The 57,671-nt window shown below is 59.6% G+C and carries 53 protein-coding genes (2 of these 53 running past the window's edge); 25 read left to right on the top strand and 28 right to left on the bottom strand.

All coding sequences use genetic code 11. From position 1 onward, the window contains the following. Positions 1–265 carry the start of a signal recognition particle protein gene (gene ffh / locus VY732_RS05190; protein ID WP_008081630.1) on the bottom strand. The gene continues 1,112 nt to the left of window position 1, outside the view, so only the first 265 of its 1,377 coding nucleotides appear in the window; it begins with the start codon at positions 263–265; the stop codon falls past the left edge of the window. A 210-nt stretch (positions 266–475) separates the two neighbouring features. Between ffh and VY732_RS05185 the strand changes: the two genes are divergently transcribed. The 3 genes from VY732_RS05185 to VY732_RS05175 all read left to right on the top strand — a co-directional run bounded on the left by VY732_RS05185 (position 476) and on the right by VY732_RS05175 (position 4,126). After that, a complete protein-coding gene (locus VY732_RS05185) occupies positions 476–1,288 on the top strand; it encodes a cytochrome C assembly family protein (RefSeq protein WP_077571258.1) in 813 nt (270 codons plus the stop codon). Between the two features lie 12 nt (positions 1,289–1,300). After that, positions 1,301–2,542 carry a transporter associated domain-containing protein gene (locus VY732_RS05180; protein WP_331694841.1) on the top strand — a complete coding sequence of 414 codons (1,242 nt, stop codon included), beginning with the start codon at positions 1,301–1,303 and terminating at the stop codon, positions 2,540–2,542. Positions 2,543–2,809: 267 nt separating this feature from the next. After that, entirely contained in the window at positions 2,810–4,126 is a 1,317-nt protein-coding gene (locus VY732_RS05175) for an MFS transporter (RefSeq protein WP_331694840.1), read from the top strand. A gap of 120 nt (positions 4,127–4,246) precedes the next feature. Here VY732_RS05175 and purT read toward each other — a convergent pair whose 3' ends face one another. From purT to VY732_RS05150, 5 genes are all read right to left on the bottom strand, one after another. Beyond that, positions 4,247–5,428, bottom strand: coding sequence for a formate-dependent phosphoribosylglycinamide formyltransferase (purT, locus tag VY732_RS05170; protein ID WP_016986367.1), 1,182 nt, complete (start codon positions 5,426–5,428; stop codon positions 4,247–4,249). Between the two features lie 100 nt (positions 5,429–5,528). Beyond that, entirely contained in the window at positions 5,529–5,996 is a 468-nt protein-coding gene (locus tag VY732_RS05165; protein ID WP_116028693.1) for a VUT family protein, read from the bottom strand. A 337-nt stretch (positions 5,997–6,333) separates the two neighbouring features. Continuing rightward, positions 6,334–6,546 carry a DUF1289 domain-containing protein gene (locus tag VY732_RS05160; protein WP_331694839.1) on the bottom strand — a complete coding sequence of 71 codons (213 nt, stop codon included), beginning with the start codon at positions 6,544–6,546 and terminating at the stop codon, positions 6,334–6,336. Beyond that, positions 6,543–7,067, bottom strand: coding sequence for a gamma carbonic anhydrase family protein (locus VY732_RS05155; protein WP_331694838.1), 525 nt, complete (start codon positions 7,065–7,067; stop codon positions 6,543–6,545). The genes VY732_RS05160 and VY732_RS05155 overlap by 4 nt, the downstream gene beginning before the upstream one ends. A 47-nt stretch (positions 7,068–7,114) precedes the next feature. Further along, entirely contained in the window at positions 7,115–7,714 is a 600-nt protein-coding gene (locus VY732_RS05150) for a CoA pyrophosphatase (RefSeq protein ID WP_077571253.1), read from the bottom strand. Between the two features lie 147 nt (positions 7,715–7,861). Here VY732_RS05150 and VY732_RS05145 point away from each other — a divergent pair, with 147 nt between their 5' ends. The 7 genes from VY732_RS05145 to nagE all read left to right on the top strand — a co-directional run bounded on the left by VY732_RS05145 (position 7,862) and on the right by nagE (position 16,615). Then, entirely contained in the window at positions 7,862–8,413 is a 552-nt protein-coding gene (locus VY732_RS05145; RefSeq protein ID WP_331694837.1) for an NUDIX hydrolase, read from the top strand. 87 nt (positions 8,414–8,500) lie between these two features. Next, positions 8,501–9,016, top strand: a complete 516-nt coding sequence (locus VY732_RS05140) for a L,D-transpeptidase family protein (protein WP_331694836.1) — start codon at positions 8,501–8,503, stop codon at positions 9,014–9,016. 283 nt (positions 9,017–9,299) lie between these two features. Next, entirely contained in the window at positions 9,300–10,031 is a 732-nt protein-coding gene (locus VY732_RS05135) for a GntR family transcriptional regulator (RefSeq protein ID WP_077571250.1), read from the top strand. Between the two features lie 56 nt (positions 10,032–10,087). Beyond that, positions 10,088–11,194, top strand: coding sequence for an N-acetylglucosamine-6-phosphate deacetylase (nagA, locus tag VY732_RS05130; RefSeq protein WP_123594928.1), 1,107 nt, complete (start codon positions 10,088–10,090; stop codon positions 11,192–11,194). Further along, complete coding sequence (locus tag VY732_RS05125; RefSeq protein ID WP_110721222.1) at positions 11,175–12,197, top strand: SIS domain-containing protein; 1,023 nt, start codon at positions 11,175–11,177, stop codon at positions 12,195–12,197. Before nagA ends, VY732_RS05125 begins: the two co-directional genes overlap by 20 nt. A 135-nt stretch (positions 12,198–12,332) precedes the next feature. Next, positions 12,333–14,846, top strand: a complete 2,514-nt coding sequence (gene ptsP, locus VY732_RS05120; RefSeq protein WP_331694835.1) for a phosphoenolpyruvate--protein phosphotransferase — start codon at positions 12,333–12,335, stop codon at positions 14,844–14,846. Positions 14,847–14,869: 23 nt separating this feature from the next. After that, on the top strand, positions 14,870–16,615 hold the full coding sequence (gene nagE, locus VY732_RS05115) for an N-acetylglucosamine-specific PTS transporter subunit IIBC (protein WP_331694834.1): 1,746 nt from the start codon (positions 14,870–14,872) through the stop codon (positions 16,613–16,615). 49 nt (positions 16,616–16,664) lie between these two features. On the opposite strand, the gene VY732_RS05110 is transcribed toward nagE, so the two are convergent. Together VY732_RS05110 and VY732_RS05105 are read right to left on the bottom strand one after the other, a co-directional pair. Continuing rightward, positions 16,665–16,964 carry a hypothetical protein gene (locus VY732_RS05110; protein WP_331694833.1) on the bottom strand — a complete coding sequence of 100 codons (300 nt, stop codon included), beginning with the start codon at positions 16,962–16,964 and terminating at the stop codon, positions 16,665–16,667. 226 nt (positions 16,965–17,190) lie between these two features. After that, positions 17,191–17,553 carry a DUF6124 family protein gene (locus tag VY732_RS05105; protein WP_331694832.1) on the bottom strand — a complete coding sequence of 121 codons (363 nt, stop codon included), beginning with the start codon at positions 17,551–17,553 and terminating at the stop codon, positions 17,191–17,193. Between the two features lie 491 nt (positions 17,554–18,044). Between VY732_RS05105 and VY732_RS05100 the strand changes: the two genes are divergently transcribed. Further along, a protein-coding gene (locus tag VY732_RS05100) for an IS3 family transposase (protein WP_331691757.1) occupies positions 18,045–19,228 on the top strand; the annotation gives its coding sequence in 2 pieces (ribosomal slippage) (positions 18,045–18,309 and positions 18,309–19,228; 1,185 coding nt in all). Between the two features lie 918 nt (positions 19,229–20,146). Here the strand turns inward: VY732_RS05100 and VY732_RS05095 are convergent. After that, positions 20,147–20,458, bottom strand: coding sequence for a Nif3-like dinuclear metal center hexameric protein (locus tag VY732_RS05095; protein WP_116028684.1), 312 nt, complete (start codon positions 20,456–20,458; stop codon positions 20,147–20,149). 5 nt (positions 20,459–20,463) lie between these two features. Continuing rightward, positions 20,464–24,360 (bottom strand): phosphoribosylformylglycinamidine synthase, encoded by a 3,897-nt coding sequence (purL, locus tag VY732_RS05090; RefSeq protein WP_331694831.1) that lies wholly within the window; start codon positions 24,358–24,360, stop codon positions 20,464–20,466. A gap of 285 nt (positions 24,361–24,645) precedes the next feature. On the opposite strand from purL, the gene mltF reads away from it, so the two are divergent. Continuing rightward, entirely contained in the window at positions 24,646–26,106 is a 1,461-nt protein-coding gene (mltF, locus tag VY732_RS05085; RefSeq protein ID WP_093436891.1) for a membrane-bound lytic murein transglycosylase MltF, read from the top strand. Positions 26,107–26,233: 127 nt separating this feature from the next. On the opposite strand, the gene pdxJ is transcribed toward mltF, so the two are convergent. The 8 genes from pdxJ to lptF all read right to left on the bottom strand — a co-directional run bounded on the left by pdxJ (position 26,234) and on the right by lptF (position 34,639). After that, positions 26,234–26,977, bottom strand: coding sequence for a pyridoxine 5'-phosphate synthase (gene pdxJ / locus VY732_RS05080; protein ID WP_038357694.1), 744 nt, complete (start codon positions 26,975–26,977; stop codon positions 26,234–26,236). Positions 26,978–27,024: 47 nt separating this feature from the next. Beyond that, a complete protein-coding gene (gene recO, locus VY732_RS05075; protein WP_116028683.1) occupies positions 27,025–27,714 on the bottom strand; it encodes a DNA repair protein RecO in 690 nt (229 codons plus the stop codon). A 165-nt stretch (positions 27,715–27,879) separates the two neighbouring features. Continuing rightward, positions 27,880–28,782, bottom strand: coding sequence for a GTPase Era (gene era, locus VY732_RS05070; protein ID WP_016771562.1), 903 nt, complete (start codon positions 28,780–28,782; stop codon positions 27,880–27,882). Beyond that, entirely contained in the window at positions 28,775–29,464 is a 690-nt protein-coding gene (rnc, locus tag VY732_RS05065) for a ribonuclease III (RefSeq protein WP_016986099.1), read from the bottom strand. The genes era and rnc overlap by 8 nt, the downstream gene beginning before the upstream one ends. A gap of 169 nt (positions 29,465–29,633) precedes the next feature. After that, positions 29,634–30,488 carry a signal peptidase I gene (lepB, locus tag VY732_RS05060; RefSeq protein ID WP_007909027.1) on the bottom strand — a complete coding sequence of 285 codons (855 nt, stop codon included), beginning with the start codon at positions 30,486–30,488 and terminating at the stop codon, positions 29,634–29,636. A 5-nt stretch (positions 30,489–30,493) separates the two neighbouring features. Then, a complete protein-coding gene (gene lepA, locus VY732_RS05055) occupies positions 30,494–32,293 on the bottom strand; it encodes a translation elongation factor 4 (RefSeq protein ID WP_034154800.1) in 1,800 nt (599 codons plus the stop codon). Positions 32,294–32,466: 173 nt separating this feature from the next. Continuing rightward, on the bottom strand, positions 32,467–33,528 hold the full coding sequence (gene lptG, locus VY732_RS05050; RefSeq protein ID WP_034154799.1) for an LPS export ABC transporter permease LptG: 1,062 nt from the start codon (positions 33,526–33,528) through the stop codon (positions 32,467–32,469). After that, a complete protein-coding gene (gene lptF / locus VY732_RS05045) occupies positions 33,521–34,639 on the bottom strand; it encodes an LPS export ABC transporter permease LptF (RefSeq protein WP_077571239.1) in 1,119 nt (372 codons plus the stop codon). Before lptF ends, lptG begins: the two co-directional genes overlap by 8 nt. 576 nt (positions 34,640–35,215) lie before the next feature. Here lptF and VY732_RS05040 point away from each other — a divergent pair. The 5 genes from VY732_RS05040 (at position 35,216) to rlmF (ending at position 41,892) form a co-directional block, all read left to right on the top strand. Beyond that, on the top strand, positions 35,216–36,706 hold the full coding sequence (locus tag VY732_RS05040) for a leucyl aminopeptidase (RefSeq protein ID WP_077571238.1): 1,491 nt from the start codon (positions 35,216–35,218) through the stop codon (positions 36,704–36,706). Positions 36,707–36,763: 57 nt separating this feature from the next. Continuing rightward, positions 36,764–37,192, top strand: coding sequence for a DNA polymerase III subunit chi (locus VY732_RS05035; RefSeq protein ID WP_034154796.1), 429 nt, complete (start codon positions 36,764–36,766; stop codon positions 37,190–37,192). Positions 37,193–37,200: 8 nt separating this feature from the next. Further along, entirely contained in the window at positions 37,201–37,596 is a 396-nt protein-coding gene (locus VY732_RS05030; protein WP_102900610.1) for a DNA polymerase III subunit chi, read from the top strand. Positions 37,597–37,794: 198 nt separating this feature from the next. Next, positions 37,795–40,641: a valine--tRNA ligase gene (locus VY732_RS05025; RefSeq protein ID WP_077571236.1), complete on the top strand. Its 2,847-nt coding sequence runs from the start codon at positions 37,795–37,797 to the stop codon at positions 40,639–40,641. A gap of 231 nt (positions 40,642–40,872) precedes the next feature. Then, positions 40,873–41,892: a 23S rRNA (adenine(1618)-N(6))-methyltransferase RlmF gene (gene rlmF / locus VY732_RS05020; RefSeq protein WP_077571235.1), complete on the top strand. Its 1,020-nt coding sequence runs from the start codon at positions 40,873–40,875 to the stop codon at positions 41,890–41,892. Positions 41,893–42,086: 194 nt separating this feature from the next. On the opposite strand, the gene VY732_RS05015 is transcribed toward rlmF, so the two are convergent. Further along, entirely contained in the window at positions 42,087–42,368 is a 282-nt protein-coding gene (locus VY732_RS05015) for an HU family DNA-binding protein (RefSeq protein ID WP_003221909.1), read from the bottom strand. 395 nt (positions 42,369–42,763) lie between these two features. Between VY732_RS05015 and yejK the strand changes: the two genes are divergently transcribed. Together yejK and VY732_RS05005 are read left to right on the top strand one after the other, a co-directional pair. Continuing rightward, complete coding sequence (gene yejK / locus VY732_RS05010; protein WP_007909053.1) at positions 42,764–43,768, top strand: nucleoid-associated protein YejK; 1,005 nt, start codon at positions 42,764–42,766, stop codon at positions 43,766–43,768. Beyond that, a complete protein-coding gene (locus VY732_RS05005) occupies positions 43,768–44,118 on the top strand; it encodes a glutaredoxin family protein (RefSeq protein ID WP_008083649.1) in 351 nt (116 codons plus the stop codon). Before yejK ends, VY732_RS05005 begins: the two co-directional genes overlap by 1 nt. 116 nt (positions 44,119–44,234) lie before the next feature. Here VY732_RS05005 and VY732_RS05000 read toward each other — a convergent pair whose 3' ends face one another. The 5 genes from VY732_RS05000 to VY732_RS04980 all read right to left on the bottom strand — a co-directional run bounded on the left by VY732_RS05000 (position 44,235) and on the right by VY732_RS04980 (position 48,225). Then, complete coding sequence (locus VY732_RS05000) at positions 44,235–45,170, bottom strand: glutathione S-transferase family protein (RefSeq protein ID WP_331694821.1); 936 nt, start codon at positions 45,168–45,170, stop codon at positions 44,235–44,237. Positions 45,171–45,254: 84 nt separating this feature from the next. Further along, the gene (locus tag VY732_RS04995; protein WP_331694819.1) at positions 45,255–45,557 is read right to left on the bottom strand and encodes a GIY-YIG nuclease family protein; all 303 of its coding nucleotides are present in this window, start codon (positions 45,555–45,557) and stop codon (positions 45,255–45,257) included. 39 nt (positions 45,558–45,596) lie between these two features. Further along, on the bottom strand, positions 45,597–46,067 hold the full coding sequence (locus VY732_RS04990; RefSeq protein ID WP_331694817.1) for a nuclear transport factor 2 family protein: 471 nt from the start codon (positions 46,065–46,067) through the stop codon (positions 45,597–45,599). A 204-nt stretch (positions 46,068–46,271) separates the two neighbouring features. Next, complete coding sequence (locus tag VY732_RS04985) at positions 46,272–47,576, bottom strand: CynX/NimT family MFS transporter (RefSeq protein ID WP_137219204.1); 1,305 nt, start codon at positions 47,574–47,576, stop codon at positions 46,272–46,274. After that, entirely contained in the window at positions 47,566–48,225 is a 660-nt protein-coding gene (locus VY732_RS04980; RefSeq protein ID WP_038357659.1) for a FadR/GntR family transcriptional regulator, read from the bottom strand. Before VY732_RS04980 ends, VY732_RS04985 begins: the two co-directional genes overlap by 11 nt. Before the next feature lie 166 nt (positions 48,226–48,391). Between VY732_RS04980 and VY732_RS04975 the strand changes: the two genes are divergently transcribed. Both VY732_RS04975 and VY732_RS04970 read left to right on the top strand, forming a co-directional pair. Beyond that, on the top strand, positions 48,392–48,703 hold the full coding sequence (locus VY732_RS04975) for a type II toxin-antitoxin system MqsR family toxin (protein ID WP_077571229.1): 312 nt from the start codon (positions 48,392–48,394) through the stop codon (positions 48,701–48,703). Beyond that, positions 48,700–49,188 (top strand): type II toxin-antitoxin system MqsA family antitoxin, encoded by a 489-nt coding sequence (locus tag VY732_RS04970; protein WP_034154577.1) that lies wholly within the window; start codon positions 48,700–48,702, stop codon positions 49,186–49,188. Before VY732_RS04975 ends, VY732_RS04970 begins: the two co-directional genes overlap by 4 nt. 53 nt (positions 49,189–49,241) lie before the next feature. Here the strand turns inward: VY732_RS04970 and VY732_RS04965 are convergent, their stop codons facing one another. The 4 genes from VY732_RS04965 to VY732_RS04950 all read right to left on the bottom strand — a co-directional run bounded on the left by VY732_RS04965 (position 49,242) and on the right by VY732_RS04950 (position 53,402). Beyond that, positions 49,242–50,006, bottom strand: a complete 765-nt coding sequence (locus tag VY732_RS04965) for an amino acid ABC transporter ATP-binding protein (protein WP_008080191.1) — start codon at positions 50,004–50,006, stop codon at positions 49,242–49,244. An 11-nt stretch (positions 50,007–50,017) separates the two neighbouring features. Further along, the gene (locus VY732_RS04960) at positions 50,018–51,112 is read right to left on the bottom strand and encodes an amino acid ABC transporter permease (protein ID WP_077571228.1); all 1,095 of its coding nucleotides are present in this window, start codon (positions 51,110–51,112) and stop codon (positions 50,018–50,020) included. Positions 51,113–51,122: 10 nt separating this feature from the next. Continuing rightward, positions 51,123–52,304, bottom strand: coding sequence for an amino acid ABC transporter permease (locus VY732_RS04955; RefSeq protein WP_116029548.1), 1,182 nt, complete (start codon positions 52,302–52,304; stop codon positions 51,123–51,125). 66 nt (positions 52,305–52,370) lie between these two features. After that, positions 52,371–53,402 (bottom strand): amino acid ABC transporter substrate-binding protein, encoded by a 1,032-nt coding sequence (locus tag VY732_RS04950; protein ID WP_077571226.1) that lies wholly within the window; start codon positions 53,400–53,402, stop codon positions 52,371–52,373. Between the two features lie 468 nt (positions 53,403–53,870). Between VY732_RS04950 and VY732_RS04945 the strand changes: the two genes are divergently transcribed. The 4 genes from VY732_RS04945 to VY732_RS04930 form a co-directional block, all read left to right on the top strand. Further along, complete coding sequence (locus tag VY732_RS04945; protein ID WP_137219201.1) at positions 53,871–54,527, top strand: alpha/beta hydrolase; 657 nt, start codon at positions 53,871–53,873, stop codon at positions 54,525–54,527. Between the two features lie 96 nt (positions 54,528–54,623). Continuing rightward, positions 54,624–56,102, top strand: coding sequence for an ATP-dependent RNA helicase RhlB (gene rhlB / locus VY732_RS04940; protein WP_077571224.1), 1,479 nt, complete (start codon positions 54,624–54,626; stop codon positions 56,100–56,102). A 136-nt stretch (positions 56,103–56,238) separates the two neighbouring features. Next, positions 56,239–57,183, top strand: coding sequence for an ornithine cyclodeaminase family protein (locus VY732_RS04935; protein ID WP_331694810.1), 945 nt, complete (start codon positions 56,239–56,241; stop codon positions 57,181–57,183). Between the two features lie 148 nt (positions 57,184–57,331). Then, a protein-coding gene (locus tag VY732_RS04930; RefSeq protein WP_331694809.1) for an NAD(P)/FAD-dependent oxidoreductase crosses the window boundary here: on the top strand, positions 57,332–57,671 show its 5' end (the start). 788 nt of this gene lie beyond the right edge of the window; only the first 340 of its 1,128 coding nucleotides appear in the window; it begins with the start codon at positions 57,332–57,334; the stop codon falls past the right edge of the window.

Here is a 57,671-nt window from a genome sequence, read left to right as displayed (position 1 = left end):
CCGCGCCCATCAGGCTTTCGAGCTCAGCCTGGACGATCTTCACGAATGCCTGGCCCGGCGTCAGGCTGCGCGACACCTCGGTGCCGACAGCGCGTTCCTTGACCGAATTGACGAAGTCCTTGACCACCGGCAGGGCGACGTCGGCTTCGAGCAACGCCATGCGCACTTCACGCAGGGTGTCTTTGATATTGTCCTCGGTCAGCTTCGCCTTGCCGGTGACATGGCGCAGCGTCTGCGAGAGACGGTCGGTTAAGTTTTCAAACATTGCGCGATCCTTTCAGGCCCTGTGTAGACCGGGATAATGGCGGCCCAGACCGGAATCAACATGTGCTCGGCGAGCCTGCGGCGTGGGCAGGTCGCGGATTATAGCGAAGACTGCGCCCGGCGGACACCTCGCTGTCAGCTTCCTGAGTCTTTCGTGCCATGGCGGTTCTATGCCAAACTCAGCCCCTTTCGGGCCTGCCTAACAGGATTTATGCTCCCCTTGTCACCCAGTTTATTGACCACCCTCGCCGCCGCCCTTCTGTATGCCGCTGCGACCCTTTATCAGAGCACTCGTCTGGCCACTGGCGCCAAGGCGAACAAACGCCTGCTGGTTAGCCTCGGCGCTCTCGCCGTGGCGGCCCACGCCGCGAGCCTGCTCACGCATTTGCTGACGCCAATCGGTCTGGGCCTGGACTTCTTCAGCGCCTCGAGCCTGATCGCGGCGGCGGTGATCGCCCTGACGTTGATCGCCTGCTCGCGGATCCCGGTGGAAAACCTGCTGGTGTTGCTGTTCCCGCTCGGCGCAATCACCGTGCTGCTGGCGCAGTTCGCGCCGACCGGCACGGTGCAGATCATCGATGAAGAGCCAGGCATCCTCGCGCACATCCTGTTGTCGATCCTCGCCTACGGCATGTTCACCATCGCGGTGTTCCAGGCCTTGTTGCTGCTGGTGCAAGACCACCAGCTCAAGCACAAGCACCCGTCCGGGCTGATCAAGAACTTCCCGCCGCTGCAAACCATGGAAAGCCTGCTGTTCGGCTTCCTCTGGGCCGGCTGGACGCTGCTGTCGCTGTCGCTGATCTCCGGCTGGCTGTTCGTCGAGAACCTGTTCGCCCAGCATCTGGTGCACAAGACCTTGCTGGCCTGTCTGGCCTGGATCGTCTTCAGCGTGCTGCTGTGGGGTCGTAATCGTCTCGGCTGGCGCGGTCACAAGGCGATTCGCTGGACCCTCGCCGGTTTCTGTTTGCTGATGTTGGCGTATTTCGGCAGCAAACTGGTTCGTGAATACATCCTGCACATCTGACGGGCGGCATAAATGGACGGTTTGCCCTTAGGGCCGATGCTCGCGGTATTTGTCCTGCTGATTTTGTGGTCAGGGCTGTTTACCGCCGTCGAAATCGCGCAACAGCACCTGCTCGCGCAGCGCACCGCCTCGCGCGCCAGCGACAAACCGCTGGCGAAGCTGAGCTTTCCGCTCGACAGCCTGATTCTCTGCAATACCTTGTGCCGTGCGCTCGCTGTGGTGATTGCGACGCTGCTGGCGATTTTTCTCTGCGAAGAAAACGGCCCGTGGGCGGCATGCCTCGGTGCGGGTGCGATCCTGCTGGTGTTTGCCGATTACTTCCCGCGCACCGTCGCCCAGCGTTATCCCGACGCAGTGCTGGCGTTCGGCAATACCTTGCTTGCCGTGCCGTTGAAGATTGTTTATCCGTTTGCCTGGCTGTTCAGCCGTATCAGCGGTTTGCTGATGAGCCCGTTTGCCCGCAAAGTTCAGGTCGTACAGCAAAGCGAAGATGACTCGCCCGCCGATCGCTACGACGATCCAGAGCATCCGGTTCGCGCGCACCCGGTTTCCGGCATTCATGCGCTGGACAACATCACGGTGAACGACATTCTGGTGCCGCGCAGTGACGTCGACGGCATCAACCTCGACGATTCGATCGAAGAGATCATCGAACAACTGCGGCATAACAAACGCACGCGCCTGCCGGTGTTCCATAGCGACATCAACCAGGTTGAAGCGGTGCTCAACACCTGGCAGATCCGCCACCTGCTGAACAACGGTGATCTGACCCGCGAAGCACTGCTGGCGGCCAGTTACGAACCGTATTTCGTGCCGGAAAGCACGCCGCTGCAACTGCAACTGCTGAACTTCCATAAACAGCAGCGGCGGCTCGGCATGGTGGTCGACGAGTACGGTGAAGTGCTCGGCATTGTCACGCTGGAAGATATTCTCGAAGAAATCGTTGGCGAATTCGAAAGCGAGCACAGCCTCGATAATCCGCACATTCATCCGCAGGGCGACGGGCGCATGGTGATTGATGGCACCGCGTCGATCCGCGAATTGAACAAATGCCTCGGCTGGCATTTGCCGAGCGATGGTCCGAAAACGCTGAATGGTCTGGTGACTGAGGCGTTGGAGACGATTCCGGAAAGTGCGGTTTGCTTGAAGATCGGGCGTTATCGGCTGGAGATTCTTGAAACTGAGGAGAACCGGGTGAGCAAGGTGTTGATCTGGCATACCTCTTCTGTTCCAGCCCTGGTGCCTGCCAGGTAAAAGATCAAAAGATCGCAGCCTTCGGCAGCTCCTACCCTGCGATCTTTGCTCTTGTTTGATTGTTAGCCCCCTTCCTATAATCGAATCAGCTTACCCAAGCCCCGCCGAACCTTGTGCTTACCCCGCACACAACAGGTTTCGGCTATTTCCGCTGTACTCCGGCGACTGTTCCTACCTGCAACAGCGACCGCGCCTCATCCCACATCCCTGGGTGTTCGACCATAATAATTCGCTCCCACGGAGCTCATGACTGTCAGGGATCACCGCATGACAACCAGTACCGCTATCAGCGACACCACCCCTGCCCAACCGACCAACTCCGCCACCCGCGTGGCGACGGCGAGTTTTATCGGCACCGCGATCGAGTTCTACGACTTCTATGTTTACGCCACCGCGGCTGCGCTGGTGATCGGGCCGGTGTTCTTCCCACAGACATCCGGCACCGCACAGATGCTTTCGGCGTTTCTGACCTTTGGCATTGCCTTCCTCGCCCGACCGCTGGGCTCGGCACTGTTCGGCCATTTCGGTGACCGCATCGGGCGCAAATCGACGCTGGTCGCTTCACTGCTATTGATGGGCGTGTGTACGACGCTGATTGGCGTGCTGCCGGGTTACGCCACCATCGGCGCCTGGGCACCGATTCTGTTATGTGTGCTGCGCTTCGGTCAGGGCTTGGGATTGGGTGGCGAATGGGGCGGTGCCGCCCTGCTCGCCACGGAAAACGCGCCGAAAGGCAAACGTGCCTGGTTCGGCATGTTCCCGCAGCTCGGCCCTTCGATTGGTTTTCTCGCCGCCAACGGTTTGTTCCTGACCCTGGCCATGACGCTCGATGACGAGCAATTCCGCAGTTGGGGCTGGCGTATTCCGTTTCTGCTCAGTGCGGCGCTGGTGATGGTCGGTCTGTACGTGCGATTGAAGCTGCACGAAACGCCGGTGTTCGCCAACGCCATCGCCCGTCAGGAGCGGGTAAAAATCCCCTTGGTCGAGCTGTTCAGCCAGTATTGGGCACCGACATTGCTGGGCGCGGCAGCGATGGTGGTGTGCTATGCGCTGTTCTATATCTCGACGGTGTTTTCCCTGAGCTACGGGGTTTCCACACTCGGCTATAGCCGTGAGACGTTCCTTGGGTTGCTGTGCTTCGCTGTGCTGTTCATGGCCGCCGCTACGCCATTGTCCGCGTGGGCCAGCGACCGTTACGGGCGCAAACCGGTGCTGATCATCGGCGGCGTGCTGGCGATTCTTTCCGGGTTTCTGATGGAACCGTTGCTGACTCAGGGCTCGACCTGGGGTGTGGCGCTGTTTCTGTGCATCGAGCTGTTCTTGATGGGCGTGACGTTTGCGCCGATGGGGGCACTGTTGCCTGAGTTGTTTCCGACCCACGTGCGTTACACCGGTGCTTCGGCGGCGTATAACCTGGGCGGCATTGTCGGGGCCTCGGCGGCGCCGTTCTTTGCGCAGAAACTGGTGGCGATGGGGGGGCTGAGTTATGTCGGCGGGTATGTGTCGGCGGCGGCGGTGCTGAGTCTGATTGCGGTGCTGTGCCTGAAGGAAACGAGGGATAACGATCTGAATCGGGTTGCCTGACAGAAGATCAAAAGCTTCGCGAGCAGGCTCGCTCCCACAAGGTTTTGGGGTTGGTCACAGATACTGTGTTCACCCAATCCCATGTGGGAGCGAGCCTGCTCGCGAATGCCGCGACTCGGTTTACAGCTCTACAACAACAGCCTGAGCAGCACGAGTCGCCTTGGCACGAGCAGCCTCGATCGACTCATCCCGCGCCAGCGCCACGCCCATGCGACGCTGACCATTCACTTCCGGCTTGCCAAACAGACGCAACGCCGTGTCCGGCTCGCTCAACGCAGCTCCCAGATTGGCGAACGCCGTCTGAGTCGACTGCCCTTCCACCAGAATCACCGCCGAAGCCGATGGTCCGAACTGACGAATCAGCGGCACCGGCAGGCCCAGAATTGCGCGAGCGTGCAGGGCGAACTGCGACAGATCCTGCGAAATCAGTGTGACCAGGCCGGTGTCATGCGGACGCGGCGAGACTTCGCTGAACCACACCTGATCACCCTTGATGAACAGCTCAACGCCGAACAGACCACGACCACCCAGCGCTTCAGTCACCGCTTTGGCAACACGCTCGGACTCAGCCAGGGCAATCGGGCTCATGGCTTGCGGCTGCCAGGATTCCTGATAGTCGCCCTTCTCCTGACGGTGACCGACCGGCGCGCAGAACGTGGTGCCGCCGATGTGGCGCACGGTCAGCAGGGTGATTTCGTAGTCGAAATCGATAAAGCCTTCGATGATCACCCGGCCTTTACCGGCGCGACCGCCCTCCTGTGCGTAATCCCAGGCTTTCTGCACGTCATCGACGCTGCGCAGCAGGCTCTGGCCTTTGCCCGACGAGCTCATTACCGGTTTGACGACGCAGGGGAAACCCAGGTCTTCAACGGCTTTGCTGTAATCCTCGAAGGTGTCGGCAAAGTGGTACGGCGAGGTCGGCAGGTCCAGCTCTTCGGCGGCCAGACGACGGATGCCTTCGCGGTTCATGGTCAATTGCGCAGCGCGCGCGGTCGGGATCACGGTGAAGCCTTCGGCTTCCAGTTCGACCAGGGTGGCGGTGGCGATGGCTTCGATTTCCGGCACGATGAAGTGCGGTTTCTCGGCTTCGATCACCGCGCGCAGAGCGGCGCCGTCGAGCATGTTGATCACGTGGCTGCGATGGGCGACTTGCATGGCCGGCGCGTTGGCGTAACGGTCAACGGCGATCACTTCAACGCCCAGGCGTTGCAGCTCGATCACCACTTCCTTGCCCAACTCACCACAGCCACACAGCAATACGCGGGTCGCGGTCGGCGACAATGGAGTTCCGATACGGGTCATCTCAGGTCCTCAAAGAAGCGGATCATCGAGGAAAGCAACGCCAGACGCGCTTTCCATGGGGAGAAAGCGCGGCATTTTACATGAACCTGAGGGTTTGGCTTCAGCCGGCGACGGCCTGTTTACGCTCACGCCAGGCCATGATCAGCCACACGGCGGTGACGCCGGCGAATTTCGACAGCAGAGCAGTAATGATCACCGGCGGCGTCAGCAGGTCGATCATGCCGAAGAAGATGAACGTATCGATGGGAATGCTCAGCGCCGAACTGATCCACAAGCGGTCGCGCAATGGGCGCTTGGTGATGCTGAATACCAGCCAGTCGATGATTTCCGACACCGCGAACGCCGTGGCGCTGGCCAAAGCGATGGAGGGATCGGAGGTTACGTAGGACAGCACCAACGCCGCCAGCATAGCCACCAGCGCACCGTGGCCGAAACGGGTTTGCACCATGTCGCGCAACACGAACACCAAGCCGCCCCAGGCCGACCAGATGATGTCCAGGTGCGGTGCGGTGGAAAAGGCGAAGTTGATCAGCACGACGCTGCTGATGTAGGCGATGAGGAAAATCATGGAGGCGACCTGGCAGATTGGCGCACAGATTACTGGACCCGCAGATCAAGAGCCACCCCTTCACCCCCGCCCTCTCCCCAAGGGGGCGAGGGGGAAAGGGAGCAGATCTTCGTTGAATCGAATCCCGAGTTCGACTGGAGAACGCAGGCCGGTACGGACCGAACAATCAACCCGGTCATTCCCTCCACCTTCAGACGAGGGGAAAGGGAGCCGATCGGGGGCTTTCCAAAACCTGAGTTCCACGCGGTATTTTCGGGTCGGCGTGACTCGTCCAAACAACCCGGTCAGTCCCCTCTCCCTCCGGGAGAGGGTTAGGGTGAGGGCCATCCCAAGCCGATCACGACTTCGACGACGGCATCATCCAAACCAACCCACTCGCCTTCGCCCGCTCATGACACAACCCCAACACCACCCGGCGCTCGTCGTTGGTCATGCGACCCCAGCGGGTGATTTCCTCGACCGTACGCTGGCAGCCAGTACAGATGTCAGCCTCATCCAGCGCACAAATATTCACGCACGGCGAGGCTACAGGTCTTTCTGGCGTGTTCATTGTTCCTGCTCAACCAGATCGCGCGCATAACGCTGCGAGTTATGCACATAGTGCGCGGCGCTGGCCTCAAGCATCTTTTTCTGCGGCTCGGTCAGCTCACGCACGACTTTGCCCGGCGAGCCCATCACCAGCGAACCATCGGGAATTTCCTTGCCCTCGCCGATCAGCGAGTTGGCGCCGATGATGCAGTTCCTGCCGATCTTCGCGCCGTTGAGAATCACCGCATTAATGCCGATCAGGCTGTAATCACCGACCGTGCAGCCATGCAGCATGGCGTTATGGCCGATGGTCACGCCGGTACCGATGGTCAGCGGAAAGCCCATATCGGTATGCATCACCGTGCCATCCTGCACATTGCTGTTCTTGCCGATCAGGATCAGTTCGTTATCGCCACGCAGTACGGCGTTGAACCAGACGTTAGCGCCCTCTTCCAGTTTGACCTTGCCCACCAGCACGGCATTGGGGGCGACCCAGCTCTGCGGGTGGGTCTCGACACGGGCGTCGCCCAGGCGGTATTTCATCTTGTTTTCCTCAGGGCTCACGGTGTGATGGCCATTCGAGCGATGGCTTAGGTGTCAATAAAGCTTTTCGGTGGTTGATGCAGACTGATCTTGGCGTCATAGAGCAGATTGATCAACTCGACGATCATGATCGCGGTCAGGCCCCAGATCTTGAAATCGCCGTAGCGATAGCTCGGCACATACCAACTGCGGCCCTGATAGTCGATGCGATGGGTATGCTCGCGAGGGTCTTTGCGGAAGAATTCCAGCGGCACGCTGAAGACCGCGGCAATCTCGGCATCGTTGGCGCGGTATTCGACAAAATCGGGAATAACGCCGACATAAGGCGTGACCTTGATGCCGTGCAGGGAGATCAGTGGGCTGAGCGGGCCGATGACTTCGACGAGTCCGGGCGGCAGGCCGATTTCTTCTTCAGCCTCACGCAGCGCGGTAAAGATCAAATCCGGGTCTTCCGGATCGCGGCGCCCACCGGGGAAGGCGACTTCGCCGCCATGGGTCGAGAGCCCGCTGGCACGCAAGGTCAGCACCAGTTCCGGTTGGTCACTGCGGGTGATCGGCACCAGAACGGCGGCCTCGGGGAAACGTGTGTCGGTCTCCAGCGTGCGCGGTGTGTGGTTGCTTACCCTATGCAGTAGCTCGTCCAGCATGAGTGTTCTCGATCAGTGCCTTACCCTGCATCATGCACCAATCATTGCGAGCGCCCAAGCCCCCGAAACCCGTCGTGTCGCGAAACGACAACTTGCCGACCGACACCGCTGCACGCCAAGATAGGCGCAGCATTCAGGAAGCCCAGCATGAAATTTTGCAGCCACTGCGGTAACCCGGTCACCCAGCGCATTCCCGAAGGCGATTCGCGGCTGCGATTTGTCTGTGACAGCTGTCAGACCATTCACTATCAGAACCCCAATATCGTCGCCGGCTGCGTGCCGACCTGGGGCACCAAAGTGTTGCTCTGCCGTCGCGCCATCGAGCCGCGTCTCGGTTACTGGACGTTGCCCGCCGGATTCATGGAGAACGGCGAGACCATCGAACAGGCCGCCGTGCGCGAAACCGCCGAAGAAGCCTGCGCCCGCGTGCGCAACCTGAGCATTTACACGCTGATCGATGTGCCGCACATCAGTCAGGTGCATGTGTTCTTCCGTGCCGAACTGGTCGATCTGGACTTTGCCGCCGGCCCCGAGAGCCTCGAAGTGCAACTATTCGACGAAGCCGACATTCCCTGGGATGAGCTGGCTTTCCGCACGGTGGGGCGTACCTTAGAATGCTTCTTCGCTGATCGGCGTGTTGAGCTGTATCCGGTTCGTTCGGAATCGATTCCGCCGCTCGCTCAGCCTGCCATTACTTGATTTCGTCGCCGGCCAGCCGATAACCCGAGCACGTCTGCACAACACCTATAAATCATGTATCTGCTTCATTCCTGGGGAATCGTTTCAATGCGCTGGTTGCTTGCCCTGTTCTGCCTGTCGTTCGTTACCGTCTCCCAAGCGTCATTCGTGACCACCGTGACGCCTGCGAATACCCCGCTCATCGAGAAAATCCTGGTACTCAAATCGGCGCATCAACTGCAACTGATCGCCGATGGCAAGCCACTGAAGACCTATCGCATTTCTCTGGGCAAAGGCGCGAAAAAAGGTCCGAAACTGATAGAAGGCGACAAACGCACGCCGGAAGGTTTCTATTGGATCGACTGGCGCAAGACCAGCGACAAATTCAATCTGTCGATGCACATCTCCTACCCGAACATCAGCGATTCGGCCCGCGCCCGACGTGAAGGCGTCGAGCCCGGCGGGATGATCATGATCCACGGCACGCCGGATTCGGAAGAAACCCCGGAAGACCTGTTCCACACCCTGGACTGGACGGACGGCTGCGTCGCCATGCGTAACGTCGACATGCGCGAAGTGTGGAATCTGGTGCCAGACGGCACGATGGTCGAAATCCGCCCTTAACCAGCGACCGCTGGTCACCCGCAAAAAAATAAATCAAAAGATCGCAGCCTGCGGCCGCTCCTACAGAGGTGATACCACTCTCAACTGTAGGCGCTGCCGCAGGCTGCGATCTTTTGTTTTTTACAGGCCACCACTAATACCACTTGAAACCATACCCCCTGAAACCCGCCATCCTACTGGGCCAAAGCCCATTTTCGCGCGTTGACATGGTATTCAAGTGGTATTAATTTCCGCCCCACAAGCGAGCCACAACAATCCTATACTCGCGACGGAAATGCCCTACATGAACGACCTCCATACCCTACGCCCGGACGACTCCCAGCCGACGCCGCTGTACCTGCAGCTGGCGCGCAATCTGGAAGCCGCGATTCATGCCGGGCAGTGGAAGTCCGAGCAGGCGATGCCCTCGGAACGCAACCTCAGCGAGCAACTGGGCATCTCCCGAGTGACTGCGCGCAAGGCGCTGGAAGTCCTCCTCGATCAAGGCTTGATCCGCCGCTTGCAAGGCTCCGGCACCTTCATTACCCCACGCCTCGAACAACCGCTGTCGCGCCTTTCGGGCTTCAGCGAAATGCTCCGCCTCAAGGGCTTCGTACCCAGCTCGCACTGGCTGGAACGTGAAATCACCCTGCCGACTCACGAAGAACTGATCCGCCTCAGCCTGTCGCCGAACGACAAGGTCGCGCGCATGAAGCGTCTGCGCAAAGCCGATGACACCGTTATGGCCATCGAGATGAGCACTCTGCCCGCCTCGATCATGCCCAAGCCGCAACGGGTCGGCGATTCGCTCTACGAATACCTCGACGGCATCGGCAAGCCGATCGTCCGCGCCCTGCAGCACATCCAGGCGATCAACGCCTCGGACGAGTTCGCCGCGCTGGTCGGCATCGCCCCCGGCACCGCGATGCTGCTGATGACCCGGGTCGGTTATCTGGAAGACAACACACCGATCGAAGTCACCGACACCTATTGCCGCAACGACTACTACGACTTTGTTGCAGAGCTTCGTAGATAAAGAGCTTCGTCGATAAAGAGCTGCGTCGATAAGCGCAGCCACAAGCGAGAACCAAAATGTCCGAAGACAACATCCTCACCGCCAGCGGCTGGATTCGCGGCCGGCTGATCCACGAACACGGCAAAGTCGTGTCGATCGAAGGCGTACCCTGCGATCCGGCAACTAATGATCTGCCGTATCTGCTGCCCGGTTTCATCGATCTGCACGTCCACGGCGGTGGTGGCAAAGACATCATGGAAGGCGCCAGCGCCTTCGAGACCATCACCAGAACCCACGTGCGCTTCGGCACCACTTCGCTGCTGGCCACCACCATGACCGCGCCGAGCGCCGAGATCTCCAGCGTGTTGAAGGAAGTCGGAGAGTTCTGCGAACAGCGTCCGAAAGGTGCCGCGCGGGTCCTCGGCGTCCACCTCGAAGGCCCATACATAAACCCCGGCAAACTCGGTGCGCAACCGAACTTCGCCCACACCGCATTGATGGCCGAAGTCGAAGAATATCTGGCACTGGCGCCGATCCGGGTGATCACCATCGCCCCGGAAATCGCCGGCCACGACGGTTTGATCCGTGAGCTGAGCAGCCGTGGCGTGCGCATGCAGATCGGCCACACCCTTGGCAGCTACGAGGAAGGCGTCGCTGCAATGGAGGCCGGCGCGACCAGTTTCACCCACCTCTACAACGCCATGAGCCCGCTGCATCACCGCGAACCGGGCATCGTCGGCGCTGCGCTGGCCCACGCCAAATTCGCCGAGCTGATTCCGGATTTGCTGCACGTGCACCCCGGCGCCATCCGCGTGGCCCTGCGCTCGATCCCGTGCCTGTATTGCGTGACCGATTCGACCGCTGCCGCCGGCATGCCCGACGGTGAATACAAGCTCGGCAGCCACACCGTGACCAAATGCCTGGGCGGCGTGCGCCTGCCCGACGGCACCTTGGCCGGCAGCACCCTGACCATGGATCAAGCCCTGCGCAACCTGGTGAAGATCGGTTTGCCGATCGCCGAAGCCTCGCAGCGCCTGTCGCAATTCCCCGCCGATTACCTCGGCATCACCGAACGCGGGCGCTTGCAACCGGGTGCCTGGGCCGACTGCGTGCGGCTGGATCGCTCACTCACACTGACCGCCGTCATGGTCGAAGGAGAAGACATTGACTTCAAAAATGCTTGAGGAGGCGCTGTCCTCGTTCGAGGCTGTGCAAGCCCAACTGCAACAGCTCGACCCGCAAATGATCGAGATCGCCGGGCGTCTGCGCCGTCAGCCACCGCAAGTGGCGATGACCGTTGCGCGCGGCAGCTCCGACCACGCGGCGAGCTACTTCGCCTACCTGACCATGCAGCAACTGGGCGTGCCGGTGGCGTCGTTGCCGATGTCGGTGGTGACCATGCAGCAGGCGCCATTGAAGGTCAGTGGTCAGGTCGCGTTCGCCTTTTCGCAATCGGGGCAGAGCCCGGATCTGGTCAACAGCCTGCGTCTGCTGCGCAAGCGTGGCGCGCTCAGTGTGTCGATGGTCAACGCCGCCGATTCGCCACTGGAAGCGGCGTGTGAATTCAGCGTGCCGCTGCTCGCCGGCACTGAAAGCAGCGTCGCCGCGACCAAGAGTTTTATCGCCACCCTCAGCGCCAGCGCTCGTTTGATCGCGCACTGGAAAGAGGACAGCGAATTGCTTGAGGCCGGTAACGCCCTGCCCGAAGGCCTGCGCGAAGCGGCGAAACAGGACTGGAGCGTGGCCATTGAAGCCCTGCGCGATTGCGAGCGCTTGATGGTCATTGGTCGTGGTGCCGGTTTCGCCATCGCTCAGGAAGCGGCGCTGAAATTCAAGGAAACCTCGGCGATTCAGGCCGAAGCGTTCAGCAGCGCCGAAGTCCGTCACGGCCCGATGGCGCTGATCGACGAACACTATCCGTTGCTGGTCTTCGCCCCACGCGGCGCCGAGCAGGCTGGTCTGTTGAGTCTGGCGGCAGAAATGCGTCAACGCGGCGCCCGCGTGTTGCTGGCCGCGCCGGACGACGTGAGCGAACGCGATCTGACCCTGACCCGCGCCGAGCACCCGGCCCTCGATCCGATTCTGGCGATCCAGAGTTTCTACGTGATGGCCGCCGGTTTGGCCGTGGCCCGTGGCATGGACCCGGATCAGCCGCGCCACCTGAGCAAAGTGACCCGCACGCACTAATTGAAGCAAGCCTGTAGGAGCTGCCGAAGGCTGCGATCTTTTGATTTTGATCCAAAAAAACAAGATCAAAAGATCGCAGCCTTCGGCAGCTCCTACAGGGACATCGAACCGAGATTTAACCGATGAGACCGAGCCATGCACAACAACAATAAAGAGCTGACCCTCAGCGCCCCGCTCAGCGGCCCGGTGCTCACGCTCGCCAAAGTCCCGGACGCGGTGTTCGCCAGCGGCGCGATGGGCGACGGCATTGCCATCGACCCGATCAACGACACCCTGTACTCGCCGTGCGCCGGAGTGATCATTCACGTCGCGCGCACCGGTCATGCGCTTACTGTACGTGCCGATAATGGTGCGGAGATTCTTCTGCATCTAGGCCTCGACACCGTTGAACTGAACGGCGAGGGTTTCTCGATGCTGGTCAAGGAAGGTGTTCGCGTAACCAAGGGTCAGCCGTTGTTGCGCTACGACCTCGACAAGGTCGGCCAGCAATGCAAAAGCCTCGTCAGCCTGTTGATCCTGACCAACAGTCAGGATTTCCAGGTACGCCCGATCACGCTCAAAGCGGTGAAGGTTGGCGAGCCGTTGCTGCACATTATGGCGCGCAACGGTTCGGCGGCGAGCGCTGAAGTCGTCGGCGGGCCGGAGGTTCATGGTCATGTGCTGGTGGCTCATCGCGGTGGTTTGCATGCACGCCCGGCCGCGTTGATTCGGCAGACTGCGCAAGGTTTCAAGAGCCAGTCTCAGCTGCACTTCGCCGGTAAATCGGCGCCGTGCAACAGCCTGATCGGCCTGATGGGCCTGGCGGTTGGCGAGCAGGATGAAGTGCAGGTCAGCTGTCAGGGGCCGGATGCCGAAGCGGCGTTGCAAGCATTGCTCACAGCATTGGCCACGGCGCTCCCGGATGATCATCACGCTGCGGCGCCGGTCAATGTTGCCGCTATTAAACGCCCGGCCGAAGCTGGCGTATTACACGGTGTCTGCGCTGCGCCAGGACTGGTCGGCGGGCCGCTGTTTCGTTTGAACGCGATCAGTTTGCCAACGGATGCGGGCAACCATGATCCGTTACAACAACTGCAGGCGCTCGACACTGCACTGAATCAGGTGCGCAGTGAAATCGACGGCACCCTCGCCCAAGCAAAAAAGCACAAGAATGCCGACGAAGAAGCAATCTTTGCCGCGCATCTGGCACTGCTCGAAGACCCGGCGCTGCTCGACGCTGCACAGCAATCCATCGAGCGAGGTTCTGCGGCGACTCACGCCTGGAGCCAGTCGATCGATGTGCAATGCGAAGTCTTGCAACACACCGGCAGCGCGCTGCTGGCCGAACGCGCCAACGATCTGCGCGACCTCAAACAACGCGTGCTACGTGCGTTGCTCGGTGAGGCGTGGAATTACGACGTGCCGGCCGGCGCCATCGTCGCGGCGCATGAGCTGACACCGTCGGATCTGCTGCAACTCAGCGCGCAGGGTGTCGCCGGGTTGTGCATGGCCGCGGGTGGCGCGACTTCGCATGTGGCGATTCTGGCGCGCGGCAAAGGGCTGCCGTGCATGGTGGCGCTGGGTTCGGCATTGCTTGATCAGCCGCAAGGTCATTCGGTGGTGCTCGATGCTGACGGTGGACGTCTCGAACTGACACCGAATGCCGATCGTCTGGCTGAAGTTCAACAGATGCAAATTGATCGCCAGCAACGTCGCGACGCGCAGCAGGCCAAAGCTCACCTGCCAGCCGAAACGCGAAATGGCGTGCACATCGAAGTCGTCGGCAATGTCGCTTCCAGCGGTGAAGCGGCAGATGCCTTTGCCAACGGTGCCGATGGTGTCGGCCTGCTGCGCACCGAGTTTTTATTCGTTGATCGTCAGACCGCTCCGGACGTCGAAGAGCAACGCAGCGCCTATCAAGCCGTGATCGATGCGATGGGCAACAAGTCAGTGATCATCCGCACCATCGACGTCGGCGGCGACAAACAACTCGACTACCTGCCGCTGCCGATCGAAGCCAACCCGGTACTCGGCCTGCGCGGCATTCGCCTGGCTCAGGCGCGTCCGGAAATCCTCGACCTGCAACTGCGCGCGCTGCTGCAAGTCAGCCCGCTGCGTCGCTGCCGAATCCTGTTGCCAATGGTTACCGAAGTCGATGAGCTGCTGCACATTCGTCAACGCGTCGATACCTTGTGCATCGAACTGGGCGTGAGCCAGCGCCCGGAAATCGGCGTGATGATCGAAGTCCCCGCCGCCGCGCTGCAGGCCGAACAACTCGCCGAACACGCTGACTTCCTCTCGATCGGCACCAACGATCTGTCGCAATACACCCTGGCCATGGACCGCGACCACGCAGGTCTGGCCGCCCGCGTCGACGCCCTGCACCCGGCGCTGCTGCGCCTGATCGCCATGACCTGCGAAGGCGCGGCAGTGCACAAGCGATGGGTTGGCGTGTGCGGCGCCCTCGCCTCTGATCCGCTGGCGACGCCAGTGTTGATCGGTCTGGGCGTTACCGAACTGTCGGTCAGCCCGGTGCAGATCGGCGAAATAAAGGATCGCGTGCGCCAGGTGCACGAGGCCGAGTGCCAGCGCCTCAGCCGCGACCTGCTCAAGTTGAGCAGCGCCGCCGCCGTGCGCCATGCCTGTCATCAACATTGGCCTCTGCGCTAACAAAAACAACAAGGACAAACGCCATGTACCAACTCTTCATTGAAGGCCTGCAACGCCTTGGCCGTGCGCTGATGCTGCCGATCGCAATCCTGCCGATTGCCGGCTTGCTCCTGCGCCTGGGTGACACCGACCTGCTGAACATCGCGATCATCCACGACGCCGGCCAAGTGATCTTCGCCAACCTGGCGATGATCTTCGCCATCGGCATCGCCGTCGGTTTCGCCAAGGACAACAACGGCACCGCCGGCCTCGCCGGGGTGATCGGTTATCTGGTGATGATCTCCACGCTGAAGGTGCTCGACGCGAGCATCAACATGGGCATGCTCGCCGGCATCGTCAGCGGCCTGATGGCCGGCGCGCTGTACAACCGCTTCAAGGACATCAAGCTGCCGGAGTATCTGGCGTTCTTCGGCGGACGACGCTTTGTGCCGATTGTCACCGGGTTTGCAGCGGTCGGCCTCGGTGTGGTGTTCGGCTATATCTGGCCGCCAATCCAGCATGGCATCAACAGCTTCGGCGCCTTGATGATGGAAAGCGGCAGCCTCGGCGCGTTCGTGTTTGGTGTGTTCAACCGCCTGTTGATCGTCACCGGCCTGCACCACATCCTCAACAACATGGCGTGGTTTGTGTTCGGCAACTTCACCGACCCAACCACCGGTGCGCTGGTAACCGGCGACCTGTCGCGCTACTTCGCCGGCGATCCGAAGGGCGGCCAGTTCATGACCGGCATGTTCCCGATGATGATCTTCGGTTTGCCGGCGGCGTGTCTGGCGATGTACCGCAATGCCCTACCGGAACGCCGCAAGGTGATGGGCGGGATTTTCCTGTCGATGGCATTGACGTCGTTTTTGACCGGGGTGACTGAGCCGATCGAATTCGCCTTCATGTTTCTGGCGCCGCTGTTGTATCTGCTGCATGCGCTGCTGACCGGGTTGTCGATGGCGATTACCAATGCGTTGAACATCCACCTCGGCTTCACCTTCTCCGGCGGTTTCATCGACATGGTGCTGGGTTGGGGGCGTTCCACCAATGGCTGGCTGGTGATTCCAGTCGGGCTGGCCTATGCCGTGGTGTATTACGCGGTGTTTGATTTCTGTATTCGTCGCTTCAATCTGAAGACGCCGGGGCGCGAGGATGTAGCGGTCAGTGAAAAAGCCGTACTGACTGAGAACGAACGCGCCGGTGCTTACATCAAGGCATTGGGTGGGGCGGAGAATTTGGTCACCGTTGGCGCCTGCACTACGCGGTTGCGACTGGAGATGGTCGATCGCAACAAGGCGTCGGATGCTGAGCTGAAAGCGCTGGGTGCGATGGCGGTTGTGCGTCCGGGCAAGGGTGGAAGTTTGCAGGTGGTTGTCGGGCCGATGGCGGACAGTATTGCCGATGAGATTCGCCTCGCCATGCCTTCACTGGGGCGTGCGGTTCTGGTTGAAACAGCTGGTGTTGCTGATGAGCCGAAAGCTTTTGTGGTCGCGAGTTCGGAAGCGCAGCAATGGCTGAATGCACTGGGTGGCGGCGACAACGTGCTGCAACTGGATTGCATTGCCATGAGCCGGATTCGCTTGTTGCTGGCAGATGGCAAGGCTCTGTCCGACGCGCAGTTGAAAGAGCTGGGTTGTCAGGGTGTCAGCCAGTTGGAGGGTGGGGTTTGGCACTTGTTAGTGGGTGACAAAGCTGCGAGTTTGAGTGGAGCACTTGAAGCTCTGCTCAATCGTAGTGAGCCAAGTGCGAAGGTTTTACCCGCAGTAAAAATCCAACAGTCTTACTGAGCCATGAAAAGCCGCCGGGCTATCAAGCCCGGCGGCTTTTTTTATCGTGTTACTTCGCTGCCGAAACGATAAAACTACGCACCGGTGAAGTACCAGCGCTTCCTTTGGCCGTAATCGAATGCATACCCTGCATCAGACCCGTCAGGAGCAAAGCCCAGTATCCTTCAACACTGGCGATTACTTGCCCCTTCAAAACAGCACCGTCTAAGATTTCAACTTTTTCTCCGGTAACTGCAAACCCGCTCAAGTGCACAGAAGTTGCCGAGGTGGCGCCACCGTTGGGAATCTCCAAGCCCTTATCGTCTTTCACAGAGGTGATTGTTGGCACACCATTTTTTTCAACAGACATAGCTAAGTTCCTTCTTACCAGCTTTGGATGGAAGGCTTATCTGACAGGAGTTGGAGGTATCGCGCCACTGTCAGAAATTACAGGTTAAGGAGTGTTTCCGATGAACGCTCAACGCCACATCTGCCACTGAGATTGGGCCACTAACGTCAATCTGCACAGTCATGCGCTTGAGCAGGCTCGCCCCTATCCAAATGGGGCGAGCCTGTTTGCGATGTCTCCGTATAGATCAGGTTTGCGGGTCTACCCGATCCAGAACGCGATTTACCGCCAGCTCGGCAAGCATGACGATTTGCTGGATGCCTAATACGGTGCTGCGCTGAGAACCGTTTAGCTCATTGGCGAAGTTGCCGGACGCGGTACTTGCCGAGGCTAATGACTCGCAAGCGTGGACGAGCAGGCTTTCGGTGTCGACCTCTGGGCAAACCATGAACATGGTGCTCGGTCGGCGAGGCTTTGCGGGTTCGGGGCACAGGTAGAAGTCGAGGGCGCGTTTGATGGCTTCGCGGTTTCGGGCCTGGTCTTCGGCGCGGAGGGCTTCTTCGAGTGGGGTTTTGGTTTCGTGGGGAGGGTCGGGGATCAGTTTGTCCAAAGTTCAACTCCTGCTACTGCAAGTGGTGATGCCATCGTTCGCCGGATCTCACGCGGCGAAGAGGTGGCAGCTATGTGCAGGGTGAGATCCACCGGAGCAGGCAACCGGCCAGACCGAAGTCTGCCCGCACACAGCCGCCATAAAACAGGCAGCAGATTGAGCTGGCGCCAATTATCGTGGTGTTGGCGCTAGTTGCAAGCATTCCGGGGATCTCACGCCCGGTCGCTGAATTGGCAGCGACAGGCAAAGACTAGAGAGCGGGCGTCCGACGGACAACCTGAAAACCTTGTGGGAAGGTTCTGGCTATTCGACACTTCATTAAACAGCCAAAAGCAAACCCTCACCCTAGCCCTCTCCCAGAGGGAGAGGGGACTGACCGGGGGGGTTGGTGGATGTTCGCCGACGTGAAATACCGAGTCGAATTCAGTGCAGTGGTCTAATTTCCCCGGACACCCCGATAGGTGGAAAATACATCTATCGAGGAGTTATTCATGACTAAAAAACGCAGGGCATTCGACGACAGCTTCAAGCTGCAAGTCGTGAAGATGATCAAGGATCAGGGACTGACCGTTGTGCAGGTTTGCCAAGATCTGAACATTGGTGAGACAGCCGTTCGACGCTGGGTGCAGCAATACGAGGCAGAGCAACTGGGGCAGGCCGGAATCGGCAAGCCATTGACGGCGGAACAGCAGCGCATCCGGCAATTGGAACAAGAAAATCGGCAGCTCAAGATGGATAACGACATCTTAAAAAAGGCTACCGCCTTCTTTGCCCGCGAGCTGAAGTAAGGTATCGACTGGTTCGGCAGCTGCAACAGAAGGCTTACTCAGTGGCACATGTCTGTCGGTTGCTGAGCATTAGTCGTTCAGGCTTCTATGAGTCTCAGAAGCGTGCCGATGCGCCTGTGCGGCAGAGTTGTCCTGTTCTTGTGCAACTCAAGGCGTCTTTCGCCGAGAGTGGAGGCTGCTACGGCAGCCGCCCTTTGCGCGACGCTTTGCGCGGTAAAGGCATGCTTGTCGGGCTGTATAAAATCCGTCGATTGATGCGGGCTAACGGACTGCGTTCAGCCTGGAAGCGCAAGTTTGTACACACAACCGATAGTAATCATGACCTGCCGATTGCAGAGAATGTACTGAACAGAAAATTTGATCCAGTAGCGCCAAACAAGGCCTGGGTAGCCGACATCACCTATATCCGCACCCGCAGTGGCTGGTTGTATCTGGCCGTAGTATTGGACTTGTTCTCGCGCAAGATAGTGGGCTGGTCGATGGCTCCGAACATGCCGGCAGAGCTGGTGTGCACCGCGATGCAACTGGCTATCGCGCAGCGTCAACCGCCACCAGGCTTGATTGCCCACTCAGATCGGGGCAGTCAATACGCAAGTGCAACTTACAGAGAGTTACTGGCAAGAAACGACATGCAGCAGAGCATGAGCCGTAAAGGTAATTGCTGGGACAATGCGGTGATGGAACGCTTCTTCCTGAGTTTGAAAATGGAGCGGGTATGGCGACGTGACTACGCCAACCATGCTGAAGCGATCCGCGACATCACCGAGTACATCGTTGGGTTTTATAACAACGAACGGCTGCACTCGAAACTGGGATATCTGCCACCGACCGTCTATGAGCGGGCGATGGCGTCAGAACCACCTATCGAGGTGTCCGGAATTAGTTGACCACTGCACAGATTCTGAAACAGATCAAAAGCCCCTCACCCTAGCCCTCTCCCAGAGGGAGAGGGGACTGACCGAGGGGTTTGGTGGATGTACGCCGACGTGAAATACCGAGTCGAATTCAGATTCTGAAACAGATCAAAAGCCCCTCACCCTAGCCCTCTCCCGAGGGAGAGGGACTGACCGAGGGGTTTGGTGGATGTACGCAGACGTGAAATACCGAGTCGAATTCAGATTCTGAAACAGATCAAAAGCCCCTCACCCTAGCCCTCTCCCGAGGGAGAGGGACTGACCGAGGTGTTTGGTGGATGTACGCCGACGTGAATACCGAGTCGAACTCATATCCTGAAAAGCCCAAAAATCGGCCCCCTCTCCCTCGGGAGAGGGCTGGGGTGAGGGGCAGCTCCAACACAAATCAAAAGCCGAACACCCCGTGCTCCTCACCACTCAACAGGATGAGCGTTAGCTCGGCTGCAGCTCTTGATCTTGATCCACCGGCCCCGTCGTCAGGCTGAGTGGAGGGATTTATCCGGGGGTGGGAGCGCAGCGACCGTTTGGCGCAGCCAAATGCATCGAGAGGAGGTGCAGCGAAGCAAACCGTAGGCGATGCGCCCGGATAGATCCCGGAGCGAAGGAACCCCGAGCTTTAGCGAGTGGGCCGAACGTTGGGGCAAGCCTTTTCGGTTACCTTTTCGGCGTTTGGAAAAGGTGACCCGCCGTAAGGGCGGAACCCTAAGAAGCCGTTACCGCAGCAATGGATATGTACTCGGTCAGTCAGAACATTATTGCCTGAGCCGGCGCCTTCGCGAGCAGGCTCGCTCCCACATTGGATTCCCATCGCCCGGAAAATCGGGGGGGGGCAACAAAAAACCCGCAGACAATCACTCATCTGCGGGTTTCCTGTTTCAGCAGCAAGAAAGATCAGAAATCTTCCAGCCGCCACACTTCATAAGCCGGTGTCTCGTACGGATGACTGAGCTTCAACGCCGCCACAACAGCAACGATCAACTCATCCGCCACCACAAGCTCAACCTTCCACTCCTCAACCCGCTCAACCTGCCCCGTCTCACCAATGAACGGCTGACTCCCGTCCAAAGGCCGAAACTGACCAGACCCAAGCACCTGCCAAGCACAGTGGTCATAGTCACCGATCCGCCCACCACCCGCAGCGAACACAGCCCCCTTGACCACCTCGACATGACTGTCAGGAACAAAAAAAGCGAGCTTGTACACAGGCCTTAGTTCACCCAGACGCGCGCATTACGGAACATACGCATCCAAGGTGCGTCCTCGTTCCAGTCTTCCGAACGCCACGAGTTCTGCACGGCACGGAACACACGCTCCGGGTGCGGCATCATGATCGTCACACGGCCATCACGGCTGGTGAGACCGGTAATCCCGCGCGGCGAACCGTTCGGGTTGGCCGGATAACGCTCGGTGACCTTGCCATGGTTGTCGACGAAACGCATCGCCACGCAACCGGACAGATCGGCTTCCAGCAGGGCTTCTTCGCTGGAGAACTCGGCGTGACCTTCACCGTGAGCGATGGCGATCGGCATACGCGAACCGGCCATGCCTTGCAGGAAGATCGAGTTCGATTCCTGGATCTGCACCATCGCCACGCGCGCTTCGAACTGCTCGGAGCGGTTGCGCACGAAGTGCGGCCAGAACTCGCTGCCCGGGATCAGTTCGTGCAGGTTGGACATCATCTGGCAACCGTTGCACACGCCGAGGGTGAAGCTGTCGTTACGCTCGAAGAAGCCCTGGAAGGCATCACGGGCGCGGCTGTTGAACAGCGCCGACTTGGCCCAGCCTTCACCGGCGCCGAGCACGTCGCCATAGGAGAAACCACCGCAGGCCACCAGACCTTTGAACTCGTTCAGGTCGACACGGCCAGCGAGAATATCGCTCATGTGCACGTCGATCGCGTTGAAACCGGCGCGGTCGAACGCAGCGGCCATTTCCACCTGACCGTTGACGCCCTGCTCACGCAGCACGGCAACCTGTGGGCGGATGCCTTTCTTGATGTAAGGCGCGGCGATGTCCTGGTTGACGTCGTAGCTGAGCTTGACGCTCAGGCCCGGGTTGTCTTCTTCCAGCAGCACGTCGAACTCTTGCTCGGCGCAGTCGGCGTTGTCGCGCAGACGCTGGATCTGGTAGCTGGTTTCAGCCCAGGTACGTTGCAGCAGACGACGCTGGCCTTCGAACACGGTGTCACCGTTGAAGGTGATGTTGATCTGGCCATTGTTGATCGGCTGACCGATCACCGACACGCAGTCGCCCAGACCGGCCGCGCTGAACTGCGCGAGAATGTCTGGCGTGGCGTCCTGACGAACCTGGATCACTGCACCCAGTTCTTCGTTGAACAGGATCGCAGCGATTTCTGCCGAGGACTCGGCAACGCTGTCGAGGTTCAGGCTCAGACCGCAGTGGCCGGCGAAGGCCATTTCCACCACGGAGGTCAGCAGACCACCGTCGGAGCGGTCGTGGTAAGCCAGCAGGTGACCGTCGGCGTTGAGGCCCTGGATCACCGCGAAGAAGGCTTTCAGGTCTTCGGCGTCATCGACGTCCGGCGCGTGTTTGCCAAGTTTGCCGTGTGTCTGAGCAAGAATCGAAGCACCCATACGGTTCTGCCCGCGACCGAGGTCGATCAGGATCAGGTCGGTGGTGCCCTTGTCCATGCGCAGTTCCGGGGTCAGGGTCTGACGGATGTCAGCCACTGGCGCGAAACCGGTCACGATCAGCGACATCGGCGAGGTCACGGTTTTTTCTTCGCCGTTGTCGTTCCAACGGGTGGCCATGGACATCGAGTCCTTGCCCACCGGAATGGTGATGCCCAGCTCAGGGCACAGTTCCATACCGACCGCTTTCACGGTGTCGTACAGACGCGCGTCTTCGCCCGGGTGGCCGGCAGCGGACATCCAGTTCGCCGACAGTTTGATGTCGGAGATCCTGTTGATGCGCGAAGCAGCGATGTTGGTCAGGGTTTCGCCGATGGCCATGCGGCCCGACGCCGGAGCGTCCAGCAATGCCAGCGGAGTACGCTCGCCCATCGCCATCGCTTCACCGGTGTAGACATCAAAACTGGTGGCGGTGACGGCAACGTCGGCCACCGGAACCTGCCACGGGCCGACCATTTGGTCACGGGCCACGAGGCCGGTGATGGTGCGGTCGCCGATGGTGATCAGGAAGCTTTTGCTCGCCACGGCCGGGTGATGCAGAACACGTTCGATGGACTCGCTGATGTCGAGGTTCGACGGATCGAAGTCATCGCCCAGCTCGGCTTCACGAACCACCGAACGGTGCATGCGCGGGGCTTTGCCCAGCAACACTTCCAGTGGCATGTCCACCGGGTTGTTGCCGAAGTGGCTGTCGGTCACGGTCAGTTGCGGTTCAGCGGTGGCTTCACCAACAACGGCAAACGGGCAACGCTCACGTTCGCAGATCGCCTGGAAGCGCTCGAAGTCTTCCGGGCCGACCGCCAGAACGTAACGTTCCTGGGATTCGTTGGACCAGATTTCGTGCGGGGCCATGCCCGGCTCGTCGTTGGGAATGTTGCGCAGTTCGAAACGGCCACCGCGGTCGCCGTCGTTGACCAGTTCCGGGAAGGCGTTGGACAGACCGCCCGCACCCACGTCGTGGATGAAGCTGATCGGGTTCTTGTCACCCAGTTGCCAGCAACGGTCGATGACTTCCTGGCAGCGACGCTCCATTTCAGGGTTTTCACGCTGCACGGAAGCGAAGTCGAGATCCGCCGAGCTGGTGCCGGTGGCCATCGAGGAAGCGGCGCCGCCACCCAGACCAATCAACATCGCCGGGCCGCCGAGAACGATCAGCTTGGAGCCAACGACGATCTCGCCTTTCTTGACGTGTTCTTCGCGGATGTTGCCCATGCCGCCAGCGAGCATGATCGGCTTGTGGTAACCGCGAACTTCGTCACCGTGCGGGGTGGTGATCGATTGTTCGAAGGTACGGAAGTAGCCAGTCAGCGCCGGACGACCGAATTCGTTGTTGAACGCGGCGCCGCCGAGCGGGCCTTCGATCATGATGTCCAGCGCGGTGACGATGCGCTCAGGCTTGCCGTACGGCACTTCCCACGGCTGTTCGAAGCCCGGGATCTGCAGGTTGGATACAGTGAAACCGGTCAGGCCAGCCTTTGGCTTGGCGCCACGGCCGGTGGCACCTTCGTCACGGATCTCGCCGCCGGAACCGGTCGATGCGCCCGGGAACGGGGCGATCGCGGTCGGGTGGTTATGGGTTTCAACCTTCATCAGGATGTGCACTGGCTCCTGCACCGCGCCGTACTGGCGGGTTTCAGGATTCGGGAAGAAACGGCCGGCGACGTTGCCGACGATCACCGAGGCGTTGTCCTTATAAGCCGACAGAACGCCTTCGCTGTGCATCACGTAGGTGTTCTTGATCATGCCGAACAGGCTTTTTTCCTGGTTCTCACCATCAATATCCCAACTGGCGTTGAAGATCTTGTGGCGGCAGTGCTCGGAGTTGGCCTGGGCGAACATCATCAGTTCAATGTCGTGCGGGTTGCGCTTCAAGCCGTTGAAGGCGTCGACCAGATAGTCGATTTCGTCTTCAGCCAGGGCCAGGCCCAGCTCGGTGTTGGCTTTTTCCAGCGCGGCGCGACCGCCACCGAGGATGTCGATTGCGGTCAGCGGCTTCGGCTCGGCGTGGCTGAACAGACCGGCGGCCTGTTCGAGGTTGGCCAGCACGATCTGGGTCATGCGGTCATGCAGCACGTCGGCAATCTGCCGGGCTTCGGCTTCGCTGAACTGACCGGCAACGTAGAAGGCGATACCGCGCTCCAGACGCTGGATCTTGTTCAGGCCGCAGTTGCGGGCGATGTCGCTGGCCTTGCTCGACCATGGCGAGATGGTGCCGAAACGCGGCAACACCAGAAACAGACGGCCGGTCGGCTCTTGAACCGGAACACTTGGACCGTACTTCAGAAGGCGCGCTAGCACCTGCTGTTCGTCGCCGGTCAGGACGCCGGTGACTTCGGCGAAGTGAGCGAATTCAGCATACAGGCCACTGACAGCTGGAACCTTCTGGCTCAGTTGCTCAAGGAGTTTGCTGTGGCGAAAGGCAGAAAGGGCAGGAGCGCCGCGCAGGATCAACATCTTCGGGACAGCCTCGGGAAGGGGTGTGCTTTGAGGCCGTGCATTCTAGCCTAAACCGCCCTCAACATCACCCGAAACGCTACGCACGGTTGCACTCGAGTATCAATCTGTGTTTCCGACTTCAGAGTCAGGTAAATCAGCTATTCAGAGGCCGCTTATTTTTACTGTAACAAAAAGCCGTAAAGGCCCGTTTCTGCGGGGTTTAGCTCGGTTTTGTGATCGCTAGCAGACTCGCCCTGCACTGTCGAGATATGGCGCCCGCGGCCGTTTGCGTATACTGCGCAGATGTTTTTCCCAACGGCTTTGCGTCCGCGGTACGCCAAATGGCTGATCGCAACCGGACTCTTCCTGATGCTCGGTGGCTGTGTTGATAAACCCAACACACTCGAGCGCGTAAAGGAGGACGGTGTGCTGCGGGTGATTACCCGTAACAGCCCCGCCACCTACTTTCAGGATCGCAGCGGTGAAACCGGCTTCGAATACGAGCTGGTGAAACGCTTCGCCGACGATTTGGGTGTCGAGCTGAAGATCGAGACCGCCGACAACCTCGATGACCTGTTCGATCAGATCGGCAAGCCGAACGGCCCGGTGCTGGCCGCCGCCGGTCTGGTCAGCAGCGAACAGCGCAAGCAGCAAGTGCGGTTCTCGCACTCCTACCTTGAAGTCACCCCGCAGATCATCTATCGCAATGGCCAGTCGCGGCCGACCGATCCCGGTGATCTGGTCGGCAAGAAGATCATGGTGCTTAAAGGCAGCACTCACGCCGAACAACTGGCGGAGCTGAAAAAGAAATTCCCCGGCATCGAATACGAAGAGTCCGACGCGGTTGAAGTGGTCGACCTGCTGCGCATGGTCGATGAAGGTCAGATTGACCTGACTCTGGTCGATTCCAACGAAGTGGCGATGAATCAGGTGTACTTCACCAATATTCGCGTGGCCTTCGACCTCGGCGATGCGCGCAGCCAGAGCTGGGCGGTTGGCCCGGGCGAAGACAACAGCCTGCTCAACGAGATCAACGCGTATCTGGACAAGGTGCAGAAGAACGGCACCCTGCAACGCCTCAAGGATCGCTACTACGGCCACGTCGATGTCCTCGGTTACATGGGCGCCACGACCTTCGCCCAGCACCTGCAGCAGCGCCTGCCGAAATACGAACAGCACTTCAAGAACTACGCGAAGAAAGAGAAAGTCGACTGGCGCCTGCTGGCGGCCATTGGTTATCAGGAATCGCTGTGGCAGCCGACCGTCACCTCGAAAACCGGCGTGCGCGGGTTGATGATGCTGACCCAGAACACCGCACAGGCAATGGGCGTTTCCAACCGCCTCGACCCGAAGCAAAGCATCATGGGTGGGGCGAAATACCTGGCTTATATGAAGGATCAGCTCGACGATTCGATCAAGGAACCGGATCGCACCTGGTTTGCCCTGGCGGCGTACAACGTCGGCAGCGGCCATCTGGATGACGCGCGCAAGCTGACGGCCAAGGAAGGGTTGAATCCGGACAAATGGCTCGATGTGAAGAAGATCCTGCCGCGCCTGTCGCAGAAGCAGTGGTACAGCAAGACGCGTTATGGCTACGCCCGGGGCGGCGAGCCGGTGCACTTCGTGGCGAACATTCGTCGCTATTACGACATTTTGACCTGGGTGACGCAGCCGCAGCTTGAAGGTGATCAAGTGGCTGAGGGCAATCTGCATGTGCCCGGCATCGACAAATCAAAACCGGCGCAAGAACCTGCCCCGCTCTAAAAAACACCCCAAAAATAAATGTGGGAGCGAGCCTGCTCGCGAAGGCGTCGTGTCAGTCGACATCATCTTTGACTGATACCACGCTTTCGCGAGCAGGCTCGCTCCCACAGTTGTTATGCGGTGACCTTTAGTGCTTGGCAGCCGCCAGGATCAGCGCCTTCATTTCCGATACCGCAGACTTGAAGCCAACGAACAACGCATGCGCCACCAGCGCGTGGCCGATGTTCAGTTCGTTGATGCCCTTGATCGCCGCGACGGCTTCAACGTTGTGGTAATGCAAACCGTGACCCGCGTTAACGATCAGGCCTTGGGCCAGACCAAACGCCACACCGTCCGCCACACGCTTCAGTTCTTCAGCTACTTCGGTCGGGGTTTCGGCATCGGCGTAGCGCCCGGTGTGCAGTTCAATCGCAGGCGCACCAACACGCTTCGACGCCGCAATCTGCCGCTCGTCAGCGTCGATGAACAACGACACTTCGCTGCCGATCTTCGACAGACGCTCGACCGCTGCCTTGATCCGCTCTTCCTGCCCCGCCACATCCAGGCCACCTTCAGTGGTCAGCTCCTGACGGGTTTCCGGCACCAGGCAGATGTGCGCAGGACGGATGCGTTCGGCGAACGCCATCATTTCTTCGGTGACGCCCATTTCGAAGTTCATGCGGGTTTGCAGCACGTCCTTGAGCAGCAGAACGTCGCGTTCCTGAATGTGCCGACGGTCTTCACGCAGGTGCACGGTGATGCCATCGGCACCCGCCTCTTCCGCGTCCAGTGCAGCCTTGACCGGGTCCGGGTAGCGCGTGCCACGGGCCTGACGCAGGGTGGCGACGTGGTCGATGTTCACGCCAAGAAGAATGCGATTGCTGGTGGTCACGGATGCGCTCCTGAATTGAGAGATTCGGCGCACAGCATACGGGGTGATCAGGGCTTGCGAAACAGTTCGCGACTGACGAGGGGGCGACCGCCCAGGTGAACGGCCAATGCCTGACGCATCAGGCGCTTGGCCGCGGACAGCGCGCCGGGGGCGGTCCAGTCAGCTTCGGCCATGGCCAATAATTCAACGCCGTTGAACAGGCCGGGTTGCAGCAGGAAGACTCGCTCCAGCCCCGCATCCACTTGCAGGCGATAGAGACCATCTGCCGCGACGGGCTCGCCGTGGATATCGGTGTTCAGGGAAAAACCGTAACCGAGATCGTCCAGCAGTCGCCATTCGAACGAACGTAGCAACGGCTCCAGCGGACGACCTTCAGCCAGTGCCAGCAAGGTTGCAGCGTAGTGATCGAATACGCCCGGATGAGGATCTTCAGCGGGCAGCAGACGGATCAGCAATTCATTGAGATAGAGACCGCTGAACAGCGCCTCGCCGTTGAGCCACGCCGAAGTGCCCGAACTCTCCATGCGCCCAACATTCTTCAGCTCACCCTTGCCACGGAATTCGACTTCCAGCGACACGAACGGCCGCGCCAATGTCCCGGCCTTGCCCCGCGCACTGCGCAACACCGCCCGCAGCCGCCCTTGCGGCGTGAGGAAATCCACCAACGCGCTGGTTTCGCGGTAGGCGCGGGAGTGCAGGACGTAGGCGGGTTGGGCGGGAGGCGGGTTTTGCGACATTGAGTTCTCGATGAAGAAACGCAGATTTACACACAACCCAAAACCACTGTGGGAGCGAGCCTGCTCGCGAAAGCGGAGTGACAGTCAACATCAATGCTGAATGTTACATCCCTTCGCGAGCAGGCTCGCTCCCACAGTGGGTATCGGTGTTCTCTGGAACGCTGATTACAGGTCGCCGTAACCCAGCGAACGCAGCGCGCGCTCGTCGTCGGACCAGCCGCCCTTCACCTTCACCCACAGGTTGAGCATGATCTTGGAGTCGAACAGCAGCTCCATGTCCTTGCGCGCTTCGGTGCCGATGCGTTTGATGCGCTCGCCCTTGTCGCCAATGATGATCTTCTTCTGGCCGTCACGTTCAACGAGGATCAAAGCGTGGATGTGCAGGGTCTTGCCCTGCTGCTTGAACTCTTCGATTTCGACGGTGATCTGGTACGGCAGCTCGGCGCCCATCTGGCGCATGATTTTCTCGCGCACCAGTTCAGCGGCGAGGAAACGGCTGCTGCGGTCAGTGATCTGGTCTTCCGGGAAGAAGTGATCGTTCTCCGGCAGATGATCAGCGATAACCTTTTCCAGCGCTTCGAGGTTGTGCCCGTGCTGCGCGGAAATCGGAATGATCTGCGCGTTCGGCAGTTGTTCCTGCAACCAGCTGAGGTGCGGCATCAGCTCGGCTTTGTCTTCGATGCGGTCGGTCTTGTTCAGCGCGACGATCAGCGGGCCGGTCACGTACTGCACGCGCTCGAGAACCATCTGGTCTTCGTCGGTCCACTTGGTGCGATCGACCACGAAGATCACGACGTCGACGTCTTTCAACGCCGCCGAAGCGGTTTTGTTCATGTAACGGTTCAGGGCCTTTTCGCCACCCTTGTGCATACCGGGGGTGTCGACGTAGATCGCCTGCACGTCACCTTCGGTTTTGATCCCGAGCATGTTGTGGCGGGTGGTCTGCGGCTTGCGCGAGGTGATCGCGAGCTTCTGGCCGAGGATGTGGTTGAGCAGCGTCGACTTACCGACGTTGGGACGGCCGACGATGGCAACATAGCCACAGCGAGTTGCGTTTGTATCAGTCATTGCCATTCTCCACGCCCAGGGCAATCAGTGCTGCAGCGGCCGCTACCTGTTCGGCAATACGACGGCTCACACCCTGACCTCGGCTTTTTTCATTCAGTAAGACAACTTCGCACTCGACGAAGAAGGTTCGGCAGTGCGGCTCGCCCTGGATATCCACCACTTCATAGCGTGGCAGATCGCAACCGCGCGATTGCAGGTGTTCCTGCAGGCGGGTTTTCGGATCCTTGTTGGTGTCGACCAGTGTCAGACCTTCGAACTCACCAGCCAGCCAGGCCAGCACGCGCTCACGCGCCATGTCCATGCCGGCATCGAGGTAGATCGCACCGATCAACGCTTCGAGGGCGTCGGCCAGAATCGATTCGCGACGGAAACCGCCGCTTTTCAACTCGCCGGAGCCCAGTCGCAGGTAATCGCCAAGGTCGAAACCGCGCGCCAGTACGGCCAGCGTCTCACCTTTTACCAGGCGTGCGCGTAAACGCGACAACTGGCCTTCGCGGGCCAGCGGGAAGCGATCGAACAGCGCCTCGCCAGCGACGAAGTTGAGGATGGCATCACCAAGGAATTCCAGGCGTTCGTTGTTGCGCCCGGCAAAACTGCGGTGCGTCAGGGCCAACAGCATCAGCTCCTGATCCTTGAAGGTGTAGCCGAGCTGGCGCTCGAGACGGCTTAGAGAAACGCTCACGGTTTACCCACGCTGAGTTCGTGGCTGGATTCCACTGCCATCGCCGGGATGCGGCGCAGGCCTGGGACAATTAACGCTGTGTTCAAAAATTAAATCCTGGCGATTGCGAAGCCGATTGTGCCGGCTCCAGAAATGCATTCGGCGCTGTGGTCAACAGCGCCGTGTGTGATTACTTGATCAGGCCAACCCGCGAGAAATTCGGCAGATGACTGAGTTTCGGTTCCGGCCAGCTCATCCAGACCGCGAAGGCCTTGCCGACGATATTCTGGTCGGGAACCATGCCCAGCAGATCCTTGGGAATGTTTGGATCATCCCAGTAGCGACTGTCATTCGAATTGTCGCGGTTGTCGCCCATCATGAAGTAGTGCCCGGCAGGCACTGTCCACGAGCGATCCGGCGTGGCGCGGTAGCGGCTCATTTCCTTGCGGATCAGATGCTCGGCTGCGCCCAGTTTCTCTTTGTACAGTTCGGCGCTGCCCAGCGTGCCCGGCTCGGCGCCGACCATCTGCTCGGCAATCGACTCGCCATTGACGAACAGACGCTTGTCGGCGGTGTAACGCACCGTGTCACCCGGAAGACCGACCACACGTTTGATGTAGTTGACGTTCGGATCGCTCGGGTAGCGGAACACCATCACATCGCCGCGCTGCGGATCACCGACTTCGATGATTTTCTTGTCGATCACCGGCAGGCGGATCCCGTAAGAAAACTTGTTCACCAGAATGAAGTCGCCGACGTCCAGGGTTGGCTTCATCGAGCCCGAAGGGATCTGGAACGGCTCCACGAGGAACGAACGCAGCACCAGCACGATGAACAACACCGGGAAGAACGACTTGCCGTATTCAACCAGCAGCGGTTCTTTGTTAAGTTTTTCAACGACCACCCCGTCAGGCTGGCTGACGCTGCCTTGATAAGAGGCAATGGCAGCACGCCGACGCGGTGCCAGGATCAACAGATCAAGCAACGCCAACAGGCCGCAGACGAACACGGCGATGACCAGCAACAGCGGGAAATTTAGTGACATAGGACCTAACTATCCAACCTGAGCACGGCAAGGAAGGCTTCTTGTGGAATTTCCACGTTGCCGACCTGCTTCATGCGTTTCTTACCGGCCTTTTGCTTCTCGAGCAGTTTCTTCTTACGGCTGACGTCACCACCGTAGCATTTGGCCAATACGTTCTTTCTGAGCGCCTTGACGGTTGTCCGTGCAACGATCTGACCACCGATGGCGGCCTGAATGGCTACGTCGAACATCTGACGAGGAATCAGTTCTTTCATCTTCTCGGTCAACTGGCGACCTTTGTAGTGCGAGTTGTCACGATGCACGATCAATGCGAGGGCATCGACCTTGTCGCCGTTGATCAGCACATCCAGTTTCACCAGATTAGCCGATTGGTAACGGTCGAAATGGTAATCCAGCGAAGCATAGCCGCGACTGGTGGATTTGAGACGGTCGAAGAAGTCCAGGACCACTTCGTTCATCGGCAGGTCGTAAGTGACTTGCACCTGATTGCCGAGGAACAGCATGTCGACTTGAACGCCACGCTTCTCGATGCACAGGGTGATGACGTTACCCAGGTGCTCTTGCGGCACGAGGATATTGGCGCGCACGATCGGCTCGCGCATGTCTTCGATCGACGACACATCCGGAAGCTTGGACGGGTTGTCGACGTAAATCGTTTCACCGGTTTTCAGCACCAGTTCGAAAATTACCGTCGGTGCTGTGGTGATCAGGTCCAGGTCATACTCGCGCTCGAGGCGCTCCTGGATGATTTCCATGTGCAGCATGCCAAGGAAGCCGCAACGGAAGCCGAAGCCCAGTGCGTCGGAGCTTTCCGGGGTGTACTGCAGCGACGAGTCGTTGAGGGTCAGCTTCTGCAGCGCTTCGCGGAAATCTTCGAAGTCGTCGGAGCTGACCGGGAACAGACCGGCGTAAACCTGTGGCTGGATGCGTTTGAAGCCGGGCAGCACTTCAACGTCCGGGGTGGAGCTCAGGGTCAGGGTGTCACCGACCGGTGCACCGTGAATGTCCTTGATGCTGGCGATGATGAAGCCCACTTCGCCGGCTTTCAGATCCGTGGTGGCGGTGTGTTTCGGGTTGAACACACCCACGCTGTCGACCAGATGGATCTTGCCAGTGGACTTGACGAGGATCTTGTCGCCCTTCTTCACGCGGCCATGACGCACGCGCACCAGGGAGACAACGCCCAGGTAGTTGTCGAACCAGGAGTCGATGATCAACGCTTGCAGCGGATCTTCGATGTTGCCGGTCGGCGCAGGAATGGTGTGCACCAGACGTTCGAGCACTTCGTCGACACCCAGGCCGGTCTTGGCGCTGCAGGTGACGGCGTCGGTGGCGTCGATACCGATGATCTTCTCGATTTCGTCTTTGACGCGATCAGGATCAGCCTGCGGCAGGTCGATCTTGTTCAGCACCGGCATGACCTCAAGGCCCTGCTCGATGGCGGTGTAGCAGTTGGCCACGGACTGGGCTTCAACGCCTTGACCGGCGTCGACCACCAGTAGCGCACCTTCACAGGCAGCCAGGGAACGGCTGACTTCATAGGTGAAGTCGACGTGGCCCGGGGTGTCAATGAAGTTCAGCTGATACTTGATGCCGTCTTTGGCGGTGTAGTAGAGGGTAACGCTGTGGGCCTTGATGGTGATCCCGCGTTCACGCTCCAGATCCATGGAATCCAGTACCTGGGCTTCCATTTCACGCTCGGCCAGGCCGCCGCACATCTGGATGAAGCGATCGGCCAGCGTCGACTTGCCATGGTCAATGTGGGCGATGATGGAGAAATTGCGGATATGACTCAAATCACTCACGGATCAACACTCAAAAAGGCTGCAGGCATAGCCCGCCGAAAAATAGCCGGGAATTGTACCTGATACACGGCGCAAGCGTCACGTTCGCCTGTCACCCGGATTGCATGCAAAAACGCCCCGATCTGTCGATCGAGGCGTTTTCGAGGTTTAAAGCACAGATCAATCGCCTGTCATCAACCGGCTCTTCGCAACAGCCAGACGCCTGCTAGCGCACAGACACCGGCCGGCACCAGCACCGCGAACAGCGGCGAGAAACCGAACACCAGGCTCGACGGGCCGAGCAAATCCTGGACGATACGGAAGGTGAAGCCCACCAGCACGCCGGTGAACACGCGCTGGCCAAGGGTCACCGAGCGCAGCGGGCCGAAGATGAAGGAGATCGCCATCAGTACCAGTGCAGCGGTCACCAGCGGCTGCAACACCTTGACCCAAAATGCCAGCCAGTAACGGCCGTTGCTCAGGCCTTGCTCGGACAGGTAGTGGATGTAGCCCCACAGGCCGCTGATCGACAGCGATTCCGGGGCCATGACCACGGTGCTGAGCAATTGCGGACTCAACGCCACGTCCCATTGCTCGCTTGGGGTATTGACGACTTCGGTGCTGCGCTCATGGAACAGCGTGGTGGCAACGTCGGTGAGCTGCCACTTGGTGCCGTCGAACTCGGCCTTCTTGGCGAAACTCGAACTCAGCAGGTGACGCTCTTTGTCGAAGTGATAACGGGTCACGCCATACAGCAGGCCGTTCGGTTGCACGGCGTTGATGTGGATGAACTCTTCACCCTGACGGTGCCACATACCGTGCTTGGCGCTTTGCGCGTCGCCGCTGCCCTGCGCCAGCGAGCGGTTGGCCTGGGCCATGCTTTCGGTCGCAGGAGCAACGTATTCGCCGATCAGCACGCCCGCCAGCATCAGCACCAGCATTGGCTTCATGACCGCCCAGACGATACGGCCGATGGACACGCCAGCGGCGCGCATGACCGTCAGCTCACTGCTGCTGGCCAGACTGCCGAGGCCGATCAGGCAGCCGATCAATGCGGCCATTGGCAGCATTTCATAGAGTCGGCGCGGCGCAGTCAGCAATACAAAGCTCAGAACATCGACCAGCGTGTAGGTATCGCTGACGTCGCCCATCTCATCGATAAAGGCAAACAAGGTTGCCAGACCGAGAATGATTGCCAGCACGGCGATGATCGCCATGAACACGCTGCTGCCGATGTAGCGGTCGAGTTTAACCACGGGCCACCTCCAGCGCTGCGCGGCGGCTGGCCATCTTCAGGCGTAGCGGCTCCCAGTAGAGCAGGCCGAGGCCGATGAACAGGAAGATCGCGTGCACCCACCAGAGGCCGAGGGCCGGCGGGATCTTGCCTTTTTCAAGGGCGCCGCGGGCGGCAATCAGGATGGTCAGGTAAGCCATATAAAGAAGAATCGCCGGCAGCAGCTTGAGGAAACGCCCTTGGCGCGGATTGACTCGCGACAGCGGCACCGCCATCAGGGTCACGATAAATACCAGCAGCGGCAGGGACAAACGCCATTGCAGTTCGGTTTTCGAGCGGATGTCATCGCTGCCCAACAGAGACGAGGTCGGCATGGCGTCACGGTCGGTGACTTCTTCGCTGACGTCTGGCTTTGGCAGCAGCACACCGTAGGTTTCGTAGTGAATAGCGCGGTAATCGGCCTGACCCGGGCTGCCGTCGTAGCGATAGCCGTTGTCGAGAATCAGATAACGATTGCCGTCGGGGCGCACTTCCTGACGACCGCTTTCGGCCACCAGCACGGAAATCCCGCGGTCCTTCTGATTGGCGCCGAGGTTTTTCTGCGAGATGAATACGCTGCCCAAATTGACGCGATCGTCGCTCAGGGTTTCAGTGTAGGTCACCCGAGTACCGTCACGCAGGGCCTGGAAGCGTCCCGGCTCGAGGGTGTCGAACTCAGTCAGCGCGTCCTGCTTGTTCAGCAGCAACTGGAACTGGTTGGCGCCTTGCGGGGCCAGGCCCAGGCTCAGCCACGCCACCACCAGTGCCACCAGCGTCGCCGGAAACAGGGTCATGCGAAACAGCTTCTGCTGACTCATGCCGGTGGCCGAGAGCACGGTCATCTCGCTTTCCAGATACAGGCGACCGTAGGCCAGCAGGATCCCGAGGAACAGGCCCAGCGGCAGAATCAGCTGCAGGAAACCCGGCAGGCGATAGCCCATGATCAGGAACAACGAGCCCGGATCGAGCTGGCCGGCAGCGGCCTGAGCCAGATATTTGATGAAGCGACCGCTCATGATGATGACCAGCAGCACAGCACTCACGGCGCTGAGGGTCAACAGGACTTCGCGGGACAGATAACGGAAGACGATCAAACCAGACACTCCAGGGTTGTCAGGCTAAGGCGGCCAAACAAGCAAACACATCGACCGGCCCGCAACGCAGAGCCGTCGAAAAAAGATGCGGCATTATCCTGTGATTGGGGGCGCCTGTCACTGCGCACACTCATCCATGTCTGTAATCCTTTGCAGATCGTACAACCTAGGGGGCGTTCTCAATTAGTTTTCACACCGCGCCGGGTCTGCTGTTGTGCAGGGCAAGGCGCGAGAAGCGTGGTTTGATCATTCCAAATAAGCTTCGAGCAACGCAACCCTGCACAACAGCAGGCCCGGCCCTTCAGGTTGTGCCTTAAAGTCGGCCAGTCTGCGTTGCAGGCCTTGGAAAGGGAACAACCATTCCCAGCGGCCTGCGCCTTGCCTGGCTGGCTTTAAGGCGACAACGCGGTGTGAAAACTAATTGAGAACACCCCCTAGGGTTGTCAGGCGCGGGGAGCGAGGTTCAAACTGCGGCCCTTGTCGCAGGCTTTGGCCTGCGCCTCTTCTATCTATAAGCAGGCGACTGCGGCCTCCGTCGAACGCCTGCGTGTTGACCATTCATTCAGGGATCCGGACATGGAACTGGTTGTAAAAAGCGTTAGCCCAGAAACGTTGAAAACCGCCACCCTGGTGGTTGCTGTTGGCGAAGGCCGCAAACTCGGCGTCGCCGCCAAACAAGTCGACGAACTGAGCGGTGGCGCGATCAGCGCCGTGCTCAAGCGTGGCGATCTGGCCGGCAAGGTTGGCCAGAGCCTGTTGCTGCACAGCCTGCCGAACCTGAAAGCCGAGCGCGTGCTGCTGGTCGGCGTGGGCAAGGATGAAGAACTGGGCGATCGTCCGTTCCGTAAAATCGTGGCCGGCATCCTCAACACTTTGAAGGGTCTGGGCGGTAGCGACGCCGTGCTGGCGCTGGATGAAGTTATTGTCAAAAACCGCGACAGCTACGGCAAAACCCGTCTGCTGGCAGAAACCCTGGTGGATGGCGAATACACCTTCGACCAGTTCAAGAGCCAGAAAGCCGAACCGCGCGCCCTGAAGAAAATCACCCTGCTGACCATCAAGGCCGCGCAAGCCGAAGTGCAGCGCGCAGTGAATCACGCTACAGCGATCGCCAACGGCATGGCGTTCACCCGCGATCTGGGTAACCTGCCGCCGAACATCTGCCACCCGACCTTCCTCGGCGAACAAGCCAAGAATCTGGGCAAAGAGTTCAAGGATCTGAAAGTCGAAGTCCTCGACGAGAAGAAGATCAAATCCCTCGGTATGGGCTCGTTCTACGCCGTCGGCCAGGGCAGCGAGCAACCGCCGCGCCTGATCGTCATGCAATACAACGGCGGCAAGAAATCCGAGAAGCCGTACGCACTGGTCGGTAAAGGCATCACCTTCGACACCGGCGGCATCAGCCTGAAACCAGGCGCCGGCATGGACGAAATGAAGTACGACATGGGCGGCGCGGCCTCCGTGTTCGGTACCCTGCGTGCCGTACTTGAACTGAAACTGCCGATCAACCTGGTGTGCATTCTCGCCTGCGCAGAGAACATGCCGAGCGGCAACGCGACCCGTCCGGGCGACATCGTTACCACTATGAGCGGTCAGACCGTGGAAATCCTCAATACCGACGCCGAAGGCCGTCTGGTGCTGTGCGATGCGCTGACTTACTCCGAGCGCTTCAAGCCACAAGCGGTGATCGACATCGCCACCCTGACCGGCGCTTGCGTCGTTGCCTTGGGCGCCCACACTTCGGGCCTGCTGGGCAACAACGACGAGCTGATCGATCAACTGCTCAGCGCCGGCAAGGCTGCAGACGACCGTGCCTGGCAACTGCCGCTGTTTGACGAATACCAGGAGCAACTGGACAGCCCGTTCGCCGACATCGCCAACATTGGCGGGCCGAAAGCCGGGACCATCACGGCTGCATGCTTCCTGTCGCGCTTCACCAAGAACCTCAACTGGGCGCACCTGGACATCGCGGGCACCGCATGGACCAGCGGCGGCAAGGACAAAGGCGCAACCGGCCGTCCGGTGCCTCTGCTGACCCAGTACCTGCTGGATCGCGCCAAAGCCTGAACCCGCTGACGGGCGGCGTTACCTTCGGGTGACGCCGCTTGCTGCTCTGGAACCGCAATGACCAAAGTCGACTTCTATATCCTGCCCAGCGCCGACCCTTCGGCTCGCCTGGACTTTGCCTGCAAGCTCACCGAGAAAGCCTGGCGCATGGGCCACCGCATCTACCTGCATTGCAGCGATGCCGCCCAGCGTGATGATCTCGATGCGCGCCTGTGGGCATTCAAGGGCGAAACGTTTGTGCCGCATGGTCCGGCCGACAGCGAACCGGACGGTTTGATCGTTTTGGGTCTGGGTGAGGACTGCGGTCAGCATCAGGATTTACTGGTCAATCTCGACCTGAAAGTCCCGGCCTTCGCCAGCAAATTCGCCCGCGTGGCGGAAGTGGTGGTCGAAGATCCGACGATTCGAGCGGCCGCGCGGGAGAGTTTCCGTTTCTACCGCGAACAGGGCTATCCTCTGCAAGATCACCGTTTACAGCGACTCTGAGCATTCCAATGGACACTCCGAAACCGCAGCAAAAGTCCGCACACCTGTTGGACGATCTCGAATCGATCCGCCAGTTGCTCGGCGATGACAACCTGCAACCACCTCTGTTGACCGACACGGTCGACGATGGCGAACAGGAACAGATTCCGATGTTGTTCGATTCGGTCGGCAACGAGCCGGCAGCCGTCGAACCGCCTCCCGCGCCAGCTCCGACACCCGCCGTACAACCGGCGGCACCTGTGGATAAAGGTCCGGACGCCCTGCTCCACCTCGACAGCGAGCTGCGCGCCGCCGCGCAATTGATCATGCAGGACGTGATTGACGATTTCGCGCCGCACATCGAAACCGAAATCAAACGCCGTCTCGATGCGCGCATGGAACGGCTGCTCAGCCAGTACGAATAACCCCCAATCCCCTGTGAGAGCCAGCCTGCTGGCGATAGCAGCACCTCGGTTTTCCTGAAAAACCGCAGCGCCAGCATCGCGAGCAGGCTCACTCCTACATTTAGATCCCCTCCGGGCCCGCCCCGCTCGCCCTCGGCCCCATGCCCCGCTATACTCGTCGGCTTTTCCTGAATTAATGCCAATAGGGTCCCGCCGCGCATGGATAAGACCTACCAGCCGCACGCCATTGAAACTTCCTGGTACAACACCTGGGAGTCCGAGAACTACTTCGCCCCGCAAGGCGCGGGCGACTCCTACACCATCATGATCCCGCCGCCGAACGTCACCGGCAGCCTGCACATGGGTCACGGTTTCAACAACGCGATCATGGACGCCCTGATCCGTTTCCGCCGCATGCAGGGTCGCAACACCCTGTGGCAACCGGGCACCGACCACGCCGGTATCGCCACGCAGATGCTGGTGGAGCGTCAACTCGAAGCCCAGGGCCAGAATCGCCATGATCTGGGCCGCGAAAAATTCCTCGAGAAAGTCTGGGAATGGAAGGATCAATCCGGCGGCAACATCAGCCGTCAGATCCGCCGCCTCGGCTCGTCCGTCGACTGGAGCCGCGAGCGCTTCACCATGGACGACGGTCTCTCGGAAGCGGTCAAAGAAGCCTTCGTGCGTCTGCACGAAGACGGCCTGATCTACCGCGGCAAGCGTCTGGTCAACTGGGACACCAAACTGCACACGGCGATTTCCGACCTCGAAGTGGAAAACCACGACGAGAAAGGTTTCCTGTGGAACCTGAAGTACCCGCTGGCCGACGGCGCGAAAACCGCTGAAGGCAACGACTTCCTGATCGTCGCGACCACCCGTCCGGAAACCATGCTCGGCGACTCCGCCGTCGCGGTGAACCCGAACGATGAGCGCTACAAATCCCTGATCGGCAAGTTTGTCGAGCTGCCACTGGTTGGCCGCCGCATCCCGATCATCGCCGACGATTACTGCGATCCTGAATTCGGCACCGGCTGCGTGAAAATCACCCCGGCCCACGATTTCAACGACTACGAAGTCGGCAAGCGCCACAACCTGCCGCTGCTGAACATCTTCGACAAGAACGCCAACGTGCTGCCAGCCGCCCAGGTGTTCAACCTCGACGGTACGCTGAACGACAGCATCGATGGCGCGATTCCGGCTGAATACGCCGGCCTTGAGCGTTTCGAAGCGCGCAAGCAAATCGTAGCTGCGTTCGATGCCGCCGGCCTGCTGGTCAGCGTCAACGACCACGGCCTGAAAGTGCCGAAAGGCGACCGCTCCGGCACCATCATCGAGCCGTGGCTGACCGACCAGTGGTACGTGTCGACCAAGCCTTTGGCCGAGCCTGCGATTGCTGCCGTTGAAGACGGCCGCATCCAGTTCGTGCCGAAGCAGTACGAAAACATGTACTTCTCGTGGATGCGCGACATCCAGGACTGGTGCATCAGCCGTCAGCTGTGGTGGGGCCACCGGATTCCGGCCTGGTACGACGAGTCGGGCAAGGTCTACGTTGGTCGCGACGAAGCCGAAGTGCGTGCCAAGCACAACCTCGGCCCGGACGTGGCGCTGCAACAGGACAACGACGTCCTCGACACCTGGTTCAGTTCTGGCCTGTGGACCTTCTCCACCCTGGGCTGGCCTGAGCAGACCGAATTCCTGAAGAAATTCCACTCCACCGACGTGCTGGTGACGGGCTTCGACATCATTTTCTTCTGGGTTGCCCGGATGATCATGCTGACCATGCACCTGATCAAGAACGAGGACGGCACGCCGCAGGTTCCGTTCAAGACCGTGTATGTGCACGGTCTGGTGCGCGATGGCCAGGGCCAGAAGATGTCCAAGTCCAAGGGCAACGTCCTGGACCCGCTGGACATCATCGACGGTATCGAACTGGAAGAACTGGTGCAGAAGCGCACCTCCGGCATGATGCAGCCGAAACTGGCGAAGAAGATCGAGAAGCAGACCCGCGACGAGTTCGCCGACGGCATCGCCAGCTACGGCACCGATGCGCTGCGCTTCACCTTCTGCTCGCTGGCCTCGACCGGTCGCGATATCAAGTTCGACATGGGCCGCGTCGAAGGCTATCGCAACTTCTGCAACAAGATCTGGAACGCCGCACGTTACGTTCTGGACAAGGGCGAAGACTGCGGCCAGAACGGCGAAGCCTACGAGCTGTCGCTGGCGGATCGCTGGATCATCTCGCAACTGCAACGCACCGAAGCCGAAGTGACCCGTCAACTCGATCAGTTCCGTTTCGACCTGGCGGCACAAGCGCTCTACGAGTTCATCTGGAACCAGTACTGCGACTGGTACCTGGAACTGTCCAAGCCTGTGCTGTGGGACGAGAATGCGCCGGTTGAACGTCAGCGCGGTACTCGCCGTACGCTGGTTCGCGTACTGGAAGTGGCATTGCGTCTGGCGCATCCGTTCATGCCGTTCATCACTGAAGAAATCTGGCAGCGCATTGCGCCGCTGGCCGGTATTCAGGGCAAGACGATCATGCTGCAAGCGTGGCCAGTGGCCAACGAAGAGCGCATTGATCCGGCCGCCGAAGACGACATCGAATGGCTCAAGGAACTGATGCTCGGCACGCGTAACATCCGTGGCGAAATGAACATCGGCCCGGGCAAGCCGCTGCCGATCTACCTGAAGAACGTCAGCGCTGAAGACCAGCGCCGCCTGACCGAGAACGAAGCGCTGCTGAAGAAGCTGGCGCGTCTGGAATCGATCACCGTTCTGCAGGCTGGTGAAGAAGCACCGCTGTCCGCCACCGCTCTGGTTGGCGAGATGGAAGTGCTGGTGCCGATGGCCGGTCTGATCGACAAGGGCGCTGAGCTCGCGCGTCTGGACAAGGAAATCCTGCGTCTGCAGGGCGAAGTCCAGCGCGTTGGCGGCAAACTGTCCAACGCCGGTTTCGTCGACAAGGCCCCGGCCGAAGTCATCGAGAAGGAACGCGCCAAACTGGCCGAGGCTGAACAAGCCCTGGGCAAACTGGCCGAGCAGCATGCGCGGATTGCCAGCCTGTAACGGCAAATCGCAATGAAAAGGGAGGCCCAGGTGGTCTCCCTTTTTTATTCCTGATCACCACGAATCCCCTGTGGGAGCGAGCCTGCTCGCGAAAGCGGTGGGTCAGTCGACAAATCTGCCGGATGTGAAACCGCCTTCGCGAGCAGGCTCGCTCCCACAGTTTGACCGGTGTTGCCTTGAGATGTGGGACAATACCCGCCACTTTCAGCCATACCCGAATCGACCACGCCCATGAACGCCCCCCGCACACCCAAACCTGCGCGCAAGAAGCCTGACTCCGCGACCCCGACCAAGACCGTCGAGCCGCGTGAAAAGGCCAGCCTGCACCCGCGCAATCGCCATCAGGGTCGTTACGACTTCCCGGCGCTGATCAAGACCACGCCGGAACTGGCGAAGTTCGTGATCACCAACCCGTACGGCAAGGAAAGCATCGACTTCGCCAGCCCCGATGCGGTGCGCGTGTTCAACCGGGCGCTGCTCAAGTCGTTTTATGGCATCCAGCATTGGGACATCCCGGCAGACTACCTCTGCCCACCGGTTCCGGGCCGTGCCGATTACGTGCACTTCCTCGCCGATTTGCTGGCGAGCATGAACGACGGCAAGGTGCCGCGCGGCGCGATCGTCAACGTGCTGGACATCGGCATGGGTGCCAACTGCGTGTATCCGCTGATCGGTAACAGTGAATACCGCTGGCACTTCCTCGGTTCGGAGATCGACCCGACCGCCGTGGCTGCCGCCCGCGCCATCGTTCAGTCCAACGACCTGAACAAGGTGATCCAGCTGCGTCAGCAGGAAAACCGCAAGCACATCCTGATCGGTCTGCTGGAACCGGGTGAGCGCTTTGACCTGACCATGTGCAACCCGCCGTTCCACGCTTCGATGGATGAAGCGACCAAGGGCAGCGAGCGCAAATGGCGCGCACTGGGCAAGGCCGACCCGAAACGCAAACTGCCGGTGCTGAACTTCGGTGGCCAGTCGGCAGAGCTGTGGTGCGAGGGCGGTGAAGCGCGCTTCGTGACGCAACTGATCGCCGAGAGCGCGAATTTCCAGCATAAAGTGCTGTGGTTCAGCACATTAGTGTCGAAAGCTTCGAACCTGCCAGCCATCGAAACCGCGCTGAAAAAAGCCGGCGTGCTGGAAAGCCAGGTCGTCGAGATGTCTCAGGGCCAGAAGCAGAGCCGCTTTGTGGCCTGGACTTTCCAGACCAAGTCCGAGCAGCAGATCTGGCGCCGCGAGCGCTGGGTACGCTGATAGCTGCGCAGATGCCCCTGTGGGAGCGAGCCTGCTCGCGAAGGCGGTGTGTCAGTTAGCTTCAATATCGACTGATCCACCGCATTCGCGAGCAGGCTCGCTCCCACATTGGCCCTGCGATTCAGCCACCAAATCGCAGACACAAAAAAACCGTGCCCGGATCACTCCGGTGCACGGTTTTTTATTACTGCGTCTTACTTGTTCACAGCGTCGGTCAGGCCTTTGGCCACAACCAGCTTGATCACTTTCTTAGCAGGGATTTCGATGGCAGCGCCAGTCGAAGGGTTACGGCCAGTGCGGGCAGGACGCTCGGTCACTTTCAGCTTGCCGATACCTGGCAAGGTGATTTCGCCGCCGTTTTCCAGCTGATCGGCAACGATTTGGCCCAGTTGGTCCAGAGCGTTACGCGCGGTGGTTTTCGGCGCGTCGATAGCTTCAGCGATGTCGGCGATCAGTTGGTCTTTAGTAAGAGCCATGTAGTGTTCCTTCCCTATCAAATTCATATGGATTGCAGAGTGCAGTGTCAGCCATCGAGCCCGATCTTCTGGATCTGGCACCCTCGGCGATAACCACGACGAGTCGGGTTATAGATACCGAAATCAGGGTTTGGTTCGACCTGACAAATGCTGATTGCACGCTTAACGCAGTGACTTCGCGTAAGACCGGGCAAAACTAGCACAGAGACGGGGAAATATCCGCCTCTAGCTACCCATTTGGTCAGCTTTATTGCTCTAAATCGGTAAAAAACTGCATAAGGCCGGTCGTGCGCCCCGGTTTCGCCCTACAACCCGCGCCAAAACCAGTGGTTGCGGTACACTTAGCGCTTTTTCGGGGGAGCCTGCCCTCCTCCCATCCAACAGCCGAGAAGCCCATGCCGATCCGTCATTGCATCGTCCACCTGATCGACAAAAAACCCGACGGCACGCCTGCAGTTCTGCACGCCCGTGACACGGAACTGGCCGAGTCTGCAGCCATCGAAAACATGCTCGCCGACCTCAACGAGAGCTATAACGCCAAACAGGGCAAAGCCTGGGGCCTGTTTCATCCGGAATCCGGTGCGTTCCCGTTCAGCGGCTGGCTGAAGGAATACATGGAAGGCGGCAAGGACTTCACCGCGTTCAGCAAAGTCGCGGTCGAGCACCTGCAAAAATTGATGGAAGAGTCGAACCTGTCGGTCGGCGGCCACGTGCTGTTCGCCCACTATCAGCAAGGCATGACCGATTACCTGGCAATCGCCCTGCTGCACCACAGCGAAGGCGTGGCAGTGACCGATGAGCTGGACGTGACCCCGTCGCGCCACCTCGACCTCGGCCAGTTGCACCTGGCGGCGCGCATCAACGTCTCCGAGTGGCAGAACAACAAGCAGTCCAAACAGTACATCTCGTTCATCAAGGGCAAGAACGGCAAAAAAGTCTCGGAATACTTCCGCGACTTCATCGGCTGCCAGGAAGGCGTCGACGGCCCGGGCGAGACGCGCACGCTGCTCAAGGCCTTCAGTGACTTCGTCGAGAGCGAAGACCTGCCCGAAGAGTCCGCTCGCGAGAAGACCAAAACCCTGGTCGATTACGCCAGCAGCCAGGCCAAACTCGGCGAACCGATGGGTCTGGAAGAGTTGTCCGAGCTGATCGACGAGGAGCGCCCGAAAGCCTTCTACGATCACATCCGCAACAAGGATTACGGCCTGTCGCCAGAGATTCCGGCGGACAAACGCACCCTGAATCAATTCCGCCGCTTCACCGGCCGCGCCGAAGGCCTGTCGATCAGCTTTGAAGCGCACCTGCTGGGTTCGAAGATCGAATACGACGAAGAGGCTGGCACCCTGGTGATCAAAGGCCTGCCAACGTCGCTCACCGATCAGTTGAAGCGGCGTAACTGATGCTCGGCAATGTGCTGAAGAAAGTTGCGCTGGTTCTGCTGGTGGTCGTGGTCTATCAGAACTGGGGCAAGATCGAGCGGGTGTTCAATCCGTCGCAGATGGTTGCAGAGCAGACGCGCGCGCAAGCCAACGTCGTGCTCTACGCCACCGACTGGTGCGGCTACTGCAAGCAGACCAAACGCTTTCTCGACAGCAAGGGGATTGCGTTCAAGGAGTTCGATATCGAGAAGGATGCCGAGGCGCGCAAGGCGTACGAGGCATTGGGTGGACGCGGGATTCCGCTGATTGATGTGAACGGCACGTTGATTCGCGGGTTTGACCCGGACGAAATCCTCGCCGCCCTGAAATAACCTGTAGGAGTGAGCCTGCTCGCGATAGCGGTGTGTCAGTCGATAAATCCGCCGATTGACACACCGCTATCGCGAGCAGGCTCACTCCTACAAAGTTTTGCATCAGACTTGAGAGATCAGCGTGCTTCGATACGGAAACCGAAACGCGGGAAGTGCACATGCACCACACCGCCACGCTCGTCTTCGCGACGAATGATCAACTCTTCGCGACCGGCAAACAGCAACTCACCCACCACCGGATCAACCCCGTAATCCGTCGCCGAGATCGCCACCTGCTGCCCAGCCTTGAACCCATTCGGATCTACGAACTGCTCATCCGGCAACACCGCCGGTGTCGCGTTACGTGCAACCTCCAGCGCCTCTTCCGACGTCATCGCACTGGCTGCGCCATGACCGAAGCCCAGCACTCGTCCCAACCAGGCCGCAACAGCCGGATATTCATCCACCAGCGGAGCCGTGACATGCGTAGCCTTGAGGAACCACAGCGGATGCGCCAGCGCGAAGTCGGCAATCGACGGCTCGCCGAACAGGAAGTCGCCCTGCTCGCGCTGTAACTGCTGCTCAAGGCGAGCCATGATCGTCGGCCACTGATGCTTGGCTTGTTCGGCAGACAAACGCGTGGCGCTGCCACCACTGAACAGACCGGCGCGGTCGGCGATAAAAGCCTTGATCGCTTCCGGCGGCAACTTGGCGAAGCGCACCGCCACCGATTCCGGCTGAAACACCAGACTCACCGCATGCTGGAACACCACCGAATCAGCCCATGTGGCAAAACTGGCGGCGGTGAATTCCTGGCCCTCGGGAAAGAACGCCGGCAAAGCCTTTTCCTGTTCCAGGCGACGGGCGATTAACGATGTGTCGCAATAGATATCAGCGCCAATCTGCAGCACCGGGGTTTTGCGATAGCCGCCGGTCAGGGCGGTCAGATCCGGTTTCGGCATCACCGGCGAGATGTGCACCGAGCGCCACGACAAGCCTTTGAAGCCCAGCAGCAGGCGGGCCTTCTCGGCAAATGGAGAGGTCGGGTAATGATGGAGAATCAACTCGGACATGCTCGGCTCCGCCGCTCAGATAGTGAGCCAGCAGCTTAGCGTGCATTTGCTTAGCAGCCTACAGATCTGCCTGATGGGAACTGATCAGTCAGATTGATAAGACGCAACCAGACATTCCTTGGCGCTCTTCCTGAGTTTTTTGATCAAGCGTTCCTGACGCAGCGCATCGCTCTTGTCGCGGCACAGCTCGGTGTAGACCAGCGCCATCGCCGGGCTGGAGAGAAAGAACCGCGCGCCTTTGCCGCTTTGATGCTTGGCGAAGCGGCGCACGGGGTCATCGCTGATCCCGCAGTACAACGAACCATTGGCGGCGCGAACGAGGTAGACAAACCAGGATTTGCTCACCGGTTCGGGCACATCGACAGATTTTTCGCTAAGGCTGGTCACTTCGGGATCAAGACGTGTAGGAAACAGGCGGCGATCTTATCAGCGCCCGGCCTGAAATGCCTTCAGCCCCTTCAGCGCCTGAGCGCGCACGGCGTTGCGCACCAGCGGCGTCCAGCCGAGCAGAAGGCCTTTGAAACCCAGCGCCTGACGCGACCAGCGCCACAGATCGAAGTGATCGTGGTGCTCGCAGATCTTGCCGTCACGGAAGACGAAACGGGCCTGGATATCGTTGATGACGATGTTGCCGGTCTGGCTGAACAGGTAGGTCGCGACCCAATGTGCGCCGCCGCTGCGCTCGTCGGCACGGATGTTGTCGAAGGTCAGCGAGAAATCCTTGGCCCGAGTGGTGAGCATGCGCCACATGTCGCCGGCATCGCGCCCGCGCAGTTCACCGAAGGCCGGATCGCTGAATACTACGTCGTCGGTGTAGCAGGCGGCCATGGCTTCGGCATCGAGGCGCTGGAAGGCCTGATAGAAACGGGTGATCAACGCGGCGTGGGCTTCGCTCATGGGCAATCTCCAAAATAGGTACAGATTGCCAGCACGATAATCTGCAATGCGCAGAAACACTATCGGCATTCGCAAACCGAATACCCGCTGTACACAAAACCCATGTAGGAGTGAGCCTGCTCGCGATAGCGCCCTTCCAGTCAACATTGTGCTGACTGGACCACCACTATCGCGAGCAGGCTCACTCCTACAGTTTGAACCGCGTCAGATTTTTTCGCTTTGCACTTGCACGTACAGCGCACGCCCGGCGCCAAGCCCGGCGATGATCGCACCGGTACCAATGATGCCGAAGATCCAGCCCAGCGCATTCCAGCCGCCGGTCCAGTCATGCACCACGCCGACCGCGAACGGCCCCATGGACGCGAGGGTGTAGCCGAAGCCCTGAGACATGCTCGACAGGTTCGCCGCGACATGGGAATCGCGCGAACGCAGCACAATCAACGTCAACGCCAGACTGAACGTACCGCCCTGCCCCAGACCCAGCAAAATCGCCCAGCCCCACAGGCCTTCGATCGGCGCATACAGGCAGCCGAACAGACCGCCGAGGGTCAGCGCCATGACCACGACGATGGCCAGACGCTGATCCTTGCCGCGAGTGGCCAGCCATGGTGCGGCCAACGAGCTGGCAAGTTGAATGATCACCGAACCGGACAACACCAGCCCGGCTTGGGTTGGCGTCAGGCCGCGACCAATCAGGATCGACGGCAACCAGCCAAAGACGATGTAGGCCAGCGACGATTGCAGGCCCATGTACAAGGTCACCTGCCAGGCCAGCGGATCACGCAGCAGACCGCGCACACGATAAGCGACATTGTGCGCGCCATGCTTTTGCCCGACTTGCGGCAACCAGAACACCGCCGCAACCAGCGCCGGAATCACCCAGAAACCCAGGCCCATCGCCCAGCTACCACCGAAGTGCTCACTAAGCGGCACACTGGAACCCGCTGCCATCGCCGCGCCCAGACACAACGCCATGGTGTAGACGCCGGTCATGGTGCCGGCGTGTTTGGCGAAGTCGCGCTTGACGATCCCCGGCAACAGAACACCGATGATGCCGATGCTCGCGCCGCCCAATACGCTGCCGGCGAACAGGCCGATCTCACCGAAGTTGCTGCGCAAAATGATCCCGCCGGCCAACGCCAACAAAATCCCCAGCACCACCCGCTCAGCGCCAAAACGTCGCGCCAGAATCGGCGCCAAGGGTGCAAACAAACCGAGGCAAAGCACCGGCAACGTGGTCAGCAAACCCGCCTGAGCTGCCGATAATCCGAGGCTTTTGGAAACGTCACTGAGCAGCGGCGCCATGCTCGACAGCGCCGGACGCAAGTTCAACGCGACCAGAATCAAACCCAGCAGCAACAGCCACGGCCGGCGCACCAGCGGATGGCTTTGTTGCACTTGCTCGTCGTCAGCCTCGGCGTCGATCAGCAGCTCTTCAAGCTCTGCCGTGCGTTTGGGGGTTGTGGATATCTCACTGCGGGACATGGATTTCTCGGTTTCAAGGTTCATTGATCAATTGCCTCGACAAGGCTTTGGCCCGTTCCGGGTCGCGTTGTTCGACCGCATCGAGCAACTCGATGTGCAGGTCGAACACTTCCTGACGGCGCGGGACGATGTTCAGGGTCTGGCGCAATTGCGCGCCGACGATGCTGGAGAAATAGCGATAAAGCTCGCTGAGGGTCGGGTTGTGCGCGGCATCGACCAGCCGGCGGTGGAACACCAGATCGCAGGCGATGTAGGTGTCGAGGTCGCCGTGATAGTGACTGCCGCTGGTGCCGAGCGCCTCACGCAATGCGACGAGGTCTTCTTCAGTACGACGTAACGCCGCCAGGCCGATGGCCTCGACTTCGAGGATGTGGCGGGTTTCCCGTGCCTGTTCCAGCGAGCATTGCGACAGCGCTTTCAGGGTATCCATCGGATCGACCACTGCGCGCAGATAACTGCCATCGCCCTGACGAATCTCGATCAGTCCGGAAAACGCCAGCACGCGCATGGCTTCGCGCACGGTGTTGCGGCTGATGCCCAGCTCGGCGCACAGCTCGGGTTCGGTCGGCAAACGCTCGCCAACCTGCCAGGCACCGCTGTTGATGCGCTGACGGAGTTGATCCAAGGCCTGATCGACCAGGGATCGCTTGATGAGTGGAGAAATGTCTGACATAGGATTGGCCCTTTCATCCAATCATAGGATGAATTTTCTGACATGTTAGTCAGACCCGTGTAGGACGGCAACCACCTAGGGTCAATCGGAGACACATGAAGCGGTATTTTCGATTGGTGAAAATTACCCTTTAAGGGTAATTTCAGGGACAGGGTTTTGGTTTCTTATGGAAAAGAACACACCCCATTATGAGCTGGCGGTGATCAAGGCTGAGGTGAGGCGGTTAGGTCAAAAAGCTTTCACCAAAGCTTCGGTCAAATCAGCTGAGAAGCTCGGCTTCAACCTCAGCGAAATGCTAGAGATCGTTTTCGAGCTACAAACCAGGATGTTGTACAAATCGATGACTACTTATGACGATCATCGAATCTGGCAAGACGTGTATCACATCAATTCACGAGATCAGGAGATTTACATCAAGGTGACCTACCGCCCCGGCGGCAGCCCACCGGTAATCTCCTTCAAGGAGAAAAACCCATGAAAACCCAGCAATGTGTCAGCTGCGGTGCACGTGAGGGAATGAGGCATTTCCAGGGTCGCGGAGAAACCCTGAGTGTCAAAGGCATGGAGCGCCGAGTAGACGATCTATCTGGTTGGGAGTGCCAGAAGTGCGGTGAAGTGGAATGGGATTTCGACACCGATAGTGCTGAGCGTTATTGTGATGCCGGTGACGAGCTGGTTCTCGCTGGCAGACAAATGATCGGCGCCGAGATGAAACGTATTCGACGCAAATTGCACCTGACGCAGAAAGAGACGGTGCAACTGCTCTCTGGTGGCGGGCATAACGCATTCTCTCGCTACGAACGCGGCGAGTTACTTCCACCCAAAGCATTGGTGCTGCTGATGCGTCTATTGGATCGTCATCCCTACATGCTCGTCGATATCCAGACCTTGGCTGAAGGCGCAGACCTGCGAGGTTTCACGCACACCGTACACAAGGAACACGAAACCCTCACCGTTTCCTGACCCACAAAAAAACAAACCCGGCACAAGGCCGGGTTTGATTTACACACAAACCATCAGTGCAAAATCTGACTCAAGAACAACTTCGTCCGCTCATTCTGCGGGTTATCGAAGAAGTCATTCGGCGCCGCCTGTTCAACGATTTCACCCTTGTCCATGAAGATCACACGGTTGGCCACGGTGCGGGCAAAACCCATCTCGTGAGTCACGCAAAGCATGGTCATACCGTCTTCAGCCAGACCGATCATGGTGTCGAGTACTTCCTTCACCATCTCCGGATCGAGCGCTGAAGTCGGTTCATCGAACAGCATGATTTTCGGCTTCATGCACAGCGCGCGGGCGATCGCCACACGCTGTTGCTGACCACCGGACAGTTGCCCCGGGAATTTGTGCGCCTGCTCCGGAATGCGTACGCGTTCCAGGTAATGCATGGCGATTTCCTCGGCCTTGCGCTTGGGCATCTTGCGTACCCACATTGGCGCCAGGGTGCAGTTCTGCAAAATGGTCAGGTGCGGAAACAGGTTGAAGTGCTGGAACACCATGCCGACTTCGCGGCGGATCGCTTCGATCTGCTTGAGGTCGTTGGTCAGTTCCACGCCGTCGACGACGATGCGGCCCTGCTGGTGCTCTTCCAGACGATTGAGGCAACGAATCGTCGTCGACTTACCCGACCCCGACGGGCCGCACAGGACGATACGCTCGCCCTGTTTGACATTGAGGTTGATGTCTTTGAGCACGTGGAACTGGCCGTACCACTTGTTGACGCCCTGCATCTGAATAATGCCTTCAGGACCTACAGGCTTTTTGATTGCTTCACTCATTTACAGAACTCCTAACGCTTGTGGCCAGTGTCGAGCTTGCGTTCCAGATGCATGGAATAGCGCGACATACCAAAACAGAAAATCCAGAACACCAGGGCGGCGAACACGTAGCCTTCGGTGGCCATGCCCAGCCATTTCGGGTCGGCAGCGGCTTGTTTGACGCTGTTGAGCAGGTCAAACAGGCCGATGATGATCACCAGACTGGTGTCCTTGAACAGCGCAATGAAGGTGTTGACGATGCCGGGAATGACCAGCTTCAGGGCTTGCGGCAAAATCACCAGGCCCATCGAACGCCAGTAACCGAGGCCCATCGCTGCAGCCGCTTCGTACTGACCTTTGGGGATCGCTTGCAGACCGCCGCGCACCACTTCGGCCACATAGGCCGACTGGAACAGGATTACGCCGATCAGTGCCCGCAGCAGCTTGTCGAAGTTCATGCCTTCGGGCAGGAACAGCGGCAGCATCACCGAGGACATGAACAGCACCGTGATCAACGGCACGCCGCGCCAGAACTCGATGAAGGTCACGCAGACCACCCGAATCGCTGGCATGTTCGAACGACGACCCAGCGCCAGCACGATCCCCAGTGGCAAAGCTCCCGCGATACCGACAGTGGCGATCACCAGGGTCAGCATCAGGCCGCCCCACTGGCTGGTTGCCACCGGGGTCAGGCCGAAACCGCCGTGCAACAGGGTGAAGGCAATGATCGGGTACAGCACCAGGAAGCTCAGCCCGTAGACCGCTTTACGCGGCACACGCGAGATGAACAATGGTGCCGCGCCGATCACCGCCAGCCACACAGTCAGGTCGACGCGCCAGCGCAGTTCCGTCGGGTAGTAGCCGTACATGAACTGGCCGAAACGCTGCTGAATGAACACCCAGCAGGCGCCCTCCTTGGTGCAGTCGGCGCGGGTGGTGCCGACCCAGTTGGCATCGACAATCGCCCAACTGACAATCGGCGGCACCACGAGATAAATCAGGTAGAACGCAAACAGCGTCAGCAGGGTGTTGAGCCAGCTGGAGAACATGTTCGCGCGCATCCACGCCACCACGCCGATGCTGCTGTTCGGTGGGGGCATGTCGGGTTTGAAAGTATGAGTACTCATGCGCTTTTCCTTACCGCTCGATCAGCGCAATGCGCTTGTTGTACCAGTTCATCAGCAGGGAAATGCTGATACTGATCGCCAGGTACACGCTCATGGTGATGGCAATCACCTCGATCGCTTGACCGGTCTGGTTAAGCACCGTGCCGGCGAACAGCGACACCATTTCCGGATAACCGATACCGGCGGCCAGCGAAGAGTTTTTCGCCAGGTTGAGGTATTGGCTGGTCAACGGCGGAATGATCACGCGCAGGGCTTGCGGAATGATCACCTTGCGCAGGGTCGGGCCGTTGCGCAGGCCAAGCGAACGCGCCGCTTCGGTCTGGCCATGGCTGACCGACTTGATCCCGGAACGCACGATCTCGGCGATAAACGCTGCGGTGTACACCGTCAGGGCCAGGGTCAAGGCGAGCAGTTCCGGGATCAGCACCCAGCCACCAACAAAGTTGAAGCCTTGCAGCTTGGGCATTTCCCAGTGCAGCGGGGCTCCAAAGATCAGTGCGCACAACGCCGGGATCACCAGCAAAATCGCCAGGCCGACCCAGAACTTGTGAAACGGCACGCCGGTTTCTTCAAAGCGCTTGTTGGCCCAGCGGGTCATCAGCACGATGCCGACGATGGCCACCACGATGCTGATCACGAACGCCCAGAAACCATCAGCCGCCAGCGCGGCCGGCATGTTCAGGCCTCGACTGCTGACGAAGAAGGTGTCGCCGAAGTTATGGCTGTTGCGCGGCCCCGGCATGGTCAGGAATACCGCGAAGTACCAGAACAGGATTTGCAGCAGCGGCGGAATGTTGCGGAACACTTCCACATACACCGTCGCCAGTTTGCTGATGATCCAGTTCTGCGACAGCCGCGCCACACCGATGATGAAACCGAGGATCGTCGCCAGAACCACGCCGATCACAGTCACCAGCAGGGTGTTGAGCAGACCGATGACAAAGACGCGGGCATAGCTGTCCGCTTCGGTGTAGTCGATCAGGTGTTGAGCGATGCCGAATCCGGCACTGCGCTCCAGAAAGCCGAAACCGGAGGTAATGCCCCGGTGCTGAAGGTTGGTTTGCGTGTTGTCGAACAGGTACCAGCCCAGCGAGACCACCGCCACAACGGTGATGATCTGGAATAGCCACGCACGCACTCGTGGATCGCTGAGGCTGAGCCTCTGCTTTGGTGCGCCGATTGAATTTTGCATGAAGTGCCCCGGAAAAAATGGAACAAGAACATCACCCGGCGGTTGGCCCGCCGGGCGATAGAACCATTAGCGCACTGGTGGTGCGTACTGAATGCCGCCGTTGTTCCACAGGGCGTTCAAGCCGCGGTCGATTTCCAGCGGAGTACCCTTGCCGAGGTTTTTCTCGAAGATTTCGCCGTAGTTGCCGACTTGTTTGACGATCTGCACAACCCAGTCTTTCGGCAGTTTCAGGTCTTTGCCGTACTCGCCGTCAGCGCCGAGCATACGGGCGACGTCCGGGTTCTTCGTCGACTTGGCTTCCGCTTCGACGTTCTTCGAAGTGATGCCGGCTTCTTCGGTGTTGAGCAGCGCGTAGCCAACCCAACGGACGATGGCCAGCCACTCGTCGTCGCCGTTACGTACGACCGGGCCCAGCGGTTCTTTGGAAATGGTTTCCGGCAGAACCACGTAGTCCTTCGGCGAGGCCAGCTTGGAGCGCTGGGCAAACAGCTGGGACTTGTCGGAGGTCAGCACGTCGCAACGACCGGATTCCAGCGACTTGGCGCTTTCATCGGAGGTGTCGAAAGTGATCGGGGTGTATTTCAGACCGTTGCCGCGGAAGTAGTCGGAAACGTTCAGCTCGGTGGTGGTACCGGCCTGGATGCAGATGGTTGCACCGTCCAGCTCTTTGGCACTCTTCACGCCCAGCTTGTTGTTCACCAGGAAGCCGATGCCGTCGTAGTAGGTAATGAAGCCAGGGAATTTCAGGCCCATGCCCGCGTCACGCGAACTGGTCATGGTGGTGTTGCGCGACAGAATGTCGATCTCGCCCGATTGCAGCGCGGTGAAGCGCTCCTTGGCGTTCAACTGACTGAACTTGACCTTGGTCGCGTCGCCGAAGACGGCAGCGGCCACAGCGCGGCAGACGTCAGCGTCGATCCCGAGGATCTTGCCGGTCGCGTCCGGTACCGAGAAGCCCGGCAGACCGTCGCTCACGCCACACTGCACAAAACCTTTCTTCTGCACTGCATCCAGGGTTGCACCCGCCTGAGCGAACCCGCTGACACCGAGTACTGTTGCTGCAGTCACGATGGCCAGGGTGGATTTCAACATCTTCATTCAAACCTCCAGTTTTGCTCTTGTTGTGTCGGAGCTTGAGTCCAGTCGCACCCTTTTGAGGCGTTGTTGACCCGTGTTGGCTTTTTTTGGGGTCAACCGACGTAAGACCTTCGCTATGAGTCTAGTAGGAGAAAATCCACATCATGGACAACTCACTTCTCACCAATCGGCCGAACGGGCTGTAGCCCTTTCACGTTCGCTGCGCCCGTAGCGGCCATTGGCGAACATCCATCACCGGATTCTTTGCCATCCCGTCGCGGGTCGTACACTGATAGTGTTACCGCCACGCGTAGGATGTTTCGTACAAAACCTTCCATAGCAAAGCCCGTACCACACCTGTCGCGGAATCGATTCGGCGACAGGTCAATAGCAAAACTTGTAACCTTGCGACATCTTCTTAACGGATCAACCGGACGCGCACTCGAATCACGCACTTAATGAGAGCGCCCGCACATATTTGGAGCAGACATGACCGAGCCCTTGATTCTTCAGCCTGTTAAGCCCGCAGACGCCTGCGTGATCTGGCTGCACGGCCTCGGCGCCGACCGCTACGACTTCCTGCCGGTCGCCGAGGCATTGCAGGAAAGCCTGCTGAGCACGCGCTTCGTGCTGCCGCAGGCGCCCACACTTCCAGTGACGATAAATGGCGGATATGCCATGCCGAGCTGGTACGACATCAAAGCCATGAGCCCGGCACGGGCGATTGACCGTGAGCAGTTGGAAGCGTCGGCGGATCGCATCATTCAATTGATCGAAAACGAGCGCGCCAGCGGAATAGACGCCTCGCGGATTTTCCTCGCCGGTTTTTCCCAGGGTGGCGCTGTGGTGTTGCACACCGCTTTTGTGAAATGGCAGGGGCCGTTGGGCGGTGTGCTGGCGTTGTCGACGTATGCGCCGACCTTCAGCGATGAGATGGAGCTTTCAGCCAGTCAGCAGCGGATTCCCGCGATATGCCTGCACGGCCAGTTCGATGGCGTGGTGCAGAACTCGATGGGGCGCAGTGCCTATGAGCATTTGGTGAAGCATGGTGTCACCGTGACATGGCAGGAATACCCAATGGAGCACGAAGTGTTACCCGAGGAAATTCGCGACATCGGCGTTTGGTTGAGCGAACGTCTGCGCTGATCACGCCAGCAATGCCTGCCCTTTGATCATCACACTACGCCGCGCCCGTTTCTTGCATTACACTGGCCGGCGTACATTCCTTAACCAATTGATGAGATGACCGTGCTCGAAGCACTCAAGAAGATGTTCGGTAAAAGCGAGGCTGAGCAGCTCGCGCCAGTTCCCAGTGCGCCGTCGCACGCCCCCGGTCATCGCAACGATGCGCCCCAGGCCGACCGCCCCGCTGCCGTAGCAGCACCGAAGCAAGACCCGCAACCCGCTCCGGCCGCGCCAATCGCCGCCGAGCCTGCGCGCAATGAAGAGCCGAAACCGGCCAGACCGCGTCGCGAACCGAAGCCCAAGGCACCGGTGATTCCATGGAAACTCGAAGATTTCGTCGTCGAGCCACAGGAAGGCAAAACCCGCTTCCACGATTTCAAGCTGTCGCCAGAACTGATGCACGCCATTCAGGATCTGGGCTTTCCGTATTGCACGCCGATCCAGGCGCAGGTGCTGGGCTTCACCCTCGCCGGCAAAGACGCCATTGGCCGCGCGCAGACCGGCACCGGTAAAACCGCCGCGTTCCTGATCTCGATCATCACCCAGCTGCTGCAAACGCCGCCGCCGAAAGAACGCTACATGGGCGAACCCCGTGCGCTGATCATCGCGCCGACCCGTGAGCTGGTGGTGCAGATCGCCAAGGACGCCGCCGACCTGACCAAATACACCGGCCTCAACGTCATGACGTTTGTGGGTGGCATGGACTTCGACAAGCAGCTCAAGCACCTCGAAGCGCGCCACTGCGACATTCTTGTGGCAACTCCGGGCCGTCTGCTCGACTTCAACCAGCGTGGCGACGTGCACCTGGACATGGTCGAAGTGATGGTGCTGGACGAAGCCGACCGCATGCTCGACATGGGCTTCATCCCGCAAGTGCGGCAGATCATTCGCCAGACGCCACCGAAGTCCGAGCGCCAGACCTTGCTGTTCTCCGCGACCTTCACCGAAGACGTGATGAACCTGGCCAAGCAGTGGACCACCGATCCGTCCATTGTCGAAATCGAAGTCACCAACGTCGCCAGCGAAAACGTCGAGCAACACATCTATGCGGTGGCCGGTGCCGACAAGTACAAATTGCTCTACAACCTTGTCAACGATAATGGCTGGGAGCGGGTGATGGTCTTCGCCAACCGCAAGGACGAAGTCCGCCGTATCGAAGAGCGTCTGGTGCGCGACGGTGTGAATGCTGCGCAGTTGTCCGGCGACGTGCCACAGCACAAACGCATCAAGACCCTCGAAGGTTTCCGCGAAGGCAAGATTCGCGTGCTCGTCGCCACCGATGTCGCCGGTCGCGGCATTCACATCGACGGCATCAGCCACGTGATCAACTTCACTCTGCCGGAAGTCCCGGACGACTACGTGCACCGCATCGGCCGGACCGGTCGTGCTGGCGCCGATGGCGTGTCGATCAGCTTCGCCGGTGAGGACGACTCCTACCAGTTGCCGTCCATCGAAGAGAAGCTCGGTCGCAAGATCAGCTGTGAAACGCCGCCGACGCACCTGTTGCGTGCGGTTGAGCGCAAGCGTCCGCAGTAAGCGACGCTTGAAAGAAAAGCGCAGCCGGCAACGGACTGCGCTTTTTTTTCGTCTGGTGTTTGATCAGATGCTTGCGAGAGAAAACTAAAAGTCCATAATGGACAAATAAGTTTATTTTTCGTTTTCGGAGCCTGATATGTCCAGTACGCCCTACGTGATCGACCAGCATCAGGCCCGCGAGTTGCTGGCGCGCATCGATGTGCCGCAGATCCTGCGCAAGCTGTTCCGCGATCTCGCTGCCGGACACGCCGTGCAGCCGGCGCAGCAACTGGTGGAATTCCCGCAGGGTGCCGGCGACTTCATCAATTATCTGGGGGTGCTGGCAGAGGACGGCGTGTACGGTGTGAAGACCTCGCCGTACATCGTTCGCGAGCAAGGCCCGTTGGTCACGGCATGGACTTTGTTGATGTCGATGAAAACCGGTCAGCCGCTGCTGCTCTGCGATGCCGGTGAACTGACCACCGCGCGCACCGCTGCGACCACCGCCGTGGCGGTCGACGCCCTCGCGCCGCTGAATGCCACGCGACTGGCGATCATCGGCAGCGGCAAGGTTGCCCAGGCGCATTTGCACTACGTGAAATCGCTGCGTGATTGGCAGAGCATCAGCCTGTATTCGCCAAGTCTGTCCGCCGACGCGCAAACCCAGGCACTGTTGAAAGCCATCACGCCTGCGCTGACGATCGCTGACAGCCGTGAAGCCGCCCTCGCCGGGGCCGACGTGATCATGCTGTGCACCTCGTCCGCCGGGCCGGTGATCGATCCCGACACCTTGAGCAAACCGGCCCTGATCACCTCGATCAGCACCAACGCCCCACGCGCCCACGAAGTGCCGCCGCAGAGCCTCAACGACATGCAGGTGTTCTGCGACTATCGTCTGACCACGCCGGGGTCGGCGGGTGAGATGTTGATTGCCAGTGAACAGCATGGCTGGAGCCAGGATTCGATTGTTGGTGACCTCGCCGACTTGCTCAGCGAGAAAGTCCAGCGCCCGGATTACGACCGTCACGTTTTTTTCCGTTCTATTGGCCTGGGACTGGAAGACATAGCCCTCGCCAATGCGATTTATCTCTTAACCCACTAACACCACATATCCCTGTAGGAGTGAGCCTGCTCGCGATAGCGGTCTTACATTGAGCATTATTGTTGCCTGATACACCGCTTTCGCGAGCAGGCTCACTCCTACAGGGGATAGCGAACTATTGGATATTGCGTACCCACTGGAGAACCTCATGAGCCAGGCAGATTTCATCATCATCGGCGGCGGGATTGCCGGCGCTTCCAGCGGTTTCTGGTTGTCGCCGCACGGCAAAGTGATCGTGCTCGAACGCGAATCCCACCCGGCCTATCACTCCACCGGGCGCTCCGCCGCGCTGTTCACTGCAGCCTATGGCACACCGCAGGTACGTGCACTGACCCAGGCCAGCCGCGAGTTTTTCGATCATCCGCCGGCCGGCTTCTGCGAACACCCGCTGCTCACCCCGCGCGGCGAAATGACCGTCGACTTCACCGGCGACCCCGCCGAACTGAACAACCAATACCTCAGCGCCAAAGCCACCGTGCCGGAGATGC

The organism is Pseudomonas sp. ZY71 (assembly GCF_036542145.1).
Lineage (GTDB): Bacteria > Pseudomonadota > Gammaproteobacteria > Pseudomonadales > Pseudomonadaceae > Aquipseudomonas > Aquipseudomonas koreensis_A.
This window is presented reverse-complemented; position numbering and strand designations above follow the sequence as displayed.

What these genes read in the sequence shown, in the direction of transcription:
- VY732_RS05185 (WP_077571258.1), top strand. Translation starts at nt 476, where the DNA reads ATGCTCCCCTTGTCACCCAGTTTATTGACCACCCTCGCCGCCGCCCTT.
- VY732_RS05180 (WP_331694841.1), top strand. Translation starts at nt 1,301, where the DNA reads ATGGACGGTTTGCCCTTAGGGCCGATGCTCGCGGTATTTGTCCTGCTG.
- VY732_RS05175 (WP_331694840.1), top strand. Translation starts at nt 2,810, where the DNA reads ATGACAACCAGTACCGCTATCAGCGACACCACCCCTGCCCAACCGACC.
- purT (WP_016986367.1), bottom strand. Translation starts at nt 5,428, where the DNA reads ATGACCCGTATCGGAACTCCATTGTCGCCGACCGCGACCCGCGTATTG.
- VY732_RS05165 (WP_116028693.1), bottom strand. Translation starts at nt 5,996, where the DNA reads ATGATTTTCCTCATCGCCTACATCAGCAGCGTCGTGCTGATCAACTTC.
- VY732_RS05160 (WP_331694839.1), bottom strand. Translation starts at nt 6,546, where the DNA reads ATGAACACGCCAGAAAGACCTGTAGCCTCGCCGTGCGTGAATATTTGT.
- VY732_RS05155 (WP_331694838.1), bottom strand. Translation starts at nt 7,067, where the DNA reads ATGAAATACCGCCTGGGCGACGCCCGTGTCGAGACCCACCCGCAGAGC.
- VY732_RS05150 (WP_077571253.1), bottom strand. Translation starts at nt 7,714, where the DNA reads ATGCTGGACGAGCTACTGCATAGGGTAAGCAACCACACACCGCGCACG.
- VY732_RS05145 (WP_331694837.1), top strand. Translation starts at nt 7,862, where the DNA reads ATGAAATTTTGCAGCCACTGCGGTAACCCGGTCACCCAGCGCATTCCC.
- VY732_RS05140 (WP_331694836.1), top strand. Translation starts at nt 8,501, where the DNA reads ATGCGCTGGTTGCTTGCCCTGTTCTGCCTGTCGTTCGTTACCGTCTCC.
- VY732_RS05135 (WP_077571250.1), top strand. Translation starts at nt 9,300, where the DNA reads ATGAACGACCTCCATACCCTACGCCCGGACGACTCCCAGCCGACGCCG.
- nagA (WP_123594928.1), top strand. Translation starts at nt 10,088, where the DNA reads ATGTCCGAAGACAACATCCTCACCGCCAGCGGCTGGATTCGCGGCCGG.
- ptsP (WP_331694835.1), top strand. Translation starts at nt 12,333, where the DNA reads ATGCACAACAACAATAAAGAGCTGACCCTCAGCGCCCCGCTCAGCGGC.
- nagE (WP_331694834.1), top strand. Translation starts at nt 14,870, where the DNA reads ATGTACCAACTCTTCATTGAAGGCCTGCAACGCCTTGGCCGTGCGCTG.
- VY732_RS05110 (WP_331694833.1), bottom strand. Translation starts at nt 16,964, where the DNA reads ATGTCTGTTGAAAAAAATGGTGTGCCAACAATCACCTCTGTGAAAGAC.
- purL (WP_331694831.1), bottom strand. Translation starts at nt 24,360, where the DNA reads ATGTTGATCCTGCGCGGCGCTCCTGCCCTTTCTGCCTTTCGCCACAGC.
- mltF (WP_093436891.1), top strand. Translation starts at nt 24,646, where the DNA reads ATGTTTTTCCCAACGGCTTTGCGTCCGCGGTACGCCAAATGGCTGATC.
- recO (WP_116028683.1), bottom strand. Translation starts at nt 27,714, where the DNA reads ATGTCGCAAAACCCGCCTCCCGCCCAACCCGCCTACGTCCTGCACTCC.
- era (WP_016771562.1), bottom strand. Translation starts at nt 28,782, where the DNA reads ATGACTGATACAAACGCAACTCGCTGTGGCTATGTTGCCATCGTCGGC.
- lepB (WP_007909027.1), bottom strand. Translation starts at nt 30,488, where the DNA reads ATGTCACTAAATTTCCCGCTGTTGCTGGTCATCGCCGTGTTCGTCTGC.
- VY732_RS05040 (WP_077571238.1), top strand. Translation starts at nt 35,216, where the DNA reads ATGGAACTGGTTGTAAAAAGCGTTAGCCCAGAAACGTTGAAAACCGCC.
- VY732_RS05035 (WP_034154796.1), top strand. Translation starts at nt 36,764, where the DNA reads ATGACCAAAGTCGACTTCTATATCCTGCCCAGCGCCGACCCTTCGGCT.
- VY732_RS05030 (WP_102900610.1), top strand. Translation starts at nt 37,201, where the DNA reads ATGGACACTCCGAAACCGCAGCAAAAGTCCGCACACCTGTTGGACGAT.
- VY732_RS05025 (WP_077571236.1), top strand. Translation starts at nt 37,795, where the DNA reads ATGGATAAGACCTACCAGCCGCACGCCATTGAAACTTCCTGGTACAAC.
- rlmF (WP_077571235.1), top strand. Translation starts at nt 40,873, where the DNA reads ATGAACGCCCCCCGCACACCCAAACCTGCGCGCAAGAAGCCTGACTCC.
- VY732_RS05015 (WP_003221909.1), bottom strand. Translation starts at nt 42,368, where the DNA reads ATGGCTCTTACTAAAGACCAACTGATCGCCGACATCGCTGAAGCTATC.
- yejK (WP_007909053.1), top strand. Translation starts at nt 42,764, where the DNA reads ATGCCGATCCGTCATTGCATCGTCCACCTGATCGACAAAAAACCCGAC.
- VY732_RS05005 (WP_008083649.1), top strand. Translation starts at nt 43,768, where the DNA reads ATGCTCGGCAATGTGCTGAAGAAAGTTGCGCTGGTTCTGCTGGTGGTC.
- VY732_RS05000 (WP_331694821.1), bottom strand. Translation starts at nt 45,170, where the DNA reads ATGTCCGAGTTGATTCTCCATCATTACCCGACCTCTCCATTTGCCGAG.
- VY732_RS04990 (WP_331694817.1), bottom strand. Translation starts at nt 46,067, where the DNA reads ATGAGCGAAGCCCACGCCGCGTTGATCACCCGTTTCTATCAGGCCTTC.
- VY732_RS04985 (WP_137219204.1), bottom strand. Translation starts at nt 47,576, where the DNA reads ATGAACCTTGAAACCGAGAAATCCATGTCCCGCAGTGAGATATCCACA.
- VY732_RS04980 (WP_038357659.1), bottom strand. Translation starts at nt 48,225, where the DNA reads ATGTCAGACATTTCTCCACTCATCAAGCGATCCCTGGTCGATCAGGCC.
- VY732_RS04975 (WP_077571229.1), top strand. Translation starts at nt 48,392, where the DNA reads ATGGAAAAGAACACACCCCATTATGAGCTGGCGGTGATCAAGGCTGAG.
- VY732_RS04970 (WP_034154577.1), top strand. Translation starts at nt 48,700, where the DNA reads ATGAAAACCCAGCAATGTGTCAGCTGCGGTGCACGTGAGGGAATGAGG.
- VY732_RS04965 (WP_008080191.1), bottom strand. Translation starts at nt 50,006, where the DNA reads ATGAGTGAAGCAATCAAAAAGCCTGTAGGTCCTGAAGGCATTATTCAG.
- VY732_RS04960 (WP_077571228.1), bottom strand. Translation starts at nt 51,112, where the DNA reads ATGAGTACTCATACTTTCAAACCCGACATGCCCCCACCGAACAGCAGC.
- VY732_RS04955 (WP_116029548.1), bottom strand. Translation starts at nt 52,304, where the DNA reads ATGCAAAATTCAATCGGCGCACCAAAGCAGAGGCTCAGCCTCAGCGAT.
- VY732_RS04950 (WP_077571226.1), bottom strand. Translation starts at nt 53,402, where the DNA reads ATGAAGATGTTGAAATCCACCCTGGCCATCGTGACTGCAGCAACAGTA.
- VY732_RS04945 (WP_137219201.1), top strand. Translation starts at nt 53,871, where the DNA reads ATGACCGAGCCCTTGATTCTTCAGCCTGTTAAGCCCGCAGACGCCTGC.
- rhlB (WP_077571224.1), top strand. Translation starts at nt 54,624, where the DNA reads ATGACCGTGCTCGAAGCACTCAAGAAGATGTTCGGTAAAAGCGAGGCT.
- VY732_RS04935 (WP_331694810.1), top strand. Translation starts at nt 56,239, where the DNA reads ATGTCCAGTACGCCCTACGTGATCGACCAGCATCAGGCCCGCGAGTTG.